Below are 57,671 nucleotides of genomic sequence, written 5' to 3' on the forward strand. Positions count from 1 at the left end.
TCTGCCGCATCCAGGATACGGTCGCGGGTGCGTTGGGACTCTTCTTTCGTCTTGCGGGCCATGCAGGGAATCTCCATGAAAAGGGTTGAGGGAAAACGCGGAAAGACAAACGGCGGTTCACCGGGACGAGAGCCGCCATGCCCACACTGTTAAGAAGTGTGTAGCCGTGAGCATACTTTCCAACAAGATAATCAATCAATCGTGACGGATTAAATGATAGACTCGCCTCCCACCGGGAAAACCCGCGCATTCCCGGCCTGGCACCGTCCCTGCCCTTCCCACGGGCACACCACAACAACAATCAAAAATGAAGCAACGAGTCCCCTACAAAAAGCTCGCTTTTTCTTCCGTATTGGTTCTTATTACCGCCTGCTCGAAGCCGGCGCCGGAAGAACAGGCCAAGGCGCCCGCCGCAATTGGCGTCATCGTCGCCCGGGCCACGCCCACCGCCGTCACCACCGACCTGCCGGGTCGCCTGGAGCCTTACCGCGAAGCTGAGGTGCGCGCACGCGTGGCCGGCATCGTCACCGAACGCCTGTACGAGGAAGGCCAGGACGTCGCCCGCGGGACTGCGTTGTTCCAGATCGACCCGGCGCCCTTGCAGGCCGCGTACGACTCCGAAGCCGCCAACCTGGCTCGCGCCCAGGCCAACCTGTCGGCCGCCGCCGACAAAGTGCGCCGGTATGCGGACCTGGTGGGCGACCGCGCCATCAGCGAACGCGACCATGCCGAAAGCGTGGCCGATGAACGCCAGGCGCGCGCGCAAGTCGCCCTGGCGCGCGCCAACCTGCAAAGCGCCAGGTTGCGCCTGGGGTATGCCCGCGTCACGTCACCCATCGACGGCCGCGCCCGGCGCGCGCTGGTCACGGAGGGTGCGCTGGTGGGCGAAGGCCAGGCCACGCCGCTGACGGTCGTGCAGCAGATCGACCCCATCTACGTGAACTTCGCCCAACCCGCCGCCGAGGTGATGCAACTGCAGAAGCAGATCCGCGCGGGCGCGCTGCAAGGCGTCGCGCCGGACCAGGTGCGGGTGTGGCTGGTGCTGCCCGACGGGTCGGAACACGCGCAGAGCGGGACGCTGTCGTTCGCGGATCTGGCGGTGGACCCTGGCACCGACAACGTGACGATGCGGGCGCTGTTCGACAACCCCGGCCGTGACTTGCTGCCCGGCATGTACGTGCGCGTGCGGCTGGAACAGGCGATCAACCGCGACGCCTATCTGGTGCCGCGCGACGCGCTGTTGCGCACCGCCGAAGGCGCGCACCTGCTGGCGGCGGACCAGGCGGGCGAGCTACGCCGCGTTCCGGTCGCCGCGCATCGGCTGCAAGGGCCGAACTGGATCATCACGCAGGGCCTGACAGGCGGCGAACGCATCGTCGTGGAAAACGCCGCCCAGCTGGCCGTGGGCCAGAAGATCAAGCCCATTGAAAAACCGGCCCCGGGCGCGCAAACCGCCGCCAAGGGCCAGAAGGGATAAGCCATGGCGCGTTTCTTTATCGATCGCCCCGTTTTCGCGTGGGTGATCTCGCTGCTGATCATGCTGACCGGCATCCTGTCGATACGCGCGCTGCCGGTGGCGCAATACCCGGACATCGCGCCGCCCGTCGTCAACATCGGCGCGAGCTATCCCGGCGCGTCCGCCCAGGTGGTCGAAGAGGCGGTCACCGCCATCATCGAACGCGAGATGAACGGCGCGCCGGGCCTGATGTATACCTCGTCCACCAGCGACTCCACTGGCTGGGCCAGCATCAACCTGACCTTCAAGCAAGGCACCAACCCGGACATCGCCGCCGTGGAAGTGCAGAACCGCTTGAAGGCAGTAGAGCCGCGCCTGCCCGAATCCGTGCGGCGCGACGGCGTTCGCGTGGAAAAAGCGGCCGACAACATCCAGCTGGTCGTGTCCTTGAAGTCTGACGGGCGCCTGGACGACATCCAGCTGGGCGAACTGGCGGCCTCCAATGTGTTGCAGGCGCTGCGCCGCGTGGAAGGCGTGGGCAAGGTGCAGTCGTTCGGCGCGGAAGCGGCGATGCGCATCTGGCCCGATCCCGCCAAGCTGACCGCCATGTCGCTGACGCCCGGCGATATCACGCGCGCCCTGCGCGACCACAACGCGCGCGTCACCATCGGCGAGCTGGGCAACCAGGCCGTGCCGAACGACGCGCCGCTGAACGCCAGCATCGTGGCGGGGGAATCCCTGCACACGCCTGAACAGTTCGCCAACATTCCGCTGCGCACGCAACCCGGCGGCGCCACGTTGCGACTGAAGGACGTGGCCCGCGTGGAGCTGGGCGGCACCGACTACATGTACCTGTCGCGTGTGAACGGCATGACCGCCACCGGACTGGGCATCAAGCTGGCGCCCGGGTCGAACGCCGTGGAAACCACGCGCCGCATCCGCGCCACCATGGACGAGCTGGCGCAGTACTTCCCGCCCGGCGTCACCTACGATCTGCCTTACGAAACGTCGTCCTTTGTCGAGATCTCGATCCAGAAAGTGCTGATGACGCTGCTGGAGGCCGTGGCCCTGGTGTTCTGCGTGATGTATCTGTTCATGCAGAACGCCCGCGCCACGCTCATCCCGACGCTGGTGGTGCCGGTGGCGCTTCTGGGCACGCTGGGCGTGATGCTGTGGCTGGGATTTTCCATCAACGTGCTGACCATGTTCGGCATGGTGCTGGCCATCGGCATCCTGGTGGACGATGCCATCGTGGTGGTCGAAAACGTGGAACGCATCATGACTGAGGACGGCCTGTCGGCCCACGACGCCACCGTGCGCGCCATGGGCCAGATCAGCGGCGCCATCATGGGCATCACGGTCGTGTTGGTGTCGGTGTTCGTGCCGATGGCGTTCTTCGACGGCGCGGTCGGCAACATCTACCGGCAGTTCGCGGTGACGCTGGCGGTGTCGATCGCGTTCTCGGCATTCCTGGCCCTGTCGCTGACGCCGGCGCTGTGCGCGACGCTGCTGAAGCCCGTGCCGGCGGGCCATCACGAAAAGCGCGGATTCTTCGGCTGGTTCAACCGCGCCTTCGCCCGCTTGACCGACCGCTACACGGCCCGCGTGGCAGGCGTGCTGGCCCGGCCGGTGCGCTTCGGGCTGGCCTATCTGGCCGTCATCGCCGCCGTGGCGTTCCTGTTCATCCGGCTGCCTGCTTCGTTCCTGCCCGACGAAGACCAGGGCAGCTTCATGGCCATGGTCATCTTGCCGCAGGGCACGCCGCAAAGCGACACGATGGCGCTGGTGAAGGAGGTGGAACGCTACATGCTGGACCACGAGCCGGTCGCGTTCGTGTATTCGGTCAATGGTTTCAGCCTGTACGGCAGCGGGCCGAATTCGGCGATGTTCTTCGTCACGCTGAAAGACTGGAAGGAACGGCGCGACGCCGGCATGCACGTGGACGCCGTGGTGAAACGCATCAACGAGGCCTTTGCCGAACGCAAGAACGCGACGGTGCTGGCGCTGAATTCCCCGCCCCTGCCAGACCTGGGTTCGACCTCGGGCTTCGATTTCCGGCTGCAAGACCGGACGGGCCTGGGCTATCAGGCCCTGACCCTGGCGCGCCAGCAGATGCTGACCGCTGCCGCCAGGCATCCGGCCCTGTCCGAAGTGGTGTTCGCGGGCCAGGAAGAGGCGCCGCAGCTGCGGCTGAACATTGACCGCGACAAGGCGCAAGCCATGGGCGTGACCGTGGACGAGATCAATACGGCGCTGGCGGTGATGTACGGGTCGGACTATATCGGCGACTTCATGCACAACGGCCAGGTACGGCGCGTGACGGTGCAGGCGGATGGCAAGAGCCGCGTCGACGTGGACGACGTGTCGCGCCTGCATGTGCGCAACGTCCAAGGCCAGATGGTGCCGCTTTCCGCGTTCACCACGTTGGCATGGACGATGGGCCCGCCGCAGCTCAGCCGCTACAACGGTTTTCCCGCGTTCACGATCAACGGGTCGGCGGCCAAGGGGCACAGCAGCGGCGAGGCCATGCGCGCCATGGAGGAGCTGGCCGCCGAACTGCCGCGCGGCATCGGCTTTGACTGGTCGGGCCAGTCTTATGAGGAACGGCTGTCGGGCAACCAGGCGGCCGCGCTGTTCGCCTTGTCGGTGCTGATCGTATTCCTGGCGCTGGCCGCGCTGTATGAAAGCTGGACCATCCCGCTGGCCGTGATCCTGGTGGTGCCGCTAGGCGTGATCGGCGCCGTGCTGGGCGTGACCTTGCGCGGCATGCCCAACGACATCTACTTCAAGGTGGGCCTGATCGCCACCATCGGCTTGTCGGCCAAGAACGCGATTCTGATCGTGGAGGTGGCCAAGGACCTGGTGCGCGACGGCCAGGGGCTGGTCTCGGCCACGCTGGAGGCCGCGCGGCTGCGGTTGCGGCCGATCGTGATGACGTCGCTGGCCTTCGGCGTGGGCGTGCTGCCGCTGGCGCTGGCCACCGGGGCAGCCTCGGGCGCGCAGGCGGCGATCGGCACCGGCGTGCTGGGCGGCATCATCACCGCGACGGTACTGGCGATTTTCCTGGTGCCGCTGTTTTTTCTGATCGTGGGCCGCCTGTTTGGCGGGCGCGCCCGCCCCGCTGCCCCAACCGGCCGCGACACCGTGGAGACCTCGCCATGAAAGCCATGGCCATGAGCCTATTGGCGGCGGCGCTGGCGGGCTGCTCGCTGGCGCCCGTGCATGAACGCCCCGCCGCGCCCATTCCCCAGGCCTACGACACACCCGCAGAAGACGGGCAGGCCGGCATGCCCCAGGACTGGCGCGCCTATTTCGCCGACCCCGCACTGCAGGCCTGGATCGACGCGTCGTTGCGGAACAACCGCAATCTGCGGGTGGCGGCCTTGCGTATCCAGGAGGCTCGCGCGCTGTACGGCGTGCAGCAGGCCGACCGGTTGCCGGCCGTGGACGGCCGTGGCGAGTTCAGCCGGGGCCGCAGCGTGGAACCGGGCCAGGACCCGATGCCGGTGGCGAACCGCTATCGCGCCGCCGTCGGTATCACCGCGTTTGAACTGGACTTTTTCGGCCGCGTGAAAAGCTTGAGCGACGCCGCCTTGGAACGCTATCTGGCGACCGAAGAGGCGCATCGCGCCGCCACCTTGTCGCTGGTGGCCGAGACCGCCACGGCGGTGTTCAACCAGCGTTCGCTGGCCGAGCAACTGCGCCTGACCGACAGCACGCTGGCGCTGCGCGAAGCAACGTTGAAAATCACCCAGCGCCGCTACGACGCGGGGTTGGAAACCGCGATCGGGCTGCGCACCGCGCAGATGCTGGTGGAATCTTCCCGCGCGACCCATGCGGCGCTCAGCCGCGAATACCGCCAGGCCGTTCACGCCCTGGGCCTGTTGGCGGGCGACTTCTCCTTGCCCGCCGGGACCGATGCCGTGTCACTCGAAAACCAGAGCCTGACACCGCTGGCGGCCGGCTTGCCGTCGACGCTGCTGACGCTACGGCCCGATCTGCGCCAGGCCGAGAACCTGTTGCGGGCCGCCAATGCCGATATCGGCGCGGCACGGGCGGCGTTCTTCCCTTCGGTTCAGTTGACGACCGACATCGGCACCACGGCCAGCAGCTTCTCGGATCTGTTCGGGTCAGGCACGGGCAACTGGGTCTTCATGCCCACCTTGACGCTGCCTGTCTTCAATGCCGGCCGCAACCGCGCCAACCTGTCGTTGGCCGAAACACGCAAGGACATCGCGGTAGCGCAGTATGAAGGCAGCATCCAGCTGGCCTTCCGCGAGGTGGCCGACGCGCTGTCCGCGCGCGACACCCTGCGCACGCAGATCGACGCCCAGCGCAAGGTGCGCGACGCCGACCGAGAGCGCCAGCGGCTGGCCGAACGGCGCTATGACCGCGGTGTGGCCGGTTATCTGGAAATGCTGGAAGCCCAGCGCAGCCTGTTCGAATCCGAGCAAGACTACATCCGGCTGCAGCAGCGCCGGCTGGTCAACGCGGTGGAACTGTACAAGGCGCTGGGCGGGTGGGACACCCCGGGCGCCGCGTATTAGCCCGTGGCGCTGACGCGGTATGCGCACCGCCTTGCGCCGGCAAGGATGTGCTCTTCACGATCGACCTTCACGCCCTCGCCCAGCACATTGCGGAACAGTTCCAGCTCGCTGCGGCAAAAGCCCATACAGGCTTTGGCCGCAGAGCAGATGGGGCAGTGGTTTTCAATGAAGAGATAGTCCGAGCCGTCCTTGCGCAGCTCGGCCATATAGCCTTCGGAAGCACGCACCTGCACCAGGCGTTCCAGCCGCCCGGCCAGGTCCTTGGCGCCGAGCATCGCCTGGTGGTAGCTGTTCAGCATGGCGGTTTCGCGCACCTGGATCAGCTTTTCCACGCCTTCGTCGCCGAACACCTGGCGCACCGCCCCGATCATCTGCACCGTCATTTCGGCGTGCGTATCCGGAAAACGGCCATGGCCGGCTTCCGTCAGGTACCAGATCTGCGTGGGCCGGCCGCGCCCGGCGCTATGGCTTTCGGAGTCGACCAGCCCGTCCGCATGCAGCCGCGTCATCTGCTGGCGCACCGCTTCCGCCGTGAGGTCCATGGCCTTTGCGATGACCGCGACCGATTGCGGGCCGCGCGTCTTCAAGGTCATGAGCACGCGGTCCGCCGGCTGATGCGGCATCCAGGTAACGGGTTGGGGCAGACTGTCAGACATGACGATAACGGAACTCCAGTTTTTCCCTATGGTGCCACGAACCGGGGCGAAGGTCAGCCGGCGGGCCCACCTGGCACCGCGGACCCATCCGGCACCGCCGATCCATCGGCGGCGGCTATCGTTCCATCGCGCCCCGCCTCCCAACCGCCGCCCAGCGCCTTGTACAGCGCGATCAGGCGAGTGTAGGACTCGGTTTCGGCCACGGCCACGGCATCCTGGGCGCGCAAAAGCGTACGCTGCGCATCCAGCACCGTCAAATACGGGGCGCTGCCTTCCCGGTAGCGCAACTGCGCCAGACCGGCCGCCCGGCTGCTGTGCTGGGCGGCCTGCGCCAGATTGCCCAGCCGCTGCTGCGTCTGGCCAAATTCGGTCAACGCGGCTTCCAGCTCTTCCACCGCCCGCAGCACGGTCTGTTCGTAACGCGCCACTTCCCCCTGCGACCGCGCCACGGCCCCGCGCTTTCTCGCCAGCGCTGTCGGCAAATGGAACGCCGGCCAGTTCACGCCCGACGCCACGCTGAACGCGCGGCTGGACGACGAACCGAAGTCCGCCCCGCGCAACGCGACAAAGCCCAGGAACCCGCCCAGATCGATACGCGGATAGAGTTCGGCGGTTGCCACGCCCACGTCGGCATTGGCGGCGGCCATATTGCGTTCGGCCGCGGCGATGTCGGGACGCCGCGACAGCAAGGCGCCCACGTCCCCGATCGGCAGGCGCGCGGTCAATGGCGCCAGGGGCGTACCGGCGTCCAGTTCACCCAGCTCCACGGGCCGCAGCCCGGCCAGCACCGCGATGCGGTACCGCGCCAGCCGTCTTGCCGTTTCCTGCACCGGCACGCTGGCCTGCACGGTTTCCAGTTCGGCCCGCGCGCTGGCCAGGTCGCCCTCGTCGCCGCGGCCGGCCGACACCATCGCCTGGGTCACGCGCAGGCTGTCGCGCTGGCTATCCAGATTGGCGCGCGCCACGGCAAGCCGCTGTTCAGCGCCGCGCAGCTCGAAATAATTGCGCGCTACCTCCGCCGCGACCACGATGCGGGCTTGGGCCAGGTCAGCCGCCTGAGCTTCGCTGCGTGCCGCCGCGCTCTCGGCCGTCCGGCGCAGGCGGCCGAACAGGTCCAGCTCCCAGGTGGCGTCGAAGCCGGCCCGGTAGCTTTGGGCCAGATTGCGTTGCCCGGCCGCGCCCGCGTTGGCCTGGGACAGGCTGCGCTCGTAGCGGCCATCCAGGGTGACCGCGGGCAACTGGTCCAGCTCTTTCTCGTCCAACACGGCGCGGGATTCGGCCAGCCGGGCCTGGGCGATCCGGATGTCGTGATTGCGGGACAGCGCCAGGCCGATCAGGCGGTCCAGCTGCGGATCCTGCAATTGCCGCCACCAGTCCTGCTGCACCCGGTCCGTGGAAAACAGCGCCTGCTCGGGGCTGGCCAGGGCCACGGGCGCGGCCTGCGGTTTTTGATAATCGGGCCCGACCGCGCACCCGGCAGTGGCCAGGGCGGCCAACAGCACGGCAATGCCGCGGCGCAGGCGCTGAGAATGAAGATGAGGATTCATGATCGGTTCCTTTAGTGCGCGCCGGCGCCGGCGTCAGCGACCTGCGCCGCCGCCAGTTCGCGCGCGCGCGGCGTATCGTGAGCCGCACGGTGGTCGCGGGCGAAGACGGTGTAGACGGTGGGCAGCACGAACAGCGTGAACAGCGTGCCGACCAGCAAGCCGACCACGATGACAAGGCCCAGGCTGTAACGGCTGTGCGCGCCGGCGCCTGCGGCGAACAGTAGCGGGATCAGCCCCATCACCATCGCCGCCGTCGTCATCAGGATCGGGCGCAGGCGGATGCGGGCGGCCTGTTCCATCGCGGCGCGCCGGTCCAGCCCATGGCTGACCTGCATCTCGTTGGCGAACTCCACCATCAAGATGCCGTGCTTGCTGATCAGGCCGATCAGCGTCACCAGGCCGATCTGGGTGTAGATGTTCACGGTGGCCATGCCCAGCGCCAACGGGATCAGCGCGCCGCAAATCGACATGGGCACGCTGACCAGGATGATGAACGGGTCGCGCAGGCTTTCGTACTGCGCGGCCAGCACCAGGTAGATGACGATGATCGCGAAGATGAACGTGATCATCAGCGCCGAGCCTTCCTGGCTGAACTGGCGCGCATCCGACTGCCAGTCGTAGCTGAAGCCCGCCGGCAACTGCTGTGCCTGCCGTGTCAGGAACTGCACCGCGTCGCCCATCGTGACGCCGGGCATCGGGATGGCCTGGAAGGTGGCGGCGTTCAACTGATTGAACTGCGTCAGCGAATTGGGCTCCACCCCCATGGACACCGTCACCAGGTTGGACAGCGGCACCTGCGCGCCGCTGGCGCTCTTGACGTGGAACTGCGCCAGCGACGCCGGCGAGATGCGCTGTTCGCGCAGGCTTTGCGGGATCACGTCATAGGACCTGCCGTCCATGCCGAAACGGTTCACGTAGTTCTCGCCCACCAACACCGCCAACGTGTCGCCAATTGCTTTCATGGTGACGCCCAGGCTGTTGGCCTTGGCACGGTCCACCTTCAGCTGCACCACCGGATTGTTGTAGTCCAGGTCGCTATCGACCACCATGAACAAGCCGCTTTCGCGTGCCGCCTTCTTCAGGCTTTGCATGGACTCGTAGACCACCGGGTAATCGGCGGCGCTCATCAGCACCATCTGCACGGGCAAGCCGCCCGTGGACCCCGGCAGCGACGGCAGCTGGAAGGCAAAGATGTTGCTGCCTTCGACCTGGTTGGCCATCGCCTGCATGTCGGCCTGGAGTTCGTCGGCCGAGCGCGTGCGCGCCTCCCACTCCACGAAATCGACACCGCCAATGCTGTTGGACACGCCGTCCGATCCGTTGATCAGCCAGCGCCCCCGCTGTTCCGGCAGCGTCTTCATGACGTCGTCCCACTTTTTGCCGAACTTCTCCACATAGTCGATGTTGGCCTGCTGCGGCGACTTGATTGCCGTCAGCACGGTGGACTGGTCTTCGACCGGCGCCAATTCGCGCTGCGCCGCGTTGTACAGGAACGGCAGGCTGACCAGCACGCCCACCGCGATCAGTCCGGTCACCCAGCGATGATGCAAAGACACGTCCAGCAGCCGGCCATAGGCGTCGCCCAGCCGTCCGAAGAAGCGCTCGGCGCGCCGCGCCATCCAGCCTTCCGACACCCGGCTGTTCAGCAGGAAAGAGCTCATCACCGGCGACAGCGTCAACGCGATGACGCCCGACACGACCACCGCCCCCGCCAGCGTGAAGGCGAATTCCTTGAAGAGCGAACCCGTCAGGCCACCCATCAGCCCGATCGGCGCATAGACGGCCGCCAGCGTAATCGTCATGGCGATCACCGGCCCCGCCACTTCGCGCGCGCCGATCAGCGCGGCCCGCACGGGCGACTTGCCTTCTTCGATATGGCGGTGCACGTTTTCCACCACCACGATGGCGTCGTCCACCACCAGGCCGATGGCCAGCACCATCGCCAACAAGGTCAGCAGGTTCACGCTGAAACCGAACAACGCCATGATCGCCGCCCCGCCCAGCATGGACAGCGGGATGGTAACGACGGGGATCAGCACGGCGCGCAGCGAGCCCAGGCACAGGAAGATCACCACGACCACGATGGCCACGGCTTCCAGCAGCGTGTGTATCACGCCGTCGATGGACGCGCTGATGAAGCGGGCCAGCTCGAACGGCACCTGCACGCTGGTGCCCGGGGGCAGGTTCTGCTTGATGTTGGGCAGCAGCTCGTTCAGCCGCTTGACGATGACCAGCGGGTTGCCCACCGGGGTGGCGTTCAGGCCGAAGTACACGGCCGGCTCGCCGTCCATCAGGCCGCTGGAATCGGTGGACGCCGCGCCCAGTTCCACCGTCGCCACATCGCCCAACCGCACGACGGCGTCGCCGTCGCGCTTGACGATCAGGTCTCGGAATTCCGCCACGTTCACCAGGTCGGTGTTCACCTGGATGTTGGACACGACATACAGCCCCTTGGCCTGGCCCGGCGCGGCCTGCACGTTGTTGTCGCGCAGCGCCTGGGACAGCTCGCCCGCGGAAATGCCGCGCGCGGCCATCCGGTTGGGATCCAGCCAAACTCGCATGGCCAGCTTCTGGCCGCCATAGAGCTCGACGCTGGCCACGCCATCGATCGAAGACAGCTGCGGCTGGACGACCCGCGACAGATAGTCCGTCAGCGCCGCCAGCGACAGCGTGCTGCTGGAGAAGCCCACATAGGCCACGGCCGTCGCTTCGCCCGCGGACTTGACCAGTACGGGGTCATACACGTCTTGAGGCAGCCGGTACTTGACCTCGTTGACCTTGGCCATGACCTCGGTCATGGCCTTGTTGGAGTCGGCGTTCAACTTCATCCGGACCGTGATGACGCTACGGCCCTGCGTGGACGAGGACGACAGGTAATCGATGCCTTCCACGGTGGCCACCGATTGCGCGATGGGTTGCGTGACGAAGCCCTGCATCAGAGCGGGGGAGGCGCCGGGATACTGGGTGGTGATGGTGATGGTGGTGCTTTCGGTCAGCGGGTATTGCCGCACGGGCAGGCCGCTTAGCGCCTTGATGCCCAGCAACAGGATCAGCGTGCTGACCACCAGCGCCAGCACGGGCCGGCGGACGAAGAGGTCGGTGAATCTCATGATTGCCCTCGCCTCATTATCGGGCTTGCGCCAGGGATTGCCGCGTGCCGTCCAGCGCCACGGTATCGGTGGCCATGACGTCGACCGCCGCGCCGTTATGCAGACGCAGTTGGCCGGACGTCACGACCTGGTCGCCGGCATCCAGGCCTTCGGTCACGACGACCCGGCCGCGCACGCGCTCGGCGGTCTTCACATAGGTTTGCCGCACGGTGGGCGCCGCGCCCTGCTGGTCCGCCGCAGGCGGCGTCAGGACGTAGACGGAATCGCCATAGGCGCTATAGCTGACCGCGGTCTCCGGCACGGTGATCACGCCGGGACGGTCGGGCAGGCCGACGCGGCCATGCGCGAACATACCGGCCGCCAGCGCGCCGTCGGCATTGGGTAGCGTGGCCTGCACCCGCACGGTGCGAGACCCCGGGTCCACCTGGGGTTCCACCGTGGTCACCTGTCCGGTGAACTCGCGTCCGGCGTGGGCGTCCACGGTCACGGTGACGGGCTGGCCAGCGCGCAAGGCGCCCAGCGCCTGCTCGGGCAGCGTGATATTGGCGTACAGCGTGGTCGCGTCGGTCAGCGACACCAGGGCGTCGCCGGCCTTGGCGAATTGGCCCAGATTGACGCGGCGCACGCCCAGCACGCCGTCGAACGGCGCCTTGACGCGCTTTTGCTCGATCAGCGCCTGCACCCGCTTGATGTCGGCGGCGGCCTGGTCATAGTCGGCCTGCGCCTGGTCCAGCTGTTCACGCGTGGCCGCCTGTTGCGGCAACAAGCGGCGCGTGCGTTCCAGCAAGGTCCGCGCATTGCGCGCCTGGGCTTGCAGGCGCGCCAACTCGCCTTGTTCGGGCGCGTCGTTCATCTGCACCAGCACTTGGCCGGCCTGCACGCGCTGCCCCGCCGTGAACAGAATCTGGGTAACGCGGCCGTCCACTTCCGCCGGAACCTGCACCTGGCGCGTTGCTTCGAGCGACCCGATGCCGGTCAACGCCACGGGAAAGTCCGCCCGTACCGCGGGCGCTACCGCCACCTTGGCCGGCGGCATCGTCCATCCCCCTTTCTGCGACGACCCGCTGAACTTCCAGACCAGTGCGCCCCCCGCCACGACCGCCAGCACGACGACACCCGCCGCCCATGCCCCTGATTTCGCCTTCATGATTCGCTCTCTATTTAACCAAGAATATGCTTGGATAATCCATGATTCCTGCGAATCCGTCAAAGCGGCTAAACCAATCCCCGGCATAGCGGCACCCTATGGACGAAAAAAAACCGCCGGGATCCGGCGGTTTTTGAAAGAGCAACGCGCAGTGCGCTAGGTCCGAACCATGTGCAGGTAGTGACGGTGGCGCTCGTATTGATCCAGGATGTCGCCGATGACGGCGTCCCGGCTCCAACCCATGATGTCGTAATCCTGCCCGCCTTCCCGCAGGTGGACTTCCGCGCGGAAGTACTTGCGCTCGTCCTCGTCGGCGGCCTCTTCCGGCGTAAGGCTGGGGCGCACGAAGGCCTCGGGCTGCACGGCATACGAGAAATCCAGGTGTTCGCCATGGGACACCTCCAGGACGGCGCTGCCGTCGCTGTCGTTCTCCCGGACCTCGACGGCATAGCCCTGCTTGCGCAGTTCGTCGGCCACGTCATCCAGCGCCGGCCGCACGACGTCGCTGATGAAGCGCTGCACGTGGGCGCGCCGCGGCATCATCACCATGTTGCGCAGGCGGCGTTCCCAGGACTGCCCGCCGCGTGCCGGACGCGACAAGGTCAACGACTGGTACCGGATGCCACGCTTGGTGGCGTCCAGCTTCAGCGCCTTGAACAACCCCCACACCGCCAACAGCAGAATGACGGAGAACGGCAACGCGCTGGCAATCGTGGCCGTCTGCAAAGCGGTCAGGCCGTCGGCCAGCAGCAGCGCAATGGCCACCGCGCCCATCAGCAGCGACCAGAAGATGCGCTGCCATACCGGCGTGCGGTCCGAGCCACCGGAGGCCAGCAGGTCCACCACCAGCGCGCCCGAGTCGGCCGACGTAACGAAGAACACCGCCACCATCACGATGGCGACGATGGACAGCACGCCGCTCCAGGGCAGATGTTCCAGGAAGGCGAACAGGGCCAGTGAGGAATCGGCCTCTACGACTTCCGCGAAGCCCTGCACCTTGTCGACCAGAATCATATGGATGGCCGTATCGCCAAACACCGTCATCCAGAACAGGGTGAAGCCGGCCGGCACCAGCAAGACGCCGGTCACGAATTCGCGGATGGTGCGGCCACGCGAGATACGGGCGATGAAAAGGCCCACGAACGGCGACCACGCAATCCACCAGCCCCAATAGAACAGCGTCCAGCCGCCAATCCAGTCGGTGGGTTCATAGGCGTAGAGGTTGAAGGTCTTGTTGACGATGTCGGAAAGGTACGCGCCCGTGTTCTGCACAAAAGTCTGGAGCAGGAACACGGTGGGACCGACGATCAGCACGAACAGCAGCAGCACCGCCGCCAGCACCAGATTGGTCTCGGACAGGATGCGGATGCCTTTGTCCAGGCCGCTGGCGACCGAGATGGTGGCCAAGCCGCAAGTGATGACGATCAGGATGATCTGCGTGGTCACGCCCACCGGAATGCCGAACAGGTGGTTCAGCCCGCTGTTGATCTGGGCCACGCCCAGCCCCAGCGACGTGGCCACGCCCAGCACGGTGCCGATGATGGCGAAGATGTCGACGGCGTGGCCGATAGGGCCGTGGATGCGGTTGCCGATCAGCGGATACAACGCCGAGCGCAGCGTCAGCGGCAGTCCGTGGCGATAGCTGAAGAACGCCAGGATCAGCGCCACCACCGCGTAGATGGCCCAGGCGTGCAAGCCCCAATGGAAGAACGTGATCTTCATGGCTTCGCGCGCGGCGATGGCGGTTGCGCCCTCGCCGACCGGCGGCGACATGAAGTGCATCACCGGTTCAGCCACCCCGAAGAACATCAGCCCGATGCCCATGCCCGCGGAAAACAGCATCGCGAACCAGGTGAAATTGCGGTAGTCCGGTTCACTGTGATCCGGGCCCAGCTTGATGTCGCCGTATCGGCTGACCGCCAGGAACACCACGGCAAGCAGGATGATGGCCACGACCAGGATGTAGAACCAGCTGGCGTTGCCCAGGATCCAGCTTTGCACGGATTCAAAAAGGCTTTGCGCGGACTTGGGCGCGAGGATCGCGAATCCCACCAGCAGCAGCGTGAAAATGGCCGCCGGGAAAAACACGGGCCGATTGATCGTGGATGGTCGGGTTTCTGAAGTCATGCTGCCGCTCCTTTCGCCCGAGGGATGGAAAAACCGGCGCAGGCCCCCCTCAGTCTGGCTGCACGCCGCAGGTATTACTATCACGGCCAGCGTAAGGCTGACAATCTGAAATAACGGAGAAGCGCGTGATCGATCATCTAGACCACCTGGTCCTGACCTGCACCGACCCCGATGCCACAGTGGATTTCTACACCCGTATCCTGGGCATGCGCCTGGAGACTTTCGGGGCGGGCCGCCAGGCGCTGCGCTTCGGCAACCAGAAAATCAACCTGCACGTGCGCGGCCAAGAGTTCGAGCCGAAAGCGCACTTGCCCGTGCCGGGCGCGCTGGACCTGTGCTTTATCGCCGATCGGCCCCTGGACGAGGTAATCGCCCGGTTGAACGAGGCCGGCGCCACGATCATCGAAGGCCCGGTGCCACGCACTGGCGCCACCGGCAAGATCCGTTCGGTGTATCTGCGCGATCCCGATCTGAATTTGATCGAAATATCAGAGCTACAAGGCTAATTGGGCTGCGTGTCGCCAAAGACCACGCGACGGAAGAATCCCGACAATACGGCTTCGGTCATTTCCTGCGTGACGCCTTGCGGATCGAAGGCGTAGCTGAACTGCATGCCGTCCGACAGGGCCAGCAACCCCACGGCCAACTGCTCGGCCGGCATCGGTAGCGGCGTGCCCACATGCTCGGAAAACTGGCGGACGTATTCCGTGGTGGCGGCGCGCAGTTCGCGCAGGCAATCCGTGAAGCCGACCCGGAACTCCGGGTCGCGCGCCGCCTGCAGCTTGCCTTCCATCCAGAGCAGGAAACAGTCGTTTTCACGGTGGTGCGTGCTGTAGTACTCAAGCACGCGGGCTTCCATTTGCGGGCGCGATTCGCCGTCTTCGAAGATGGCGCGCATGTCGGCCATCACTTTTTCGTGGTCGCGCCTGAGCAACTGCAGGAAAAGCTCGGACTTGCTGCCGAAATTGGAATAAAAGGCCCCGCGCGTGTACCCCGCCAATTCGGCGATATCCTCGACGCTGGCGGCCACAAAGCCCTTGCTGAGAAAGACCGATTGCGCGGCGTCGAACAGGCGCTGGCGCGTCTGGTCTCGGCTTTGCTCACGGGTAAGGCGGATTTTTGACATGGCGCGAGTTTAGCACTGGCCGCCCATTCAAATACAGTCTTGTATCTGAATTCATAGTTGCATTAGAATCCAGGCCGTATCGAGTTTGACTCGCCTTCTTTTGCCCCGTTTCCGCGCCGCGAGGTGTTTCGTGAATTGTCCTGACCCTTGCGCGATTCCTGCCGCGCACGACCTTGCCGCTGCCGCGGCATTGCCCTCTTCTGCCCCGCGCCGCTGGACCCGCCGGCTGGCCTTGCCGGCCGTCCTGGCGCTGGCCGCGGCGCTGTCGGGATGCGGCCGCCAGGAAGCGCCTCCCCCCACGCCGCGCCCCGTGGTCGCCATGCCGGTGCAGGCCGATGAGCGCCTGCCTGCCTGGACGCTTCCGGGCGAAGTGCAGGCTCGCTACAGCACGCCGTTGTCGTTCCGCGTGGCCGGCAAGATCATCGAACGCCATGTCAGGTTGGGCGACACCGTCACCCCCGGCCAAATCGTGGCCAAGCTGGACCCGGCCGACGCCGCCAAGAACGCGGCGGCCGCGAAGGCCCAGTTGTCGGCTGCCCAGCATCAACTGGACTATGCACGCCAGCAATTGGACCGGGACCGCGCCCAATCGCGTGAAAACCTGATTGCCGCCACCCAGCTGGAACAGACCCGCAACGCCTACGCCTCGGCGCTGGCGCAGCGGGACCAGGCCGCCCAGCAGGCGGCGCTGTCGGCCGACCAGCTGAAATACACGTCCCTGCAAGCCGACCACGCGGGCGTCATTACCGCGGAACAGGCAGACACCGGCCAGAACGTGGCCGCGGGTACGCCCGTCTACCAATTGGCCTGGTCCGGCGACATCGACGCCATCTGCGACGTGCCCGAGAGCGTGCTGGCCGCGTTGGCCGTTGGCCAGCGCGCCAGCGTCACGCTGGGCCCGCTGCCCGGCAAGACCTTCACCGCCACCTTGCGCGAGATCGCCCCCGCGGCCGATCCGCAAAGCCGCACCTACCAAGTCAAGCTCACGCTGGATTCCCCATCGCCCGACGTCCGGTTGGGCATGACCGCCAACATCAGCTTCGACAACCGCGGCGTGGACAATCAGGCGACCTATACCGTGCCGGCCACCGCGCTGTTCCATGATGGCAAGCAACCGGCGGTCTGGGTGGTCAAGCCGCAAGAAGACACGCTGGAGCTGCGCCGCGTGCAGGTGCTGCGCTACGACGCGCGTTCGGTCACGTTGTCCGGCGGCGTGCAGGCGGGCGAGCGCCTGGTCTGGCAAGGCGTGCATACCGTTTCGGCGGGCGAGCGCGTCCGCGCCGTGCCTCCGCTGCATCCCGAGGATTTCGCGTCATGAGCGCGCCGGACCGCGAGGCTGGGCACAGCCACGAAGAAGGCAAGTTCAACCTGTCGGCCTGGGCGCTGCGCCACCAGCCGCTCGTGATCTTCATCATTACGCTGGTGACGCTGTTCGGCGTGCTGTCGTATTCCAAGCTGGCGCAATCCGAAGACCCGCCCTTCACCTTCCGCGTCATGGTCATCAAGACCCTTTGGCCGGGCGCGACGGCGCAGCAGGTGCAGGAACAGGTCACCGACCGCATTGGCAAGAAGCTTCAAGAGACCGCCAATACGGATTTCCTGCGCAGCTACTCGCGTCCCGGCGAATCGCTGATCTTCTACACCATGAAGGATTCGGCGCCGGCCAGCATGGTGGCCGATCAGTGGTATCAGGTGCGCAAGAAAGTCGGCGACATCCAGGCCACCTTGCCCCAGGGCGTGCAGGGTCCGTTCTTCAACGACGAGTTCGGGGACGTCTACACCAATATCTATACCTTGCACGGCGACGGTTTCCCGCCCGCGCAACTGCATGACTATGCGGACACGCTGCGCACCGTGCTGCTGCGCGTGCCCGGGGTCGCCAAGGTCGACTACTTTGCCGACCAGGCCGAACACGTCTACATCGAAATCTCGAACACGCAGCTGACGCGGCTGGGCGTGTCGCCGCAACAGATCGCCCAGGCGATCAACACGCAGAACGCGGTGGCCAGCGCCGGCACGCTGACGACCGCCGACGACCGCATCTTCGTGCGCCCCACCGGCCAGTTCGAAAACAGCCGCGCGCTGGCGGATACGCTGATCCGCGTGAACGGCAAGTCGATCCGGCTGGGCGACATCGCCACGATCCATCGCGGCTACGACGACCCACCCATCGAACAGATGCGCGCGGGCGGCAGTCCCGTGCTGGGCATCGGCATCACCATGCAGCCCGGTCAGGATGTGGTGCGGCTGGGTAAATCGCTGGGCGCGACGTTCGAAAAGCTCAAGGCGCAACTGCCGGCCGGCCTGACGCTGACCGAGGTATCCAGCATGCCCCAGGCGGTGTCGCATTCCGTCGACGACTTCCTGCGGTCGGTGGCGGAAGCCGTCGCCATCGTTCTGATCGTCAGCCTGGTGTCGCTGGGCTTGCGCACGGGCATGGTCGTGGTGATTTCCATTCCGGTGGTGCTGGCGGTCACGGCGCTGTTCATGGACGTGTTCGGAATCGGATTGCACAAAGTGTCGCTGGGCACGCTGGTGCTGGCGCTGGGCCTGCTGGTGGACGACGCCATCATCGCCGTGGAAATGATGTCGGTGAAACTGGAACAAGGCTGGAGCCGCGCCCGCGCGGCGGCGTATGCCTACACCAGCACCGCGTTTCCCATGCTGACCGGCACGCTGGTCACGGTGGCGGGCTTTTTGCCGATCGCGCTGGCCAAGTCCAGCACGGGCGAATACACGCGGTCGATCTTCCAGGTGTCCGCCATTGCGCTGATCACCTCGTGGTTCGCCGCCGTGGTGCTGATCCCGCTGCTGGGGTATCGCCTGCTGCCCGAGCGCAAGCGTGAATCCCATCTGCCGCACGATCACGAACACGACATCTACGACACCCGCTTCTACCAGCGCCTGCGCGGCTGGGTGGCCTGGTGCGTGGACCGGCGCTATTGGGTGCTGGCGGCCACCGTGCTGGTTTTCGTCGTGTCGATGGCGGGCTTCAAACTGGTACCACAACAGTTCTTTCCCAGTTCGGACCGCACCGAACTGCTGGTGGACGTGCGCTTGCAGGAAGGTGCGTCGTTCGCCGCCACCCTGCGCCAGGTCGAACGGCTGGAAAAGGCGCTGGATGGCCGGCCCGAAATCGACCATTCGGTCAGTTTCGTCGGCACGGGCGCGCCGCGCTTTTACCTGCCGCTGGACCAGCAACTGGCCACGCCCAACTTCGCCCAGTTGGTCATCACCGCCCATTCCGTGGAAGACCGGGAAAAACTGGCGCAATGGCTGACGCCGATGCTGCGCCAGGAATTCCCCGCCATCCGCACCCGGCTGTCGCGCCTGGAAAATGGGCCGCCCGTGGGCTACCCGGTGCAGTTCCGCGTCAGCGGCGACAAGATCTCCGACGTGCGCGCCGTGGCCGAAAAGGTTGCCGCCGAAGTTCGCGCGGACAGCCGTTCCGTCAACGTGCAGTTCGATTGGGACGAGCCGTCGGAACGTTCCGTGCGCTTCGAGATCGACCAGCAGAAGGCGCGCGAGCTGGGCATCAGTTCAAGCGACATTTCCGACTTCCTGGCCATGACCCTGTCGGGCTACAACGTGACGCAATACCGCGAGCGCGACAAGCTGATCAACGTCAGCCTGCGGGCACCGCGCGACGAACGCGTCGACCCCGCTCGCCTGGCTACGCTGGCCATGCCCACGCCCAACGGCCCCGTGCCGCTGGGCAGCCTGGGACAGGTGCGCTATGACCTGGAATACGGTGTGATCTGGGAACGCGACCGCCAACCCACCATCACGGTGCAGGCGGACGTGGCCAGCGGATCGCAGGGCATCGACGTCACGCACGCCATCGACAAGAAGCTGGACGCGATCCGCGCCGAGCTGCCCGTCGGTTACCGCATCGAAGTCGGCGGCCCGGTCGAGGAAAGCGCCAAGGGCCAGTCGTCCATCAATGCGCAGATGCCGCTGATGGCAGTGGCCGTGCTGACCCTGCTGATGGTGCAGCTGCAAAGCTTCGCACGGGTGCTGATGGTGGTGCTGACCGCGCCGCTGGGACTGATCGGCGTGGTCGCGGCGCTGCTGCTTTTCGGCAAGCCCTTCGGCTTTGTCGCGATGCTGGGGGTGATCGCCATGTTTGGCATCATCATGCGCAACTCGGTGATTTTGGTCGACCAGATCGAGCAAGACATCCTGAACGGGCACAAGCGCGTGGATGCGATCGTCGGCGCCACGGTGCGGCGCTTTCGCCCCATCGTGCTGACGGCCGCCGCGGCGGTGCTGGCCCTGATCCCGCTGTTGCGCAGCAACTTCTTCGGCCCCATGGCGACGGCGTTGATGGGCGGCATCACCAGCGCCACCGTGCTGACGCTGTTCTTCCTGCCCGCGTTGTATGCGGCCTGGTTCCGCGTGCGCCATGACGAACGCGACGAACCGGAAGGCGTGCCGCCCGGCGCCAACGCCGCCGACACGCTGCAACGAGGAACCTGATGATGATGAACCTTCGCCTCCGTTCGGCCAGACTGCCGCTGGCGCTGCCCCTGATCCTGGTGCTGGGCGCCTGCGCCTTCGCCCCGGACAGCAAGCCGCCCGCGGTGACGCCGCCCGCGCAGTACGGCGTGGAAGCCACGCCCGCTGCGGGCGCCACCGCCCAGGGCGTGGCGCAACGTTTTGAACAAGGTGCGCGCCCGGTGCCAGAGTGGTGGAAACGCTATGGTTCCCCCGCGCTGGACGCGCTGGTGGAAGAAGGCCTGGCCAACAGCCCCAACCTGGCCGCCGCTGAACGCAACCTGGCGGGCGCGCGCGAGCAACTACGCGCGCAAGTCAATTCGTCCTTGCTGCCGTCGGTGGACGCCGGCGCGAACGCCACGCGCAACCGGGCGCTGACGATGCCGAACCTGCCCGAGCCCACGGCGCTGTACAACGTCTTCACCGGACAGATCCAGGCCACCTACGACCTGGACCTGTTCGGCGCCGCGCGCTTCGCCAACGCCTCGCTGGCGGCGCAAGTCGAACAGCAGGCGTTCCAGCTGGAATCCGCGCGCCGATCGCTGGCAGGCAATATCGTCACCGGCGCCATCACGTCCGCATCGCTGGCCGAGCGTGTGGCGCTGACGGAAAAGCAGGTGGTGCTGTTGCGCCAGGTGGCGCGCGATACGCAGCGCCGCTACGAACTGGGATCGGCATCGCAGAACGATGCGCTGGACGCCGACCAGGATGCCGCCACGCTGGAAGGCTCGCTGCCCGGCCTGCGCGCGCAATGGCACGCCACCCGGCATGCGCTGGCCGTGCTGCTGGGCCGCAGCCCCGACCAGGCCCCGGACGATCTGGCATTCGGCACGCTGGCGGTGCCGCCGCAGGTGCCGGTGGTGGTGCCGTCGGAACTGCTGGCGTCGCGGCCGGACATCCTGGTGGCCGATGCCGTGGTGCAAGCCGCGGCGGCCGACGTGGGCGTGGCCACCGCGCAGTTGTTCCCAAGCCTGTCGCTATCGGCGTCCATGGGCAAAGGCGGCTTCAGTTGGCCGTCGGCGCTGTCGGGCGCCGGGCCGATCTGGGCCATCGGGGCATCGCTGACACAGCCCATCTTCCATGGCGGCGCGCTGCTGGCCGAACGCCGCGCCTCCCAGGAACGCTATCAAGCCGCCGTGCTGCAATACAAGCAGACCGTGCTGACCGCGTTCCAGGATGTGGCCGATACGCTGTCGCGACTGGACGCCGACGGCCAGGCGCTGGCGTCGGCCGAGGCGTCGCGGCGCGCGGCCGAGCAGTCCTACCGCAATACGGCCAGCCGGGTACGGCTGGGCGCGCTGGCGCCCTATACGGAATACGCGGCCGAACAGCACTACGTGGCGGCGCGGCTGCGCGAACTGGAATACGCGAATGCGCGCCTGACCGAAACCGCGGCGCTGTTCCAGGCCATGGGTTCGCCCACGCGAGCACCGGAGACGGCCGCCAGGCAGCCCTGACGCGACCCGCTGCGTTTGACTTGAGACAGGCCCCTGCCGCCTACGGCGCGGGGGCCTGTTCTTTCATGCGCGCGGCCAGGGCCAACGACTCGATGCGGCGGGCGGCGGACTGCAGCAGCGCCGTCGTCTTGTCCTGCGCAATCGTGTTCAGCCGGGTCGCCAGGAAGGTAACGGTCAGCGCGTCACTGGGTAAACCCTGAGCAATATTGGCGCCAAAATAAGCTAACATTTTTGCAGATTTGAATCCCCTTCCGACCCCACGGCGCGCGTCGCCGCTTACCCGTCCATGACCCAGATCACCCAATTCCCCTTCGTATCGGTTTCCGGCACGCCCGAAGCCCGTGGCCGCGCTTATGGCCAGCAAGCCGCCAACCGTGTGCGCAAAAGCGCGGCCATGTACGGCCAGACCCTGGTCGACCTGGGCTACGACGCCATGGCGCGCACCGAACTCATCGCCCATTTCGCGCGTGAAATCGAGGACTTTGCTCCGCACTACCTCGAAGAAATGCGCGGTATCGCCGCAGGCGCCGACGTGTCGTTCGAAGACATCGTCATGGTGAACGCCCGCACCGAAGTCGTCGCCAAGGCGCGCGCCGAAAAGAAAAAAGCGGCCGAACTGGAACCCGGCGACGGCTGCACCGGCGCGTTGATCCTGCCCACCCGCTCGGCCAACGGTAACCTGATCCACGGCCAGAATTGGGACTGGCGCGCCGAATGCGCCGAAACGGCCGTCGTGCTGCGCGTGCGCAACGACAACGGCCCCGACATCCTGACGTTCGTGGAAGCCGGCGGCCTGGCACGCAGCGGCCTGAACAGCGCAGGCGTGTCCATCACCGCGAACTATCTGGAATCCGACCGCGACTTCCGCCAGCTGGGCGTGCCGCTGTCGCTGATCCGCCGCAAGGTGCTGGAACAGCAGCATTTCGCGCTGGCCATCAAGGCCGTCGCCACCACGCCCAAGTCGTGCTCCAACAACATCATGATCGGCATGGCCGCCGGCTTTGGCGTCGACTACGAATGCACCACGGATGAAGCCTTCCCGATCTACCCCGGCGTCGACGATCTGATCGTGCACGCCAACCACTGGGTCAGCGAAGTGGCGCTTGGCAAGCTGCGCGACACCGGCCGCGCCAGCACACCGGAAAGCGCTTACCGCGACTGGCGCGTGCGCCGCCTGCTGAACGAGAAGACGGCACTGACGCGCGAAGACTTGAAGCGCGCGCTGTTCGACGACTTCGGTTCGCCCTACTCCGTTTGCCGCCCGCCGCGCCCCGGCAGCCACGACAATTTGTCGGCCACGGTCGCCATGGTCGTGATGGAACCCGCTGCGGGCCTGATGGAAGTGGCGCCGCTGCCGGCGCTTAACCGCACGTTCACCCGCTACAGCCTGACCGCAGAACCTGAACTGCTGGCCGCCGCCTGACCGGCAACGCGTCCGCGCAACCCGAGGAAATATCAATGAAGCATCATTGTCTGCACGCCGCGGTTGCGCTGGCGCTTGCCAGCCTGGCCGGCGCGGCGGTCGCGCAATCGGCGCCGCCGTTGCGTATTTCGCTGACGGCCGACATCCGCTCCACCGAGCCCGGCGTCAACCGCGACAGCAACAGCGACGCGGTCGTGCTGCACATCGTTGAAGGCCTGGTGGCCTACGGCGAGGACGCCGAAGTGCGCCCACTGCTGGCCAAATCGGTCGACATCAGCGCCGACGGCAAGACGTATACCTTCAAGCTGCGCGATGGAATCAAGTTCCACAACGGCAAACCGATGACGTCGGCCGACGTGCTGTGGACCTGGCAGCATTACACCGCCGCCAATTCCGGCTGGCGCTGCGCCAGCGAATTCGACGGCCGCGGCACGGTGAAGGTCACCGGCGTGGAAGCGCCCGATGCGCAGACGGTGGTGTATCACCTGGAAAAGCCCACCAGCCTGTTCCTGGCGTCGCTGGCCCGCACCGATTGCGGCGGCACCGGCATCCTGTCCAGGGATTCGGTCGGCGCGGACGGCGCCTGGATCAAACCCGTGGGCACCGGCCCATTCGAATTGGCTGAATGGAAGCGCGGCGAATATATCCGCCTGACCAAGTTCGCCGGCTATTCGAACCTGGATGGCAAGCGCGACGGCTATACCGGTTCGAAGCGCCCGCTGGTGGATGAAGTCCGCTTCATGATCGTGCCCGACGATTCCACCGCCAAGGCTGCTTTGCAGCGCGGCAACATCGACATCATCGAAGACGTGTCCAACAACGACGTTCCCGTGCTGCAAGGCACGCCGAATGTGAAGGTGGCCTACGCACCGGTGATGAGCATGACGGCGCTGCTGCTGCAGACCAAGGACCCGGTGCTGTCCAGCCCGAAGATGCGCCAGGCCTTGGCCCACGCCATCGACTACAAGCAATTGGCCGCGGCCGTGACCGAAGGCCTGGCCCAGCCCAACAATTCGATTGTGCCGCTGGTCTCGCCCTACCATGACGCGGTCCAGAAGCAAGGCTGGAATTACGATCCGGCACAGGCGCAGAAGCTGCTGAAGGAAGCGGGCTACAAGGGCCAGGAACTATCGATCCTGACCACCAAACGCTATCCGCAGTCGTATAACTCGGCGGTGATCGTGCAGGCGATGCTGCAGTCGATCGGCATCAACGCGCAGTTGTCGGTGGTGGAGTGGGCGACGCAGCTGGACCGCTATAACGCGGGCACCTACCAGATGATGACGTTCCCGTATTCGGCGCGCCTGGACGCGGCGCTGAACTACGAGATGGTGACGGGCGACAAGGCCAAGCAACCGCGCAAGGTCTGGGATAACCCAGAGGCCGCGAAGCTGGTGGCAGCGGCGTCCGTCGATACGGACCACGCCAAGCGGCAGGCCACGTTCGATCAGCTGCACCAGTTGTTCCTGGCGGATGTTCCCAGCATTCCGCTTTATAACGGGCTGGATATCGGCGCTTACCGGAGCAGCATCAAGGGGTATCAACCTTGGGCGGTGAAGAAGCCGCGTGCATGGGAAGTGGAGCGGGTTTCTCAGTGAGCGCCATCTGTATTAAGTAGGCCGCCCATCGGCGCCGCCACCCGGATGGCGCGCGCCCACGATTGCGGTCCGGAGCCTTCGCTCCGGACTGCCCCCTCGTCATCTTCGTTGGCGCCTGCGGCGCCTGCCTTCAGATTCCCTCGGGCGCATCGAGGTTGCGCGCCATCCGGGTGGCGCCGCCGACGGGCTACCAGCGTCTTGGATTGAGGCGCTGCCAGACCCGTGGTTAGTCAAGAGTCTTGCGGCGCCCGCCGAATTGCGGCCGCGCGGGCGGCCACAATCGGCATACATGTTTGGTGGCGTCGTGGCGATGCTTGCTTCGCACGGGCGTTACGCGCGCCGTGGGTATACGCCCCCGGGCCGGCCTATTTTCCTTCGACCACTTTGGTTTCCCACACGCGGGGCTTGCCTTCCCAGACCGAGAAGCCCTCGACGCGCTTGCCGACGGCCCAGGCGTCCGCGCCGTTGTACAGCATCAGCATCGGCGTCTGTTCCAGCATCAGCGCGTGCAACTGGTCGAAGAGTGCCTGGCGCTTGGCCGGGTCGGATTCCAGGAAACTTTCGTCGATCAGCTTTTGCGCGGCGGGGTCGTCCCAGACCTTGCGCGGCTGCTTGGCCTTGTCGCCGGCGAACTGCTCGAAACTGAGCGACGGGTCCAGCCGGGACGAAAACGAGAACGAGCTGACCTGATACTTGCCGGTGTTGTAGCGGTCCAGTTGCGTGGCCCACTCCAGCACTTCGATCTTGGCGTTGATGCCGACCGACTGCATCATGGCCTGGGCGATCACGGCCACCTGATAGCTGGGTACGTGGGCGCGCTTATTGGCGTAAATAACAATGGGTTCGCCCTTGTAGCCCGCTTCCTTCAGCAATTGCTGCGCGCGCGCCGGGTCGTACTGGTAGCTGCGCTTTTCGGCTTCCTTGTAGTAGGCCGATCCGGCGTAGACCGCCGAGTTGTTCAATTGGCCCAGCCCCTCCGACGCGGCGGCGACGACTTGCGGGATATCCAGCGCGGCGGCGATCGCCTGGCGCACCTTCACGTTCTTCAACACCGGGTCCTGGGTCTGAAACAGCAGCACGTGCTTGACGGCATCGTGCGGGCTGAAAACCGTCAGGTTCTTGGCGCTTTTCAGTTCGCCCACATCGGTGTTGGTGATCTGGCTGGCGTCGATGGCGCCAGACATCAGGCCAGCCTTGGACGTGGACGGGTCCGGCACCACCAGGAACTTCACCTCGTCCACCAGCGGACGCTTGGAACCGACGTAGCCATCCGGCTTATCGCCTTCGGGCGACACGTAGTCCTTGAATGCGGACAGCAAGGTGTATTCGCCGCGCTTCCAGTCCTTGAACATGTAGGGGCCCGTGCCGACGGGCTTGATCCACGATCCGTCGGCGGCGACCGAATCTTTTGAAATGATGGCGGTCATGCCGCAATCGGTGCGGGCCAGCGAATCCAGGAACACCGCCGACTTGCGGTCCACTTTCATGACGACGGTCTTCGCGTCGGGCGCGGACACGTCGGTGACTTTCAGGCCATTGCGGCCGTCGAAGTCGCTGCGGCAGCGCCAATCCGTCTTCGGATCCATGTAGCGCTGCCAGCTCCAGATCACATCGGCGGACGTCAGCGTGGCGCCGTTGTGGAACTTGACGCCGTCGCGCAGCGTGAAGGTATACGTCAAGCCGTCCGGCGACAGGTCCACCGACTTGGCCAACAGCGGGCCGACCGTTCCGTTCTCGCGGTAGCCGACCAGGCCTTCGACGATGTTGAGCACGACGCCGTCGGTGGTGTTATCGCGGTTGACGCCAGGGTTGGTCGACCGGATGTCCGCCGGTTGCGCCACGGTCAGCACGGCGGCGTGGACGGGGACGGCGGCAAGCGCCAGGGAGAGCGCGAGCGCCCTGGGAACAAAGTGGTGGTGCATGGAAAAGACTCCCCGGCGTGTGGCGCAGAATTCACGCATATATTGGCGCCAAAATAATCTGCTAATTATGGAGAGTCCACGGAGGGCCGCCATCGGGGGTATCCCTGAAACCCCCGCCAAAAACACCGCGGCGGCCCCCTTTGCAGGTGGGCCGCCGCGTGGGCGAAGCGCAATCCGGCACGTTGTGCCGCGTCAGGAGATATCCTGGCCCACGTGCTGAGCGATGATTTTTTGCAGCCGCTTCACGTCGCGCGCCTCCAGCGCGTCGACCATGTCGAAGTGCTCGCGGGCCGAGATCTCGATGCGCGAACGGGTCACCCATTCCTTGGCGGGTGCGGCGGGCCCGCGCGCGCGGGTTTCCTGGATCAACGCCGCCAGCTCGCGATTGCCGCACAGGTCGTACATGCCTGCGTGGAACGCCAGATTGACCTCGTATTGCTCCAGCAAGGTGCCGTCATGCAGCAGCTTGGCGAACCGTTCGGCCAGGGTGCGCAGCGCGCGCACCTTTGCCGCCGTGACATTCGGCATCAGGTCGGCCGCCGCCCCGGTTTCCAGCAGGATACGGATATCGCGGATCTGCAGGTGCTGGTCCGGGTCCATCGCATGGACGTGATAGCCCCGGTTCGGGATGTGCGCAATCACCCGCTTGGCGGCCAATTGGTCTAATGCCCGCCGCACGTCCAGACGCTTGGCGTCATAGCGTTCTTGCAGGTCGATTTGTTTCAACCAGGCGCCGGGACCATACACGCCCGACTGAATATCATGGGCAATACGGTCAACCAGGCCAGGTTGTGTCGCCGGCGCTTTCGGCATGGCCCACTCCCGTCAATCAATTCCAAAACGCGTATTTTAGGCGTAACTCCTTGCGGCGATAGCAGAGGATTCCCCCTGCCCTCACGCAATGGCCCGCAAGGGTTCGTGCCCGTCCAACCGCCAGCGCAGACGCACGCCGCCGGTATCGGTGGATTCCAGCGCCGGGATCGCCGACAGCAGGCTGCGCGTGTAGTCTTCCCGCGGCTGGTCGAACACCGCGTCGCGCGAGCCCTGTTCGACAATGCCGCCGTCGCGCATCACCACCACCCGGTCCGCCACCTGCTCGACCACGCCCAGGTCGTGGCTGATGAACAAACACGAAAAGCCGTGCCGTTCCTGCAGATCGGCGAACAGGTCCAGCACCTGCGCCCGCACGGTCACGTCCAGGGCGGACACGGGTTCATCGGCGATCACGAACGCCGGCCGGCGCACGATGGCGCGGGCGATGGCCACGCGCTGGCGTTGGCCGCCCGACATTTCGTGCGGAAAGCGCTTGGCGTACTCGGACCCCAGGCCCACCTCCGCCAACACCTCGTCGACCCGACGGCGCTTGTCCGCCGAAGACATGTTGTCCAGCATGCGCAGGCCTTCGCCCACCAGTTGGCCGATGGTCATGCGCGGGTCCAGCGATGAATACGGGTCCTGGAACACCATCTGGCAATTCAAGCGGTAGTCGCGCCAGGCCGCCGAGCGCCGGCTCACCGGCTGGTTGCGGAACAGGATCTGGCCGGACGTAGGCGCCAGCAGACCGGCGATCGCCCGGCCCAGCGTCGTCTTGCCCGACCCCGATCCGCCCACGACCGCCACGACCTCTCGCGGCTGAACATGCAGGTCGATGCCATTCAAGGCGCGCTTGGCGCCCGTGCGGGAAAACAACCGCTGATGGCCGGCGTAGTCCACCACCAGGTTCTTGACCTCGACGATGGGCGCCTCCGGGGCCAGCTTGCGGGCCGGCAGGCGGCGGGGCATCGCGTCCAGCAGCTTGCGCGTGTAGGGATGCTGCGGCCGCGCGAGGATGCCGGCGGTCGTGCCCGTTTCCAGCACCTTGCCGTGCTGCATCACCACCATGCGCTCGGTATAGCGCGCCACCATCGGCAGGTCGTGGCTGATCATCAGCACCGCCGTGTGGTGTTCGCGCGTCAGGTCCACCATCAGTTCCAGCACGTCGCGCTGCACCACCGCGTCCAGGGCGGTGGTGGGCTCGTCGGCGATCAGCAGCGCCGGCTCCAGCAGCATCACCGAGGCCAGCATCATGCGTTGACGCATGCCGCCCGAGAACTCGTGCGGCCAGGCGTCCATCGCCCCCTTGGGGTCGCGGATGCCCACGCGGCGCAGCATTTCAAGGATGCGTTCGCGACGCTGCGCCGTGGACAAGGACTTGCGGTGCAGTTTCAGGCCTTCGTCCAATTGGCGGCCGATCGGCATGGACGGGTTCAGCGAAGTCATTGGCTCCTGGAAGACCATGCCGATGCGCGCCCCGCGCAGCTTGCGCAGCACGGCCGGATCGGCCTTCGTCACGTCCACGCCCTCGAACAGAATGGCCCCGCCCGCGACCACCAGCGGCGCCGGCGTCAGGCCCATGATGGCGCGCGCCGCCTGGGTCTTGCCGCTGCCGGATTCGCCGACGATGCCGACCATTTCGCCCGGCGCGACCTCGAAGGACACGCCGCTGACGATCTCGCGGCCGCCGGCGCCCACTGTCAAGGTCAGGTTTGATACCGCTACCAGTGCGCTCATTGCACGCCCCTCATGCGGGGATCGAGACGGTCTCGCACCGCGTCGCCCAGCAGGTTGATCCCCAGCAGCGCGAGCGCAATGGCCAGGCCGGGAAGAATGGATAAATACGACGCCTGCGCCATGAACGGACGCGCGGCGGCCAGCATGTTGCCCCAGGTCGGCGCGGGCGGCGGCACGCCCAGGCCCAGGAAGGACAGCGCGCTTTCCGCCAGGATCACCCAGCCAAACATGGACGTGGCCAGCACGGTCAACGGCGCGACGCAGTTGGGCAGCACATGCCGGAACATGGTGTAGAGCTCGGAATTGCCCAGCACCCGGGACGATTCGATGAACTCCTTTTCGCGCAGGGACAGCACCGTGCCCCGCACGATGCGCGTCACCGATGGCGTGTAGGCCAGGCCCAGCGCCAGGATGATGCCGTACTTGTTGGCGCCCACCACGGCCAGCAGCCCCAACGCCAGCAACAGGCCCGGGAAGGCCAGCAGCGCGTTGTTGAATGCCATGATGATGCGGTCGGTCCAACCGCGCACGAAACCCGTCAAGGTGCCGATGGCGGTACCGGCCACAATGGCGAACGTCACGGTTAGCAGACTGATCCAGACGCTGCTTGCGGCCCCCGCCAACAGGCGCGACAGTTCGTCGCGGCCGAATTCGTCGGTGCCCAGCAGGAAGTCACCGCCGGGCGGCTTGAGCCGCGCGACGAAGTTGATCTTGAGCGGGTCATGCGGTGTCCAGAAAGCGCCCATGACCGCCGCGACGATCATCGCCCCGACGATCACGCCGCCCAGGAGCGCGTTAGCTGCGATTCGCTTTTTCATTCGGCGGTCACTCTCGGGTCGAAGATGGGATAGCAAAGGTCGATCAGCAAGTTCACGATCACGTAGACGACGCCCACGAACAGCAGGCAGCCCTGAATCACCGGGTAGTCGCGCGCGAAGATCGAGTCCACCAGCAGGCGTCCCAGTCCGGGAATGGTGAACACCGTTTCCACCACCGCAATGCCGCCCAGCAAATTACCCAGCACCAGGCCGATCAGCGTCCAGGTGGGACCGAAGGCGTTGCGGAACGCGTGGCGCATCAGCACCGCCGACTCGGACAGGCCCTTGGCGCGTGCATGGGTGATGTAGTCCAGCCGCAGCACTTCCAGCGTGCTGGCGCGCGCCATGCGCATCAACACCCCGATCTCGTGCAGGAACAGCGTCAGGATGGGCATGGCCAGGTACAGCAGGCCCGCTTTCCAGTCCTCGCCGATGGACACATAGCCCACCACGGGCAGCCATTGCAGCTTCAGGCCGAAGAAGATCAGCAGCAGCAATCCCAGCCAGAAGGTCGGGATGGACACCAGCAGGGTCGCCGAACCGACCAGGAACAGGTCGGGCCATTTGTTCTGCTTCCAGGCCGCGATCATGCCGGCGGGCACGGCGACCAGCGCGGCAAACAGCACCGCCACCAGCACGACGCGCCCGCTGATCAGGAAGCGGTCCCACACCAGGGGCAGCACGGGCTGCCCGGTGTTGATGGACGACCCCAGATCGCCGTGCAGCATGTTGCCGAACCAGATGCCGAACTGGGTCAGCCAGGTCTGGTCCAGCCCCAGGCGCGCACGCAGGTCCGCCAGCGCGGCCGGCGTGGCCAGATCGCCCAACAGCAGTTGGGCGGGATCGCCCGGAATCAACCGGATCATCACGAACACCGCCACCGCCACGATCAGCAGGGTCGGCACCGCCATGACAATCCGGGATAGCGCAAAACGCAGCATGGCCCTCTCCTAGTCCTGAACGCCGCGCGGCTGCGCGACGCGTCCGCGTCCGGCGATATCAATGATCAACATGTCGCAACTTGCGCAGCGCGCGCGCCAGGAAGTCCTGCACCTGGCCCACGCACTTCAGCCCGTCGTGCGGCACGTTCTCCACCAGGTCCAGCTCTGCTTTCACGCCCTGGGCTTCAAAAGAACGGCGCAACGCCTCCAGGCGCTCGGGGCGCGTCCTGCCGGCGTCGTTGGCACCCGGCATGAAGAATTTTCCGCCTTCACGATGGGTGATTTCCCACGTTTCCAGGTCGGCCTTGCCCACGATCATGTGAACGGCGACCTGCTTGAGCGCCTCGATGTCGACGCCCTTGCCGAAACGGGATTCGACGTCGCGCACGCCTACCCACCAGTCCTGGCTGGGGTCCAGCAGCGTGACCGAGCCCGGCGCGCCGATCGACACCGCCCACAGGCTTTCCGGATGCAGGTAGGCGAAACGGTTGACGAATTGGCCGCCGCCCGAATAGCCGAACAGGCCGAACTTTTTGAAATCGCGGCCGAATTTCTCACCGACTTCCGCCACCATGTCCAACAGGATCTGGTCGTAGCGGATATCGCCCTCGCGCAGTTGCTTGAAGCCGTCGCGGTTGCCGTCGCCCAGCGGACCCACGGGGAACAGCGGGCACAGCACGATGCAGTCGTTCCAGCGCGCGAACTCGGCGAACGCGTCGCGGTATTCCACGAAAGCGCGGCCGGTGCCGTGCATGATCACCACCAGCTCCATCGGGTGCTTGGCGGTATCGATGTGCGGCGGCACATACATGCAATAGGAAAAGCGCGGATCGGTGCGGGCTGCGAAGACAGTGCTGTGACCCAGGTCGTATATGGCCCGCGCGCGGGCGGCGTCGGGTTGGATGGCGGGAGCTGCGTTGGACTGCATGATTTCCTCGTTTCCATGGCCGCGGGCGGGCGCATGGTGTATGCCGGTGGTCAAAATAATAATCACATAAATTGGCGCCAATTCTATGCGTAGGTGTTTCCACCCAACAAGGCAGGGGATTCCCTAGGGCCAACAAGCCCAGGCCGGATAGGCCCGGCCGTTGTTTCAATCTTGGGGGAAGTATTGGGGCGCCGCGGGGGATGCGGCGCCCTGCCGCGTCAGCCTTTCTTGAACAGCCGCTTGACCACGCTGACCACGCCCAGCACCACGGCCCCGGCCACGATGCCGAACAGGGCGTTGAGCAAAGTGGACGTCAACGCGTGCACCACGGCGCCCCCGCCCACCGCGGCGGCGGCATGCTCGACGGCGGCGTGCACCGGCGCAATGCCATGGGTCAGGATCGCGCCGCCCACCATGAACATGGCCGCGGTGCCCACCACCGACAGGGTCTTCATCAGGTAGGGCGCCGCGCCCACGATGCGCTTGCCCAGCCAGGCCGTCGCCTGCGACCGCTTCTGGCTCAGGTAGAGGCCCAGGTCGTCCAGTTTGACGATGCCGGCCACCAGGCCGTAGACGCCTACCGTCATGGCGACGGCGATGATCGACAGCACCATCACCTGGCGCGTGAAATCGGCGTTCGCCACCGCGTCCAGGCTGATGACGATGATCTCGGCGGACAGGATGAAGTCAGTACGCACCGCGCCTTTGATCTTGTCGCGTTCGAAGGCAACCATGTCGACGGACGCGTTCTGCAGCGCTTCGGCGCGCGCGGCGTGATTGCCTTCGACCGACTCGCCATGCGGCAGGAACTTGTGGGCCAGCTTCTCCACGCCTTCGAAGCACAGGAAGGCGCCGCCCAGCATCAGCAGCGGCGTCACGGCCCATGGCAGGAAGGCGCTGATCAAGAGCGCCGAAGGCACCAGGATCAGCTTGTTGATGAAGGAACCCCGGGCCACCGCCCACACGACGGGCAGTTCCCGGTTGACCGGCACGCCGGCCACCTGCTGCGCGTTCAGCGCCAAGTCGTCGCCCAGCACGCCGGCCGTTTTCTTGGCCGCGACTTTGGTCATGACGGAGACATCATCCAGAATCGTGGCGATGTCGTCGAACAATGCGAAAAAACTGCTGCCGGCCATCAAGCATCCCCTGAGCCTTAAGGTGACCCGAGTTTACAGGCGGCACGGCCCGTTCGGCTGCAATACGGTTGGCCGTTTTCATTCCTTTTGTGTCGGGATCGGGCTGGGCGGTACCCGCCCCCCGGCGTCGTCGAACAGGATGTTGTTTTCCAGATGGATATGCGCCATCAGGTCTTCCTTGAACGTGCGGATGCCCAGATACAGCGCGCGCCAGGTATTGCATGCGGCGCGCGGCAAGGTCAGGTCGTTCGTCAGCGCCAGCAGGCGTTCCAATGCCACGCCATGGTCGTCGTGTTCCATGCGCATCACCATGATGGGCATGGTCGCCATCGCTCCGTGGCCGCGGGCCAGCATCGGAAACAGCACCTGCTCTTCCTTCTGCATATGGCTTTCCAGTTCCTGGTGCATCGTGCGCAGGTGGTCGGCCAGGCCAGTGGGGCAATCCGGGCTGTCGGCGTGCACCTGCTCGACCTTCAATGCCAGCCGGATCAGTTCGGGCAGCTGCTGGCGGTGCACGTCGTGATATCGCGCCAGGATGTGGTCGATGAGTTCGGCGGGCGATGCCGCGCCCCAGTCCTTTTCGTGGGGCGGATTCCGCGACAGCGCGATCAAGCGCGCTTCGATCTGCGTCGGGTCCAGCGACCGCTGGGCCGCGGCTTCGCCCAGGCTTTTCTTGCCGCCACAGCAAAAATCCAGTTCGTATTCGTGGAACACCTGCGTGGCGCCCGGGATGCTACGGGCCAATTGGCCCAGGGATTGCTCAACCATGCTCATCGCGTCTCTCCAGTGATCTTGACGGGTACCGGAGTAAGAGCGAAAACCATGCCAGAAAAACCTTGCTTTAAATCAAACACTTGCAAAACTTCGGGTAGATAACACCATCGCAGCCTGGGGTTTTAATCACCCCGCGACGGTAAAATCAACCCCATGCAAAACCTCCTGCTTGCCGACCTGGTGGCTGACCTGCCGCCCGCCATCCGCCTGCAACGGCTGGTTTCCAGCCTGCGCGCGCATTTCCGCTGCGGCGCCGTCGCCTTGCTTCAGCAGGAAGAGGATCACCTGCGACCCGTCGCGGTCGACGGCCTGACCCGCGACGCACTGGGCCGACGTTTCGCCGTGCACCAGCACCCGCGCCTGGCCGCCATTCTGTCCCGCCGCGGCGTCACCTGCTTCCATCACGACAGTACGCTGCCCGACCCCTATGACGGCCTGATCAATGGCATGGCCGGCGAACCGCTGCCTGTGCACGACTGCATGGGCACCAGCCTGCATGTCGAAGGCCAGCCCTGGGGCGTGCTGACGCTGGACGCGTTGCAAGTCGGCACCTTCGACGCCGAAGCCCAGTCCGAACTGCGCGACGCCATCGTGCTGGTCGAGGCCGCGTTGCGCACCACCCGGCTGGAAACCGAGATCCGCGCCCTGCGCGATGCCCGCGGCCCAGCTCCCGCCGACAACGTGCCCCCGGACCGCTACGAAATCCTGGGCAACAGCGCCCCCATCGTCCGTCTGCTGCATGAAATCGACGTGGTGGCTGATTCCGATCTGCCGATCCTGCTGCTGGGTGAAACCGGCGTCGGCAAGGAGTTGTTCGCGCATCGCGTGCACCGTCTGTCGCGCCGCGGTGGCAAGCCGCTGGTGCACGTGAACTGCGCCGCCCTGCCGGAATCCTTGGCCGAAAGCGAATTATTCGGCCACGCCAAAGGCGCGTTCTCCGGCGCGGTCACCGACCGGCCCGGCCGCTTCGAGGCGGCCAACGGCGGCACCCTGTTTCTGGACGAAGTCGGCGAGCTGCCGCTGCTGGTGCAGGCCAAGCTGCTGCGCGCCTTGCAGAACGGCGAGATCCAGCGCCTGGGCGACGACCGTCCCCGCACCGTGGACGTGCGCATCGTCGCCGCCACCAACCGCAGTTTGCGAGACTTGGTGCAAGCCGGGGATTTCCGCGCCGACCTCTATCACCGCCTGTCCGTCTACCCGGTGCCGATCCCGCCGCTGCGCGAACGCGGCAACGACATCCTGCTGCTGGCCGGCCGCTACCTGGAACTGAACCGGGCGCGGCTGGGCCTGCGCAGCCTGCGGCTGTCCGAAGACGCCGAGGAAATGCTGCGCCGCTATTCCTGGCCCGGCAATGTGCGCGAACTGGAACACGTGATCAGCCGCGCCGCCATCAAGGCGGTCAGCCACGGCGCCGACCGCAACGACATCGTCACGCTGGAAACCGGCCTGCTGGACGTGTCGGACCACGATGCGCCCATGCCCACGCCGGACGCGGGGTCCGACGATACGCCCGCCGTCGGCATCCCGTCATTGCGCGACACGGTGGACGCGTGCCAACGCCAGGCGATCCGCCGGGCGCTGCACGCGCATCAGGGCAGTTGGGCCCACGCCGCGCGCGCGCTGGACGTCGACGCCAGCAACCTGCATAAACTGGCGCGGCGCCTGGGCCTGAAGCCCTGACGCCCGGTGCGCAAAACAGAAAGGCCGCGAGGCGGCCCCTGAAAGCAGCATCCCGCAGCGGGAACGGGGATCACGCCTTGATGTACACCCAGGCGTGCACGCCGGATTTCAGCAGCACCGATACGCGCTTGTAGTCGGCGACTTCATAGCTGTCGGCCGCGCGCAGTTCATCCTGGCTGATTTCGAACACCATGCCCGGGACTTCGTCTTTAGGATCGTAGCTGGCGTACACGATCGGGTGCTGCGCCTTGCCGCTGGTCTTCAGGACCTGGGGGTCGGTAATGGCCACCCAATGCAGGACATAGCCCGTCATCGCATCGGGCCGCCCAGTCAATTCGCGGCCGAAAGTGGCCAGTTGCACCGTTTTGTCCTGCAGCGTCCCATAAGAGAAAAGCAGGATCGACGTTTCGTAGGAGTCATGCACCATCGTGTCCTTTAGGAGAAACCCCAGGCAAACGACTTTACACCAGCGTGTCCGAGCTTCACTGAAAGGACATCCCGGCGCAACAAAAGTTTAATCTTCGACGATTACCATGGCCGCTCTTTCGCTGCCTCACGGCGGTCTGCGTTGGATTTTCTTCTGAGGCACTTGCGCAACATGGTCGCCACCCTGGCCGTCGGCGCCGCCGTTGCCGCGTCACTCCCCGTGAACGCCGCCCCGCAGGCGGCCACTCCGGAGTATGTCTTCGACTGGCCGCGCCAGCCGTTGCACGACGCCTTGCAGCAATATGGCGAACTGACGGGCGATTCCGTCCTTTACGACACGGGGCAGGCGGCCGGCAAGACCGCCCCCGCGCTGACCGGCCGCTACACCGCTCGCGAAGCGCTGACGCGGCTGCTGGCGGGAACGGACCTTCAGGCGCATTACACGGCTCCCCGGGCATTGATGCTGATGCCCCGATTGCGCACGCCGGCCGCGCCCCCGCCGCCCGCCTCGCGCGCGGATCGCCAGCAATACTATGGCCGCCTGCAGAGCCGGGTGCTGGCCGCGCTATGCGCCCGGCCCGCCCTGCGCACCGGCGACTACCGGGTGGCGCTGCGCGTAAGCCTGGACCCGGCCCACGCGCTGTCCGACGTGAAGGTGCACGCCACCGGCCACCCTGACATGGAACCGGCGATCCGGGACGCGCTAAGCGGCGTGCCCATCGGCGCCCCGCCGGCGGGCTTCGGGCTTCCCGCCACCCTGTTGATCACGCCCGAGGCCGCGCGCCGCTACGGCGGCTGCGCGCCATGAGCGGCAATGGCCTGGCCGCGCTGCGGCGTCTGATCGTCGACCGCTACGACGCCATCAAGCATCAGGTGGCCCGCCGGCTGGGCGGCGCGTCCGATCTGGCGGGCGACGCGCTGCATGACGCCTACCTGCGCTTATCCGTGCGGGACGACCTGGATGCCGTGCGCCATCCGCAGTCCTATTTGGTCAATACCGCCGTGCACGTGGCCATCGACCGCATCCGGCAAGACGTGCGGCTGCTGAGCGAAAGCGAAGTCAGCGAATTCTTCGACGTGGCGGATGCCAGCCCCGGGCCGGGCGACGTGGTGCAGTCGCGTTCGGACCTGACCCGGATGTTCCAGGTGCTGGATGCGCTGACGCCGCGCCAACGGGACATCCTGCTTGCCGCGCGCGTCGAAGGGCTGTCGCGGTCGGACCTGGCCAAACGCTGGGGCATCTCGGTGCGGCTGGTGGGGCGCGAACTACAGACCGCGCACGAGCACTGCGTCCGTGCGATGACGCCGACGGAGGAATAATTGAAAGAAAGTGTTTATTTTCGGCCGTCGGGGTTCCGTTCCTGCTGTTTGAAAACGTCTAAGTATCAGCACGGCAGATAAGGCCGCGCAAGCACACTCCCCCATGAATTCCGACAGCCCCTCCGGCCCCCGTTCCGATTCCGCCCTTGAGCGCGAGGCCCATGCCTGGGCCCGCGTCTTGGCGACGGGATCCCCCACCACGCAAGACGGCCGGGCCTTCAATGCCTGGCGCGCGCAGAGCGCGGCTCATGAACGCGCCTGGGTGCAGGCGGCGCGCGCGTGGCGGGAGTTGGGGCAGATCACGCAAGCCTACGCCGCGAGCCGGCCCACGCCGACGCCCAAGCGGCCGGCGCCGGCGGTCTCCGGCAGACGGTGGTTCCTGGCAGGCGGCGCCGGTGCCTTCGCCAGCCTGGCCACCGTCGGGCTATTGCGCCCCCCCTTCGGTCTCTGGCCGTCGTGGGCCGAAGCCCACGCGGACTATCGCACCTTGACCGGCGAGCAACGCCGCATCGCCCTTGATGGCCAGCACGTGACGCTGGCGCTGAACACGCAAACCAGCGTCAACATTTCAAGCAAGGGCATGCAAACCCGTATCGAGCTGGTCTCGGGCGAAGCGGCCATCCAGGCCACCGGAAGCCGGCCATGCGAAGTGCGGGCCGGCGCCGCCCGTCTGCGGCTGGCGTCTGGCGACATCGAAGTGCGGCGGCTGCACGGCGACCGCGTCCACGTGCGCTGCAACAGCGGCCAGGTGGAACTGGCGCATGCCAATGCCACGCTGCTGCTGCCAGCGGGTCAACAACTGGGTTATGACGACGCCACCCTGGGCGCGCCTGCCGACATTGCGCAAACCGGCTCGGACTGGCGCGCGGGCATCGTCAGCTTCCACGACCTGCCCCTCGACCTGGCCGTGGACGAGATCAACCGCTACCGGCCGGGACGCGTGGTGCTGATGAACGATGCGCTGGCGCGCCACCGCTTGAGCGCGCGCTATGAAGTGAAGAACCTGGACCAGGCCATCGCGCAGATCCGGCAGCTGTACGGCGCGTCCGTGCGGCGGGTGGGCGATGTCGTATTCCTGAGTTGAAAAACGCGCTTGTCATAAAAAATTCACGCGGATTCCTGTACCGAGTCCCAAGGCGTCGTTCGACTAGATGAGTAAGCGGGCACGGTGGCCTAGTCACTGCCGCCCTTCATCGACATCCTTGAATCACGCCATGTCCTCGTCTACGTCCGCTACGCCCCCCGTTCCCTCCCCCGCCCTGGCGCCCCTTGGCCGGCGCGGCTCGCCCCGCGACCGCCGCGCCGGCCTGCGACCCGCATGGCGGCTTAGCCCGCTGTCGCAGGCCATGACGGCGCTGGCGATCGCGGGTAGCGCCAGCGCTGCGGCGCAAGCGCAGACACGCGCGTTCAGCCCCGGCTGGTTCGCGGACAAGAACACCGTCCAGTCGACGGCTCAACGCACGGGCCGCATGCCCGACGGCAGCATGGCGGGCATCGGCAACGGGGCCAAACAGCAGGCGCAATCTCGCCAGCAATTGCAGAAGTCCCTGGACAACCTGAATCGCGCCGCGGCAGCGGTTGCCGCCCAGCAGGCCGCGCAAGCGGCCGCGCGCGCGGCTGCGGCGGCCAATGGCGCCGACCTGCCCGACGGCCGGACCGAAGGCGGATTATGGGAAGCCCAGGGCGGGCTGGCCCGGTGGGAAGGCGCCAAGGCCGCCACGTCATCGTCAAGCAACGGCAAGCATACGGTCACGATCGAGCAGACGCAGTCCCGCGCGATCCTGAACTGGGACACCTTCAACGTCGGCCGCAATACCACGGTGCAATTCAAGCAGGCCGCCAGCGATGCGGTCCTGAACCGCGTGGTCGGCGCCAGCGCCAGACCGAGCCAGATTCAAGGCGCGATCAAAGCCGACGGTACGGTGCTGGTCGTGAACCAGAACGGCGTGATCTTCAGCGGCACCAGCCAGGTCAACGCCCGCAACCTGGTGGCCGCGGCCGCCACCATCAGCGACGAACAGTTCCGCGAACGAGGCTTGTTCGTTGATAAGGACGGCACGCTGCCCACGTTCAAGGACGCGCTGGGCGACGTGCAAGTGCAGGCTGGCGCGCGCATCGACACGGCCGTGCCCACGACCGCGACCAAGGGCGGCGGCTACGTGCTGCTGCTGGGCAGCAACGTCCACAACGCTGGCACGGTCACCACGCCGCGCGGCCAGGCCATGCTGGCCGCGGGCGACGATTTCATCATCCGCCGCGGTTACGGCACCGACGGCAATCCCAAGTCCACGACGCAGGGCCTGGAAGTCGGCGCCACACTCAACACCGGCAGCCAGGCAGGACAGGTACGCAACACCGGGTTGATCAGCGCCCCTGTCGGCGACATCACGATGACGGGCCACGCCGTGCGCCAGGATGGCGTACTGATCGCCACGACCGACATCGGTGCGCGCGGCGCCATTCATCTGCTGAACCGGGCCAGCGACACGGCAGGCAGCGTGACGCTGGGCGCGGACAGCGTCACGGCCGTGCTGCTGGAAGCCTCGGCCGTGACCGGCCTGGACGGCCAGCGCCAAGCCGCCATCAAGACGCTGGACGGCTCCGCCACCAACAAGGCCACCGGCGCCTTCGATCATCTGAGCACGGTCGCCGACCGCATGGACCTGTCGCGCATCGAGGTGGTCACAGGTGATCTGGCGTCCTTCCAGGGAGGCTCGGTCACCTTGGCCACCGGCGGGCAGATCGCCGTTTCGGCCAAGCGGCAGACCGTGTTGGAAAACGGCGCCGAACTGGATGTGGCGGGCGCCATCGGTGTCAGCGTGTCGATGGAATCGAACAACCTGCAAATCAACGTGCAGGGCAACGAGCAGCGCGACGCGCCGGTCAACCGCGACAGCAAGCTGCTGAACAACAGCGACGTGTGGGTGGACCGCCGCACGCTGGTGAAGGTTGCCAGCGGCACCCATGGCTACATCGGCGACCGCTGGTACACCAGCGGCGGCCTGCTGGAAGTGGGCGGCTACCTGGCCACCACGGAACACGGCGCCGGCCAATGGCTGGCGCAAGGCGGCACGGCCACTTTCACCGGCGGCGAACTGGTCACGCAGGCCGGCTCCGACATCAACTTGTCGGGCGGCACGCTGGACGTGCAGGCCGGCGATATCCGCCAAAGCTGGCTGCGCGGCACCGACGGCCGCCTGTACGAGGTCTCGCGAGCGCCCGGCGACCTGCTTTACGCCGGCCTGTACAAGGGGTATGAAGACACCCACGCCCGTTGGGGCGACAAGGCCACGCGCACGTTCTACAACCCGCTGATCGCCCCAAAAACGCGCTTTGAAAGCGGCTACACCGTGGGCCGCGATGCCGGCCAGTTGATCGTATCCACCCATGCCGCCCAACTGGCGGGCACATTGACGGGCGAGGTATACCAGGGCGCGCGCCAGATCGACGCGCCGCAATGGGACATGGACGGCTACTACCAATCGCAGACGGCCGTCGCGCGCCGCGCGCAGTTGACCGTGGGAAGCTATACGCCGATTTTCGATGCCGGCACCAACATGCTGGCCTGGACGCTGGGCGGTGTCGCCAACCAGGTGACGGCAGGCACAGGCACAGCCGGCCACGGCGAGATCCGGTTGGATGCCGCCTGGCTTAACGCCGCCCATCTGGGCGCCATCAGACTGGCCGGGTCCGAAGGGATCGCGGTGGATCAGGCCGTGCACGCCGCGCCGGGCGCAAGCGTGGTGCTGTATGCGCCCCAGGTCGATATCAACGCCGGCGTCAGTACGGCGGGCGGGCGAATCGTGGCCGGCAATATCGTCAAGCAATGGAACGCCAACGGCCGCAACGAAGACACCCCGGTCCTTGCCCCCGCCGGGGGAGCGACGGGCGTGACGGTCGCAGCGGGCGCGGTGTTGGACACCGGCGGCCTGTGGAGCAATCTGCTTGCCAAGCCCGCCACGTCCGGTGAACTGGCCTATCGGCAGGGCGGCAGCGTATCGCTGCGCAGCACCCAGGGCGTAACGCTGGCTGCGGGCAGCGCCGTGGACGTGTCTGGCGGCGGCGCGGTGCTGGCCAATGGCAAGACCCTGGGCGGCAAAGGCGGCGACGTCACGCTGATGGCGGGGCTTGATGCCGCCCTCAGCCAGGAAGGAACGATTGCCGCGCAGGGCGTGGACGGCGGCGGAAAGCTGTCATTGCAAGCAGACAAGGTGCGCATCGTCGCGGCAAGTCAGGTCAACGCGGCATTCGCGGAAGCGGCGGGGACCAGGATCTCCGTCCTGTCCGACGACGCCTTCAACATGGGCTTTTCGCAATACGAGGTGATTGGCCTGCACGGACTGGAGGTTGCCGACGGCGCGCAAGTGCGGGTGACGATGCCGGTCCAGCGCCATGCCTCCGGCATCCGCGCCATCCTGGACAAGTCGCAAGCCTTGCAGACCTTGACGCCCGAGCTCTACCAGGAAAATCCCGTCAAAAGCGTGCTGACGCAACGCAAAGGGGCCAGCCTGGTCCTGCAGGCCGGATCCCCGCTGTCGACCGCTGACGATTTGGAAACCACGATATTGCGCGTGGGCAGCGGCGCCGTCGTCGAGGTCGACCCGGGGCAGAAGATCGATCTGAGCGGCGTCGGGCAGATCACCCTGGAGGGCACACTCAACGCGTGGGGCGGCGCCATCGCGGCCCGGGGCATACGCCCCGGGTCGACGGACGACGCCATCGCGGCCGGGCACGGCCGTTCCATCTGGCTGGGCGAAACGGCCGTGCTGGACGTCGCGGGCCGCGCCGCCACCGCCTTCAACCATCAAGGCCAGGCATATGGCCGCGTGCAGGACGGCGGCAGCATCGTGCTGGGCAGCCAGGTGGACGTATCGCTGGGCGTCTCGCCGTCTCCCGACCTGTTCATCGTGTCGCGCCCCGGCAGCCGCCTGGACGCCTCGGGCAGCACCGCCACGGTACTGGTCAATGGCGTGCCGACGATGTTGGCGGGCGCTGGCGGCAACATCGCCGTCAGTTCCGGCAACGGTCTGTACCTGGATGGCCGCATGACCGCCCTTGCAGGCGGCAGCGGCGCGCCCGGCGGCACCCTGTCCATCGGCCTGGATGCGCCGGTCTACCGTACGGCGGCGATGACCGCCCGAGTGAACAAAGGACGCGATCTGCGCCTGTCGCAACAGGCCCTGCCCGACGACTTGGCCGACTTTGCCGACGCGCAGGCCGCGGCGGACGCGCTTGTCTATGGGCACGGCGGCCTCAGCGTCGCGCAGGTGGAAGACGGGGGGTTCGGCAGCCTGAACCTGCTGAGCAACGGTGCCATCAGTTTCGCGGGGGACGTCGACCTGCGCATGGGCCAAAGCCTGCGCCTGTTCAGCACGTCGCTCAACATGACGGAAGCCGCGCCCACCGCCGCCCGGGTGCGGCTGGCCGCCCCCTATGTGATGCTGGCAGGCGCCACAGACAATGGCGCGCCCGACTTGTACACCCGCCCGTCATCCTCGCTTGCTCCGTCCATGCGCATCAGCGAATCCACCTTCACCGCGGATGCCGGCTTCATCGATATCCGCGACCTGGTACAGCTGGGCGCGCTGACCACGCAGCGGGCGCCGAATGGCGATGCCAGCTACGTCGGCACCGGCTTCACCCAGACCGACTTGCGCAGCCGGAGCGACATACGGGTACTGGGCGGCCGGGGCACGCAGGTTGCGCTGGCCAACCAGCCCTACACCACGCAGCTTGCTGCCCCGGGCAATCTAAGCCTGACCGCCGCACAGATCTATCCGGACACGGGAGCGGTGACGCGAATCGTGGTCGGTCCGAACGGCTCTCGCGACGGCGTCATCGGCTACGAATCCGGCCGCACGCTTACCATTCGCCGCAATAACGACGCCCTTCCCCCCCTTCCGGACAGCGCGTTCGGCAAGCTGCGGCTGGCCGCCGACATCATCGACCAGGGCGGCGTGGTGCGCGCGCCGCTCGGACTGGTGGAAATGGGGGTGGCGGATACCACCGGCACGACCTCCCGCGTCAATCTGCTGCCGGGCAGCGTCACATCCGTCAGCGGCCAGGGGCTGGTCATGCCCTATGGCGGCACCGTCGACGGCGTGACCTATCAATACGCCGGGCAGAACATCGTGTTGACCGGCGCAGGCGCCGCCACGATCGGCGGCGACTTGAGCAGCGGAATCCAGCTGGCCGGCGAAGAGGTTCGGGTGGACGGCAACGCCATGCTGGACCTGTCCGGCGGCGGCCGCTTGTTGGGCGCCGGCTTCGTGACGGGCCGCGGCGGCTCCACCGACGCGCGATTCAACCCGCTGGTGCAGATTAATGCCAAGGGTGCGGGCTTCACCCTGCCGGGCCTGGCCACCAATCCCGTCTACGCGCTGGTGCCCGGCGTGCAGGCGCCCGTGGCGCCCACCACGCCCGACGGAAACCAGAAGCCGCAGATCGGGCAGCAAGTCACGATCGGAAACGGCGTGCCCGGCCTGCCCGCCGGCACCTATACGCTGATGCCCTCGACCTATGCCCTGATGCCAGGCGCATTCCGCGTGGAAGTCAACGGGCTGGCTTCGAGCGCCGCCGCTTCGGGCGCGATACCGCTGCGCAACGGCTCCTGGTCCATCGCGGGCAACGTCGGTACCGCCGGCACGAACCTCGCCACGGCCACACCCAAGCAGCTGTTGATCACATCCGGCGACGTCCTGCGCCAGTACTCGCAATACAACGAGATGGACTACGCCGCCTTCGTGCAAGCCGACGGCGCGCGCCGCGGCGTTCCGCGCGCCATGCTGCCCGCGGACGCGCGCACATTGCGGGCGTATCTGGCGAGCGGCGCCGAAGGACAGGCCTTTTCATTCGCGGGCCAGGTCGACTTTTCCGCCGCGGCAGCCGGCTACGGCGGCACGTTCGCCGTCTCGTCCAGCGATGACAAAGCGGGGCATCTCGAGGTCACCGCTCCGGGCGCGGGGCGCAGTGCGGGCTTCGAGGGCTTATCGCTGGATTCTGCCCAGCTCAGCGCGCTGGGCGCGCCCCGCCTCGTGCTGGGCGCCGTCCCCAATGTGGACTATGCCAACAACAGCAATACCGTCGACTTCGGTTACGCCCGCACCCACTTCAACTCCGTGGTCCTGCGCGAGGGCGCGTCGCTCTCGGCGGCCGAAGTCTTCCTGGTGACCAGCGGCCTGGCCACCGGCATCACCCTCGAACGCGGGGCCTCGATCAACACCATCGGCCGCGGCAAAGCGCCTTTTGATTCCACTGCCGGCTACACCTATGGGGCATCCTCCAGCAGCCTCCTGGCCTTGTCCAACGGTTGGATCAACATGCTTCCTCCCACCGCCGACCAGGAACCCAAAGGCGCCGGTCCCATCCGCATCGGCGTCTGCGGCGCTACCTGCGTCGGGGAATCCCTGTTGTATACCGAAGGCACGCTGGCGGCCGTCACCAACAAGACCTTCGAGCTGGGTAGTGCTGCCGGCTACGGCGCACGCTACCTCACGCTGGCCGTGGGCGCCGTCAACGCCGGCAGCGAACAGGCCCTGGCGGCCGCAGCCACGCGCGGCACAATTGGCGCAGGGCTTAGCCTGGACCAGACGCTGCTGAATCGTCTGATGGCGGGCGACCAGCGCTTCGCCGCGCCGGCGCTCGAGATGCTGACCCTGGCCGTAAGCGACTCATTCAACTTCTTCGAAACCGTCACGCTGGACACGACCGATCCCGCCACCGGCAAGTCGCGCCTGCAAACCCTGGCGCTGACGGCGCCGGCCATCTACGGGTATGGCCAGGCGGGCGACGTGGCCACGCTGCGCGCGGGCAACCTAATCTGGAACGGATCGATCGCGCCGCCCGTCGGCGTGATCGATAACGGGGCGGGCTCCGGCAGCGGCACACTCAATATCCAGGCCGAGCGCATCGAGTTCGGGTATGGGCCCTATACCCAGCCGTTGGGCGAACTGGACAATGCCCGTCTGGCCCTGGGTTTTGCCAACGTCAACCTGACCGCCAGCGACCGCATCACCGCCAATCATCAAGGCAGCCTGGCCGTGTACCAGTCGCGCGGGGCTTTCGATGCCGCGTCCGGCTGGCGCTACAGCGGCGGCACCCTGAATCTGTCGACGCCCCTGCTGACGGGCGAGTCCGGCTCCATCAATCGGATCAAGGCGGGCGCCGCGATCAACCTCGGTAGCCCGCCGGCAAGCGCCTCGGCCCCCGACGCGCGCGGACTGGGTGCGGAACTGGCGCTGGACGCCGGCACGCTGAATATCAACGGCCGCATCGCGCTGCCCACCGGCAAGCTAAGCGCAAGCGCGGACAACGCCTTGATCCTGGGCCCTGGCGCGCATCTGGACGTAGCTGGCCGGCCTGTACCATTCGACGACATCACAAAATACAGCTGGGGCGGCGACGTCAGCCTCCACAGCCGCCAAGGCGACATCACGCAAGCGGCGGGCAGCACCATCGACGTCTCGGCCCAACACAACCGCGCCGGCCGCCTGACCGCCGTGGCGCTGGCTGAGGACGCTGGCCGCGTGGACCTGCAAGGCCGCATTCTGGGCATGGCTTCGGGCAGCTATGACGCGGGCGGCACCCTGGTCCCCTACGCCTTCGGCGAAGTGGATATCCGAGCGCAGCAAGTGGACTTCGCGGCGCTGAACCAACGCCTGAACGAGGGCCAGGTCTTCGGCGGGCGCAGCCTGCAGCTCAAGCGCGGCAACCTTGCCATCGGCGACGAGGTACGTGCCCGCAATGTGAATATTTCGGTCGATGCCGGCAGCCTGACCGTGACCGGCCGCATTGACGCCAGTGGCGATGGCGTGGGCAGCATCCGCCTGGCCGCGCGCGATGGACTGCGCCTGGCGTCCACCGCAGTGCTGGATGCGCACGGCACGGCGCTGCGCGTGGACAGCTACGGCAAGATCATTGACGCGCCCAACCGCGCCATCGTGGAACTGAATTCGGGCAATGGCCAGTTGCGGATGGACGCAGGCGCGGTCATCGATGTGCGCGCCGGCACGGGTGCGCCCCGCCATGACGGCCTCCCGCGAGGCACGCTGGCGCTGAATGCGCCGCGTCTGGGTGGGGCGACTGGCGGCGACATCGACATCGACGCGCGCGGGCCGCTGGACATCCGCGGCGCGCGCAGCATCGCGGTCAATGGCGTCTGGGTCTACACGGACGCAGCGCCAGGGACCGAAACGACGGCGGACGGCAAGCCCTACCAGATCATCGACCAGGCCTACCTGACCCGCCTGCATGGCGACAGCGTCGCCTTCATCAACCGGGCCCGGTCCAACGGCAATCTGATCAACGGCAGGCTGGCCGGCTTGCTCGCCTATGGCGACGCCCTGCATCTGCGCCCCGGCGTTGAGATCCGCAGCGCCACCGCAGACGGCAATCTGGTGGTGCAAGGCGACCTTGACCTGTCCGGTTTCCGCTACGCCAGTCTCAACCCGCATACGCCGCTGCGGCCGGGCGTCTACGGCTCGGGGGAAGTGGGCAATCTGGTCATCCGTGCCGGTGGGGACCTGCAGATCCACGGCGGCATCAACGACGGCTTCGCGCCGCCTCCAGAGGTCAAGCAGGACGTGAACGGCTGGCGCCTGCTGCCAGGCCGGGACTTCACCGGCGGTGACATGATCACGCCCCACGCCGGCGTGGTGCTGGCCGCCGGTACGGCGTTCCCGGTCGGCGCCATACTGAATTACGACTTGATGCTGCAAGGCGGCATGCTTGCCGAACATTCCGTATTGCCCGTGGCTGCCCCGTTGGCCCAGGAGTTGGTGCTTTCCGCCGGCACCGTACTATCGGCGCCCATCTTCAACCCGGACGGCACGGTGGCGCACGCGGCCGGCACCATACTGCACCAGGCGTTGACGCTGCCCCCCGGCATGGCCCTGGGGGCAGGCACGCGCTTATCGAGTACGGCCTTCCTTGGCGCCGTCACCTGGCCTGCCGGCATTCCCCTGCCCGCCAACGCGAACCTGGCCGCCGCGGTCACCCTGCCGCGCGGCGCGCTGATCCCGTCGGGCACTAACGTGGTTCTGGAGCCCGGGGTGGAGTACGTGGATCTGCGCCCTCGGGTCGACGGCGCCCAGGGCCAGGTGTGGGCCGTGGCGCCCATGCTGCCTGAAGGTTCGCAATCGTGGTCTATGCGGCTTGCCGGCGGCGCTGATCTGGGCGCAGCCGATACACGCATCACGCAGTACGCCACGAAGGTCGGGCTTCAGCGTGGGGACCTGGTGCTGGCCGACAGCCACTACGGCATGTATGGCTTTGATGGCCCCGGCAACTTCGTCTGGACGCAGTTGGTCGCCGACGACCTCGGCATGCCGGAGTTGGTGGGGCAGGTCATCGACGACGATTTCATCCGCGACACATTCGGCTATCCGAGTGCCGGCGCCCTGTGCGCCGACCTCCCCGAGTACTGCGCCGCAAGCGGCGCGAACAACTACATCCCCGCGCCTGCCACCCCGCGCTTCAGCGTGCTGCGTACCGGCACTGGCGACCTGGATCTGCTGGCGGGCGGCAGCTTGCGCATGCAGTCGCTGTACGGCGTCTACACCGCGGGCACGTCATCCACGGGCACCTACGCGGGCGACCCCTATAACCAGCCGCGCCTGATCAATCCCGACGGCACCGTGCTGCGCGACCCGAGCAAGGGCTTCGAAGCCTTTGTGGACGGCGGGCCGCAAAGCGTCTACCGGGCCTGGTATCCGGATGGCGGTGGCAACGTGACGCTGCGTGCCGGCGCCAGCCTGACCGGCGATCTGATGACGGCATCCCTGGCTTCGTACGGGCGGCCATTGACCCGCTCGACCGGCTACTCCTCCGACCTGGTCGGAAACTGGCTGTGGCGCCAGGGCAGCGGCGACGCAGCGATAGGCCAGGCACAGCCCACCGCATGGTGGCTGAACTTCGGCACCTATACCTCCAGCGCGCCAGACCAAGCCGATGAATTGCGCGGCTTCACCGGCTTCGGCACGCTGGGCGGCGGCAACCTGGACATCGACGTGCGCGGCGACGCCGGCATCATCACCTCGCACCCCATCAGTTACCAGGAACGCCAGATCAACCCGCGCAGCCAGGCCTTGACGCTGGCCGTGGCCAGCACGGGCCGCGTGATGGCCGACGGCACATTGGCGCTGACCGGTGGCGGCGACATCATCCTGCGGGTCGGCGGCAGCTTGAACCCTGCGCTGCCCAGCTTCTATGAAGCCTCGGGCGCGGTCACCAACCTGCGCGGCCAGACGCTGCTGCAAGCCGCCTCGATGGGCCGGATGGACCCGATCTACAACCTTCGGGCGGCACGCGACACGCGCGCGCTGGACCGCTTCCAGGCAAGCACCTACGAGCCTGCGGGGGCGTTGACGCTGACGCCGGGAGACAGCGCATTCCAGCTGCAAAGCCTGGGCGCCCTCGTCGTCCAGACCGCCAGGGACCCCGGCCGCTTCCTCCTGCCCGTGTCCATGCCATACACGCAGGCCGACGGCACGCTGGGCGTCTACGGATCCAACAGTTGGTTTTCACTATGGACGCCCAATACCGCCATCGATCTGTTCAGCGCGGGCGGCGACGTGGCGCCGGTATTCAGGGCCGGCAACGACAATGACGGCATCGTCATCTACCCGTCGCAGTTCTCGTCGGTGGCTGCTCAAGGAGATATCCAGTACAACAATACGATCGCCCTGGCGCCCGGTGCCCTGTCCCGCCTGGACTTGCTGGCCGGCCACTCGCTCTATGGCGGCAACACCTCCTTTGGCCGCACCAGCGCCGATCCCGGCGCGTTGGCATCGATCTACCGCCCGGCGTTTGCCGGAAAGGTGAAGGCGGCCGAAAGCAGCGACATTATCTGGGGCCCCACCAACCTGTCCAGGGACGGTGCCTATCGCGATAACGTGTTGTTCGCCTTCGGGTCGTTGTCGGCCGCCACGTCAGGCGTCGTGGCGCCGTCGCGCTTCTACGCGAAGGACGGTGATCTCGTCGGCGTCAGCAGCGGCCGGCTGATCCAGCTGACGGACAACGGCAATGTCGTGACCGGCACCGACTGGTACGCCGCGGGCGGTCCGGTACGCATGATCGCCGGCCGGGACATCGTCGGCAGCGGCAGCCCGTTGGGGCCCGCCGATGCGTTGTCCACGCCCATCCCATATCAGTACATCGACAACCTTTTCGTGCATGGCGATGCGAACGACGTGTCGGTCGTGCAGGCCGGCCGCGACATCCTTTACGGCAGCTTCACCGTGGCCGGTCCCGGCACGCTGGAGCTTAGCGCGGGCCGCAATATCCTGATGGAAGACAAAGCCGCCGTCGTCAGCCTGGGGCCAGTCGTCCGCGGCGACACGCGCCCCGGCGCCAGCATCGTGCTGCAAAGCGGGCTGGGCGCTCAAGGTGCCGACTATGCCGGCTTCCTGCGCCACTATCTGGGCGCCGACGTCGCCGATCCTGGTCTGCCGCTAACGGACCAGGGCAAGCCGTTCAGGACCTACGAGGCCGAACTGCTGCTGTGGCTGACCCAGGCCTACGGCTTCGCCGGCAGCACCGACGACGCCCGCGCCTTCTTCAATGGGCTGCCGTCCGAGCAGCAACGGGTCTTCGCACGCCAGGTCTACTTTGCCGAATTGCGCGCCGGTGGCCGCGAGTATGGCGACAAGGCTGGTCCGCGCGAAGGCAGCTATCTGCGCGGCCGGCAAGCCATCGCCGCGCTGTTCCCGGGACAGCCCGCTGCGGGCGCGGCGCAAGCCGGTGGCGGCAGCGTCACGATGTACGGCGGCGCGGGCCTGCAGACCCGCAGCGGCGGCGATATCCAGGTGTTGACGCCGGGCGGCGCGCAAATCTATGGCGTGGAAGGCACCGCGCCCCCCGCCACCGCCGGCGTCCTGACGCAAGGCCGTGGCGACATCCAGCTGTACGCGGCAGACAGCATCCTGCTGGGCCAGAGCCGCGTCATGACGACATTCGGCGGCAACATCCTGGCGTGGTCGGCACAGGGAGACATCAACGCCGGCCGCGGATCCAAAACCACGGTGGTCTACACCCCGCCGCGCCGGGTCTACGACGCGGTCGGCAACATCACCCTATCACCCGCTGCGCCCGCCAGCGGCGCCGGCATCGCGACACTGGCGCCGCTGGCGGAAGTGCTTGCCGGCGACGTCGATCTTTACGCGCCGCTGGGAACCATCGACGCGGGCGAAGCCGGCATCCGCGTGTCGGGCAACGTCTACATTGGCGCGCAATCCGTGCTGAATGCCGCCAACATCAAGACGCAAGGCGAAAGCGCCGGCATCCCGGCCGCCCCTAGCGTCAATACCGGTGCGTTGACCTCGGCCAGCAGCGCCGCCACCTCTGCCGCCAACGCCGCCCAGGACTCGGCGCAGCGCGCGCAGAACCAGGCGCGCCAGAACCTGCCGTCGATCATCAACGTGCAGATCCTGGGATTCGGCGAGGAATCGGCTTCAGGCACGTCGACGGTGGCGCCCAAAGACGGCCAGGCCGCGGATATCCCGGCCTACCGGCCCAACAACATGGTGCGGGTCGTGGGTGACGGCGCGCTGACGGCAGCCCAGTCGGCACAACTGACGGGGGAAGAGAAGCAGGCGTTCGGGCTGTAGGGCAGGATGCGCCTTGGGGCAATGGCCGGCTCGCCGATGAAGCACCCGGCGGGCCGCCTCACACCCAGGATACGGGCCAGTGGGCCAGGCGCGTCACCTGGCCATCCACGTCTTCGTACACGGCAAGCACACCGCGCTTGTTGCGCAAGACAACGACACGCTTGCCATCAAATTCGTTGATGTGGCTGTAGTGCGCGGGTTCCGCGGCCCCGCCGTCCTGCTTGTAGGCCGTCTTGGCGCGGTCGACGAAGTCATCGTCGTCGCGCACCCCGCGCGTGATGCCCGGCCGCATACTGACCGGCGGCGCGTCCCCAAGGGGGCGGCCAACGCCGTCCGCCATGAAACGTGCGATCTGCGCCTTTACCTGCGGAGAATTGATTTCGGCTTGCCCGGCCGCATGGCTCATGAGGCGTTGCCTCGTGCCGTGAGGCAGCGCGCTCCAGTGGTTCAGGACGGAGGCGCCAAGTAAGGCCAAGATACGCTGCTCGGCGGCGTCCAGTTGCTCAAGCGCGAATGACGTGGCCAGTGCGGCGAACCGCCCGTGGCCTTGATCGTCCGATTCCGCCCTGCCTGCCCTGCCGGTTGAATTCGCCATGCGAATCTCCTGGGCGTACTGCACGGCATCAAGCTGGCCTGGCGTGCGCATCCACCACGAGCCGGCCGTGATTGATCGCGGCGTCCACCGCCATTCCGGGGCTGGATACAAACCCGCCCGATGCGAACAACGGCACGGTGTGGTGTTCGTTGAGTTTGTCCTGATCTGCCGCAAGTTCCACCGCAACGGTTGCGGTGAAGGCGGGCCGGCCGCTGCCCCCGACGGAAACGCGGGAAACGTTGGCGGTAAGGCGATAGCCCTTGTAGACCATATTATTGTGAAACATGAAACCCCCTATTTGATCAAAAGGCCCAAAGGGCCTTCATTCACAAAGCGCGGATTTGCGTAGCGTGAGGGCCTTTGGCGCCCTGCGCGGTGACATAGCTGACTCGCTGGTTTTCCAGCAGCACTTTATGCCCTTCGCTCACGATTTCGGAGAAATGCGCAAACAAATCCTTGCCGCCGTTCTCGGGCATGATGAAGCCGAAGCCCTTGGCATCGTTGAACCATTTGACGATTCCGGTTTCCATAATCTCTTTCCTTTAAATGCGGGCACCGCCCGCGAAATGAGCCTGTCAAGGAAAGGACCGCGAACAATGAAGCGCCCTCGGAGGGTGCAAGACCGGACGAAAATCACGATGCTCGAAAAGCTTCAAGTCCACTATGGGCGCAGGGGTAGTTAAAGTCAATCGGCGTTTCCGATTACCACCAAATAGTTATTCTGGTGCCTTTTGATCGTTAATTCACCGTAAATGCGCCCATCGCGGCCCGCATGCGCACCGGGGATTTACTTATTGCGTAACGGCTGCCGCATTTGCATACGCGCGCGTGATAAAGCGCGTATCCTGAAGCGATGGTGCTTGAACGCGCGTTGCCTCGCCGTATCGCCATACAGGAGTATGGTCATGCCCACCCCCCTCAATACCCCCCCGTGCACGCGCCGAACCTTGCGTTTCACGACAATGGCGCGCGCGCTGACTGCGGAACACGCGTGAGCGCTTTCAGAAGGTCGATCGCCAAATTCGCGAATGCGTGCGTGAAGTTGCTTCCCCCCGCATCGCCGTCACCGCGTGGCGGTGGCGGTGAACCCAAGCGCACGGTACAGCGCGACCACGCGGCCATCTCGTCGCCGTGGCGCATCTACCGCATCTATGCCCGCCCCGGGCATCTGCTGATGCGCAATGAACAGGGCCGGATCCTGGACCTGGGCGTCATGAAAGGCGCTGAACCCGACCTGGCATACCGCCTGTTCGCCAGTGACCTTCAAGGCAAGGGCTTCGCCACGCGCACCTTGCTGCTGGACGACATTGCCCGCCGCATCGAAGCCGGCGAAATCAACAAGGAACTGCTGAACCTGCCCGATTGGGATCAGCCCCTTGGCGCCGACCTGGACCGCGGCACGCATACGGATGTGTCGATGAAGCTGGGGCGGTAAACCGCCCGCCTCACCCGCATGGGATACTGTCCCCCTGAAAATTTTCAGGGCCCGCCCATGCAAGACCCCACCGCAATCCTGGACGCGTTTGCACGCCTGGGGTGGAAGAACAACGACCCGATGGCGCAGACGCTGCGGTTGCGCCTTGAAGACCCGAAGGCGCTGGGCGAACTGGTCGCGCAAGCGCTGGACCGCTCGCTCGACAACGCCACGTTCATCGATGCCGCGCTCGACCTCATGGACGACGACGCCTACGCGGCGACGGTCACCCAGGCATGGCAGCGCGCGATGCAAGGCGTCCGTTCGGACATCCTGTCCGCGGTGCTGGATTCCGCTGCCCTGCAATACCCCGATGCCTTTGCCGGCCACTGGGAACGCCTGCTTGCCGCCGTGCACACCGGCGACGGCGGACCGGAATACCTGGATGGCCAAGCCTGGCGCGCGCTGGACGACGCGACGATCGACGCATGGCGCGCCGGGCTGGAACCGGACATCAGTGAAGGAACGCTGGGCCGCGCGCGCGCCATCGCCCTGCTTCGCTCTCGACGGCCGAACGCCGTGCTGCATGCCTGGGCGCGCTTGTTTCCCGACGCATCGGATCCCGCTGCCCGCTCCTGGCTGATGCTTGCCGGCTATGCCAGACAGGCGGACGGCTTGCGTTCACTGCACACGGAATCCCCCTTGCACATCGGATTCAGCGCCGCACAGCGCAAGCCCATGCTGGCGAGCCAACCCGCCTGGCGACGCGACATCCAGAAGGCCCATCCCACCTGGAACCCCGGCACGCCGCCCGTCACGCAAGCGCGCATGGGCGGCGTGCTGGCCAGCACCTGCGGACTCTGCCATGCTCCGTTGCATCGATTGCTGTCCGTGCAGAAGCCCGCCCTCGCAGGCATCGGCGGCAGCGGCCCGATCGAATTCGCCACCTGCCTGTCTTGCCAAGGTTGGGAAAGCGACGGCCCGATGTTCTATCGGCACGACGCCGACGGCGTCGCCAGCGCGCACCCGGTCCAGCAGCGCGACGACCCCTTGCGTCCCGAGGTCGTCGCCAACGCGTTGCAAGACGCCGAAGTCCAGCTCTTTGCCGCCCCCGGCCGCTGGGCCTGCCAGGATTGGGGCGAATCAAACGGCCGCCAGAACCTCAGCCGCGTCGGCGGCGCACCCAGCTGGGTGCAATCCCCCGACTACCCGGCCTGCCCCGACTGCCAACAGGACATGGCCTTCGTCATGCAACTGGATTCCGGATTGCCGCAGGCCGACGGCGGCGAATGGTTGTGGGGCAGCGGCGGCTGCAACTACACCTTCTGGTGCGCCGGCTGCCGCGTCAGCGGGCAACTGTGGCAATGCACGTAGACGACTGATTTTTCGCGTGCTGGGTTCTGGGAAAGCGCCGGTTCGATGGCGGCGGCTGTCCTCGATCGCGCCGTCGCTGGGTCCGATAATTCGCCGCATCTGCCCCTCCCTTTTTTTAGACGCGCTGCCACCAACGCCGGACAGCCCGCGCTTGGCCTACCAAGGAAACTAATGAAATATCCCATCGCCATAGAACCCGGCAGCGAAACGCAGGCCTGGGGCGTTGTTGTCCCGGATCTGTCCGGTTGCTTTTCCGGTGCCGACTCAGGCATTGATGATGCCATCGAGAACGCCAAGGAAGCGATCGGACTCTGGATCGAGTCTGCATTGGATAGCGGCGAACCCGTACCGCCGCCGGGCCGCATTCACGTTCATCAAGCCAATCCGGAGTTTGCTGGCTGGATCTGGGCAATCGTTGAAATCGACCCTGCGGTGATGGACGACACCATCGAACGCGTCAACATTACCTTGCCTCGCCGCATCCTCGCCAGGATCGACGCAAAGGCGCGCGCCGCGGGAGAAAGCCGGTCTGGATACATCGCCCATCTGGCGCTAACGCGCTAAGCCAGCAATGATCGGCTAAGGTATTGGCCTGCATTTCACTCCCACCTTCAACACCAGCCTGACCTTGACGCAATGACCACTTCCCCCTACCCCATCGCCATCAGCCCCGACCAGGTTGGCGAATACCCTGCCCTGACCAAATCCGGCGGCGGCTATTTCTACGATGACGTGTTGGAATACCGCGTGTGGGTGCACCCGCATGCGGGTGGCGAGGACTTGCACGATGGCGACGACTATTACTATGCGTTCGCCACGTTCGAGGACGCGGCGGAATGCTCGAACGAGACGCCGGGCGCGGAGCAGCCGCTGGTGCTGGTCCGGCAGTTCGAGTCCATCAACGAACCGTCGCCGGGCGTCTTCGAGCATTACACCACCGAGCGCATCACCGAATGGCGTGTGGAGTGGCTGGCGGACTGCAAGCGCACCGCCGCCTCCATCCCGGACTTCCTGAAAAGCCGCGCGCGCTAGGCGCCTGCCCGTCAGCTCATGTACACGCCACCGTTGATGGCGTAGTTGGCGCCCGTCACGAAGGCCGCCTCGTCGGACGCCAGCCAGGCGCACAACCCGGCCAGGTCGCGGGCGGTGCCCAACCGCCCCACGGGCACGCTTTCGATGATGCGGTCCAACAGCGCGGGCGGGAAAGCCTTCACGGTATCGTCCGCGATGAAGCCGGGCGACACCAGGTTCACCGTCACGCCGCGCGCCGCCACTTCCTGCGCCAATGACCGCGTGAAGCCGATCACCGCGCCCTTGGCGGTGGCGTAGTTGATCTGGCCGATCTGGCCTTTTTCGGCCGCGACCGATCCGATGTTGATGATGCGGCCCCAGCCGCGGTCGGCCATGCTGTCAACGACCTGCTTGGTGCTGTTGAACAAGGTGTCCAGATTGCTGCGCAACACGGCCGACCAGTCTGCATACGCCATCTGGCGAAAGCGCATGTCCAGCATCGATCCGGCATTATTGACCAGCACATCGATCTCGCCGACTTCGCGGCGGACCTTCGCGAACGCCGCCTCGGTCGACGCCCAGTCGGTTGCATCCCCTTCCGACGCGATGAAGTCGTAGCCCAGGGATTGCTGTTCCTTCAGCCACGCGTCGCGGCGCGACGAACGCGGGCCGCAGCCGGCCACCACGCGGTGCCCGGCCTGGTGTAGCGCCTGGCAGATCGCGGTGCCCGTATGGCCCATTCCACTGGTGACATAAGCAATGCGCAAAGCCATGAACGTTCCTTTATGAAAGTGCGGCAGGCGCCGCGGATCAACCCACCGCCCCGACCAGCGGGAACAGGCCGAACGCCAGCGCGGCCGCCAGCATCACCATGCAGACCATCGTGGCCCACTTCAGCGCGTAGCGCTGGTGGTCGCCGAATTCCACGCCTGCCAAGCCAACCAGCAGGTACGTCGACGGCACCAGGGGGCTCAGCAAATGCACCGGCTGGCCGATGAGCGACGCGCGCGCCATCTCGACGGGCGAAATGCCGTAGCCCTGCGCGGCTTCGCTCAGGATGGGCAACACTCCGAAGTAGAACGCGTCGTTGGACATGAAGAACGTGAACGGCAGGCTGACCAGGGCGGTGATGCCGGCCAGATACGGTCCCATCGCGTCCGGAATCACGGCAAGCAGGCTGCGCGACATGGCCTCGACCATGCCCGTGCCCGACAGGATGCCCGTGAAGATGCCCGCGGCGAAAATCAACGACACCACCGACAGCACGTTGCCCGCGTGTTGCGCGACGCGGCGGCGCTGCTCGGCCAGGTTTGGATAGTTGATGATCAGCGCAACCGCGAAAGCGATCATGAACAGCACCGGCAACGGCAGAATGCCCATCACCAGGCTGACCATCAGCGCCAGCGTCAGCCCGGCGTTCACCCACAGCAGCTTGGGGCGGCGCAGGTCGTGGTCGACTTCGATCTCGGGCAGATTCTTGGGACCGTCTTCGTCGTAGCCGGCATGCAACGACGCGCCCTGCGGCAACGACAGCACGCCCAGGCGGCGGCGCTCGCGCAAGCCCAGGAAGAACGCCAGGACCAGGATCGAAACGATGGCCACGCCCATCACCGGCACCAGCGGCACGAAGATATCGCCCGCATCCACGTGCAAGGCGCTGGCGGCGCGCGCCGTCGGCCCGCCCCACGGTGTCAGGTTCATGACGCCGCTGGCCAGCATCGCCAGGCAGGTCATGGACAGCGCGTTCATTTTCAAGCGGCGGTACAGCGGCAGCATCGAGGCCACCACGATCATATAGGTCGTCGAGCCGTCACCGTCCAGCGAGATCACCAGCGCCAGCACGGTGGTACCGACCACGATTTTCAGCGGATCGCCCTTCACCGCGCGCAGGATGCGGCCCACGATGGGGTCGAACAGGCCTGCGTCGATCATCACCCCGAAATACAGGATCGCGAACATCAGCATCACACCGGTGGGCGCGATCTTGCGGATGCCGTCCAGCATCATCTTGTCGATACCGGCGCCGAAGCCGCCCAGCAACGCAAAAATAATGGGGACAAGGATAAGGGCGACCAAGGGCGACAGGCGCTTGGTCATGATCAGCGTCATGAACGTGATCACCATGCCGAAGCCAAGCAGGGTCAGAAGCATGAGGGGTATCTCCGACTAGTCATTGTTATGTGTGGCGCTGCTTCCGGCGGGGGAAGCAGGTGCGCAAGACTAGGAAGAAAAGCTGTCTGGAACCTGTCGTTTTCGTGCAGGCGCGCCCGCGAAGCCCCGGGCACGCACGGGGCTTTACAATCGGCCGATGCGCATCCTGGTAATCGAAGACGACGAGGATCTGGCCGACGCCATCGTCCGCCGGCTGCGCCGTCTCGGCCATGCCGTGGATTTGCAGAAAGACGGGCTCAGCGCCGACGGCGTGCTGCAATACGAGACCTTCGACCTTGTCATCCTGGACATCGGGCTGCCCCGCATGTCCGGGTT

General features: G+C 66.3%; 41 protein-coding genes (2 of these 41 running past the window's edge). 19 read left to right on the forward strand and 22 right to left on the reverse strand.

What is annotated here, in order from left to right; translation table 11 throughout:
• On the reverse strand, nucleotides 1–62 hold the 5' end (the start) of the coding sequence (gene axyZ, locus CQ050_RS02090; protein WP_105555171.1) for a multidrug efflux transcriptional repressor AxyZ. Its footprint begins 577 nt before the window's first position; only the first 62 of its 639 coding nucleotides appear in the window; it begins with the start codon at nucleotides 60–62; the stop codon falls past the left edge of the window.
• A gap of 245 nt (nucleotides 63–307) precedes the next feature.
• Here axyZ and CQ050_RS02095 point away from each other — a divergent pair, with 245 nt between their 5' ends.
• From CQ050_RS02095 to oprZ, 3 genes are read left to right on the forward strand one after another with little or no spacing between them, the layout of a single operon-like run.
• Nucleotides 308–1,477 (forward strand): MexX/AxyX family multidrug efflux RND transporter periplasmic adaptor subunit, encoded by a 1,170-nt coding sequence (locus CQ050_RS02095; protein WP_105555172.1) that lies wholly within the window; start codon nucleotides 308–310, stop codon nucleotides 1,475–1,477.
• Between the two features lie 3 nt (nucleotides 1,478–1,480).
• Entirely contained in the window at nucleotides 1,481–4,618 is a 3,138-nt protein-coding gene (locus tag CQ050_RS02100; RefSeq protein ID WP_105555173.1) for a multidrug efflux RND transporter permease subunit, read from the forward strand.
• A complete protein-coding gene (oprZ, locus tag CQ050_RS02105; protein ID WP_105555174.1) occupies nucleotides 4,615–6,003 on the forward strand; it encodes a multidrug efflux RND transporter outer membrane subunit OprZ in 1,389 nt (462 codons plus the stop codon). Before CQ050_RS02100 ends, oprZ begins: the two co-directional genes overlap by 4 nt.
• On the opposite strand, the gene CQ050_RS02110 is transcribed toward oprZ, so the two are convergent.
• From CQ050_RS02110 to CQ050_RS02130, 5 genes are all read right to left on the reverse strand, one after another.
• Nucleotides 6,000–6,659: a metalloregulator ArsR/SmtB family transcription factor gene (locus CQ050_RS02110; RefSeq protein ID WP_105555175.1), complete on the reverse strand. Its 660-nt coding sequence runs from the start codon at nucleotides 6,657–6,659 to the stop codon at nucleotides 6,000–6,002. The two genes, oprZ and CQ050_RS02110, sit on opposite strands and share 4 nt — an antisense overlap.
• A 53-nt stretch (nucleotides 6,660–6,712) precedes the next feature.
• On the reverse strand, nucleotides 6,713–8,206 hold the full coding sequence (locus CQ050_RS02115; protein WP_233213772.1) for an efflux transporter outer membrane subunit: 1,494 nt from the start codon (nucleotides 8,204–8,206) through the stop codon (nucleotides 6,713–6,715).
• An 11-nt stretch (nucleotides 8,207–8,217) separates the two neighbouring features.
• Nucleotides 8,218–11,316 (reverse strand): MexW/MexI family multidrug efflux RND transporter permease subunit, encoded by a 3,099-nt coding sequence (locus CQ050_RS02120; RefSeq protein WP_105555176.1) that lies wholly within the window; start codon nucleotides 11,314–11,316, stop codon nucleotides 8,218–8,220.
• Between the two features lie 16 nt (nucleotides 11,317–11,332).
• Nucleotides 11,333–12,463 (reverse strand): efflux RND transporter periplasmic adaptor subunit, encoded by a 1,131-nt coding sequence (locus tag CQ050_RS02125; RefSeq protein ID WP_105555177.1) that lies wholly within the window; start codon nucleotides 12,461–12,463, stop codon nucleotides 11,333–11,335.
• 156 nt (nucleotides 12,464–12,619) lie between these two features.
• Nucleotides 12,620–14,590, reverse strand: coding sequence for a choline BCCT transporter BetT (locus CQ050_RS02130; RefSeq protein WP_105555178.1), 1,971 nt, complete (start codon nucleotides 14,588–14,590; stop codon nucleotides 12,620–12,622).
• Nucleotides 14,591–14,715: 125 nt separating this feature from the next.
• Between CQ050_RS02130 and CQ050_RS02135 the strand changes: the two genes are divergently transcribed.
• Entirely contained in the window at nucleotides 14,716–15,096 is a 381-nt protein-coding gene (locus tag CQ050_RS02135; RefSeq protein ID WP_105555179.1) for a VOC family protein, read from the forward strand.
• Here CQ050_RS02135 and CQ050_RS02140 read toward each other — a convergent pair.
• Nucleotides 15,093–15,716 (reverse strand): TetR/AcrR family transcriptional regulator, encoded by a 624-nt coding sequence (locus tag CQ050_RS02140; RefSeq protein ID WP_105555180.1) that lies wholly within the window; start codon nucleotides 15,714–15,716, stop codon nucleotides 15,093–15,095. The two genes, CQ050_RS02135 and CQ050_RS02140, sit on opposite strands and share 4 nt — an antisense overlap.
• Nucleotides 15,717–15,906: 190 nt before the next feature.
• On the opposite strand from CQ050_RS02140, the gene CQ050_RS02145 reads away from it, so the two are divergent.
• Genes CQ050_RS02145 through CQ050_RS02155 form a run of 3 tightly spaced genes read left to right on the forward strand, consistent with a single transcriptional unit; the run spans nucleotide 15,907 to nucleotide 21,670 of the window.
• A complete protein-coding gene (locus CQ050_RS02145; protein ID WP_105555181.1) occupies nucleotides 15,907–17,034 on the forward strand; it encodes an efflux RND transporter periplasmic adaptor subunit in 1,128 nt (375 codons plus the stop codon).
• The gene (locus CQ050_RS02150; RefSeq protein WP_105555182.1) at nucleotides 17,031–20,195 is read left to right on the forward strand and encodes an efflux RND transporter permease subunit; all 3,165 of its coding nucleotides are present in this window, start codon (nucleotides 17,031–17,033) and stop codon (nucleotides 20,193–20,195) included. Before CQ050_RS02145 ends, CQ050_RS02150 begins: the two co-directional genes overlap by 4 nt.
• Before the next feature lie 2 nt (nucleotides 20,196–20,197).
• Nucleotides 20,198–21,670, forward strand: a complete 1,473-nt coding sequence (locus CQ050_RS02155) for an efflux transporter outer membrane subunit (protein WP_369868241.1) — start codon at nucleotides 20,198–20,200, stop codon at nucleotides 21,668–21,670.
• A gap of 40 nt (nucleotides 21,671–21,710) precedes the next feature.
• On the opposite strand, the gene CQ050_RS02160 is transcribed toward CQ050_RS02155, so the two are convergent.
• Complete coding sequence (locus CQ050_RS02160; protein ID WP_233213774.1) at nucleotides 21,711–21,899, reverse strand: hypothetical protein; 189 nt, start codon at nucleotides 21,897–21,899, stop codon at nucleotides 21,711–21,713.
• A 57-nt stretch (nucleotides 21,900–21,956) separates the two neighbouring features.
• On the opposite strand from CQ050_RS02160, the gene CQ050_RS02165 reads away from it, so the two are divergent.
• Nucleotides 21,957–23,093, forward strand: coding sequence for a C45 family peptidase (locus tag CQ050_RS02165; protein ID WP_105555183.1), 1,137 nt, complete (start codon nucleotides 21,957–21,959; stop codon nucleotides 23,091–23,093).
• A 35-nt stretch (nucleotides 23,094–23,128) separates the two neighbouring features.
• Nucleotides 23,129–24,691, forward strand: coding sequence for an ABC transporter substrate-binding protein (locus tag CQ050_RS02170; protein WP_105555184.1), 1,563 nt, complete (start codon nucleotides 23,129–23,131; stop codon nucleotides 24,689–24,691).
• 365 nt (nucleotides 24,692–25,056) lie between these two features.
• On the opposite strand, the gene CQ050_RS02175 is transcribed toward CQ050_RS02170, so the two are convergent.
• The 8 genes from CQ050_RS02175 to ytfE all read right to left on the reverse strand — a co-directional run bounded on the left by CQ050_RS02175 (nucleotide 25,057) and on the right by ytfE (nucleotide 33,760).
• Complete coding sequence (locus CQ050_RS02175) at nucleotides 25,057–26,613, reverse strand: ABC transporter substrate-binding protein (protein ID WP_105555185.1); 1,557 nt, start codon at nucleotides 26,611–26,613, stop codon at nucleotides 25,057–25,059.
• Nucleotides 26,614–26,805: 192 nt separating this feature from the next.
• Nucleotides 26,806–27,426: a GntR family transcriptional regulator gene (locus CQ050_RS02180; RefSeq protein WP_105555186.1), complete on the reverse strand. Its 621-nt coding sequence runs from the start codon at nucleotides 27,424–27,426 to the stop codon at nucleotides 26,806–26,808.
• A gap of 81 nt (nucleotides 27,427–27,507) precedes the next feature.
• Nucleotides 27,508–29,163, reverse strand: a complete 1,656-nt coding sequence (locus tag CQ050_RS02185; protein ID WP_105555187.1) for an ABC transporter ATP-binding protein — start codon at nucleotides 29,161–29,163, stop codon at nucleotides 27,508–27,510.
• Nucleotides 29,160–29,981, reverse strand: coding sequence for an ABC transporter permease (locus CQ050_RS02190; RefSeq protein WP_105555188.1), 822 nt, complete (start codon nucleotides 29,979–29,981; stop codon nucleotides 29,160–29,162). Before CQ050_RS02190 ends, CQ050_RS02185 begins: the two co-directional genes overlap by 4 nt.
• Nucleotides 29,978–30,922: an ABC transporter permease gene (locus tag CQ050_RS02195; protein ID WP_006223711.1), complete on the reverse strand. Its 945-nt coding sequence runs from the start codon at nucleotides 30,920–30,922 to the stop codon at nucleotides 29,978–29,980. Before CQ050_RS02195 ends, CQ050_RS02190 begins: the two co-directional genes overlap by 4 nt.
• Nucleotides 30,923–30,980: 58 nt before the next feature.
• Nucleotides 30,981–31,850, reverse strand: a complete 870-nt coding sequence (locus CQ050_RS02200) for a hydrolase (protein WP_105555563.1) — start codon at nucleotides 31,848–31,850, stop codon at nucleotides 30,981–30,983.
• A 218-nt stretch (nucleotides 31,851–32,068) separates the two neighbouring features.
• Nucleotides 32,069–32,986 carry a DUF808 domain-containing protein gene (locus CQ050_RS02205; protein WP_105555189.1) on the reverse strand — a complete coding sequence of 306 codons (918 nt, stop codon included), beginning with the start codon at nucleotides 32,984–32,986 and terminating at the stop codon, nucleotides 32,069–32,071.
• 78 nt (nucleotides 32,987–33,064) lie between these two features.
• Nucleotides 33,065–33,760 carry an iron-sulfur cluster repair protein YtfE gene (gene ytfE / locus CQ050_RS02210; RefSeq protein WP_105555190.1) on the reverse strand — a complete coding sequence of 232 codons (696 nt, stop codon included), beginning with the start codon at nucleotides 33,758–33,760 and terminating at the stop codon, nucleotides 33,065–33,067.
• 153 nt (nucleotides 33,761–33,913) lie between these two features.
• On the opposite strand from ytfE, the gene norR reads away from it, so the two are divergent.
• Entirely contained in the window at nucleotides 33,914–35,440 is a 1,527-nt protein-coding gene (gene norR / locus CQ050_RS02215; RefSeq protein ID WP_105555191.1) for a nitric oxide reductase transcriptional regulator NorR, read from the forward strand.
• A gap of 70 nt (nucleotides 35,441–35,510) precedes the next feature.
• Here the strand turns inward: norR and CQ050_RS02220 are convergent, their stop codons facing one another.
• Complete coding sequence (locus CQ050_RS02220) at nucleotides 35,511–35,867, reverse strand: gamma-glutamylcyclotransferase family protein (protein WP_105555192.1); 357 nt, start codon at nucleotides 35,865–35,867, stop codon at nucleotides 35,511–35,513.
• A gap of 171 nt (nucleotides 35,868–36,038) precedes the next feature.
• Between CQ050_RS02220 and CQ050_RS02225 the strand changes: the two genes are divergently transcribed.
• The 4 genes from CQ050_RS02225 to CQ050_RS02240 all read left to right on the forward strand — a co-directional run bounded on the left by CQ050_RS02225 (nucleotide 36,039) and on the right by CQ050_RS02240 (nucleotide 50,790).
• Nucleotides 36,039–36,674, forward strand: coding sequence for an STN domain-containing protein (locus CQ050_RS02225; protein WP_146120995.1), 636 nt, complete (start codon nucleotides 36,039–36,041; stop codon nucleotides 36,672–36,674).
• Nucleotides 36,671–37,186, forward strand: a complete 516-nt coding sequence (locus CQ050_RS02230) for an RNA polymerase sigma factor (protein WP_105555194.1) — start codon at nucleotides 36,671–36,673, stop codon at nucleotides 37,184–37,186. The genes CQ050_RS02225 and CQ050_RS02230 overlap by 4 nt, the downstream gene beginning before the upstream one ends.
• Nucleotides 37,187–37,289: 103 nt before the next feature.
• Nucleotides 37,290–38,270 (forward strand): FecR domain-containing protein, encoded by a 981-nt coding sequence (locus tag CQ050_RS02235; protein ID WP_105555195.1) that lies wholly within the window; start codon nucleotides 37,290–37,292, stop codon nucleotides 38,268–38,270.
• A gap of 130 nt (nucleotides 38,271–38,400) precedes the next feature.
• On the forward strand, nucleotides 38,401–50,790 hold the full coding sequence (locus tag CQ050_RS02240; protein ID WP_105555196.1) for a filamentous haemagglutinin family protein: 12,390 nt from the start codon (nucleotides 38,401–38,403) through the stop codon (nucleotides 50,788–50,790).
• Nucleotides 50,791–50,848: 58 nt separating this feature from the next.
• Here the strand turns inward: CQ050_RS02240 and CQ050_RS02245 are convergent, their stop codons facing one another.
• From CQ050_RS02245 to CQ050_RS02255, 3 genes are read right to left on the reverse strand one after another with little or no spacing between them, the layout of a single operon-like run.
• Nucleotides 50,849–51,385 (reverse strand): hypothetical protein, encoded by a 537-nt coding sequence (locus CQ050_RS02245; RefSeq protein ID WP_105555197.1) that lies wholly within the window; start codon nucleotides 51,383–51,385, stop codon nucleotides 50,849–50,851.
• 28 nt (nucleotides 51,386–51,413) lie between these two features.
• On the reverse strand, nucleotides 51,414–51,671 hold the full coding sequence (locus CQ050_RS02250; protein WP_105555198.1) for a hypothetical protein: 258 nt from the start codon (nucleotides 51,669–51,671) through the stop codon (nucleotides 51,414–51,416).
• Nucleotides 51,672–51,711: 40 nt separating this feature from the next.
• Nucleotides 51,712–51,915, reverse strand: coding sequence for a cold-shock protein (locus CQ050_RS02255; RefSeq protein WP_105555199.1), 204 nt, complete (start codon nucleotides 51,913–51,915; stop codon nucleotides 51,712–51,714).
• A 461-nt stretch (nucleotides 51,916–52,376) separates the two neighbouring features.
• Between CQ050_RS02255 and CQ050_RS02260 the strand changes: the two genes are divergently transcribed.
• The 4 genes from CQ050_RS02260 (at nucleotide 52,377) to CQ050_RS02275 (ending at nucleotide 55,205) form a co-directional block, all read left to right on the forward strand.
• The gene (locus CQ050_RS02260) at nucleotides 52,377–52,820 is read left to right on the forward strand and encodes a hypothetical protein (protein ID WP_105555200.1); all 444 of its coding nucleotides are present in this window, start codon (nucleotides 52,377–52,379) and stop codon (nucleotides 52,818–52,820) included.
• Nucleotides 52,821–52,877: 57 nt separating this feature from the next.
• Nucleotides 52,878–54,173, forward strand: a complete 1,296-nt coding sequence (locus CQ050_RS02265) for a hypothetical protein (protein WP_105555201.1) — start codon at nucleotides 52,878–52,880, stop codon at nucleotides 54,171–54,173.
• A gap of 171 nt (nucleotides 54,174–54,344) precedes the next feature.
• A complete protein-coding gene (locus CQ050_RS02270; protein ID WP_105555202.1) occupies nucleotides 54,345–54,737 on the forward strand; it encodes a type II toxin-antitoxin system HicB family antitoxin in 393 nt (130 codons plus the stop codon).
• 72 nt (nucleotides 54,738–54,809) lie between these two features.
• A complete protein-coding gene (locus CQ050_RS02275) occupies nucleotides 54,810–55,205 on the forward strand; it encodes a GCN5 family acetyltransferase (protein ID WP_105555203.1) in 396 nt (131 codons plus the stop codon).
• 11 nt (nucleotides 55,206–55,216) lie between these two features.
• Here CQ050_RS02275 and CQ050_RS02280 read toward each other — a convergent pair whose 3' ends face one another.
• Both CQ050_RS02280 and CQ050_RS02285 read right to left on the reverse strand, forming a co-directional pair.
• Nucleotides 55,217–55,957 (reverse strand): SDR family oxidoreductase, encoded by a 741-nt coding sequence (locus CQ050_RS02280; RefSeq protein WP_105555204.1) that lies wholly within the window; start codon nucleotides 55,955–55,957, stop codon nucleotides 55,217–55,219.
• Nucleotides 55,958–55,994: 37 nt separating this feature from the next.
• Nucleotides 55,995–57,335, reverse strand: coding sequence for a CitMHS family transporter (locus CQ050_RS02285; RefSeq protein WP_105555205.1), 1,341 nt, complete (start codon nucleotides 57,333–57,335; stop codon nucleotides 55,995–55,997).
• 157 nt (nucleotides 57,336–57,492) lie between these two features.
• On the opposite strand from CQ050_RS02285, the gene CQ050_RS02290 reads away from it, so the two are divergent.
• Nucleotides 57,493–57,671, forward strand: partial view of a response regulator transcription factor gene (locus CQ050_RS02290; RefSeq protein ID WP_105555206.1) — the 5' portion only. The gene runs 526 nt beyond the window's last position; the window shows 179 of its 705 coding nt (coding positions 1–179); its start codon is at nucleotides 57,493–57,495; its stop codon lies off the right edge, out of view.

Origin of the sequence: Achromobacter sp. MYb9, from assembly GCF_002975275.1 — a bacterium.
Taxonomy (GTDB): Bacteria; Pseudomonadota; Gammaproteobacteria; order Burkholderiales; family Burkholderiaceae_B; genus Achromobacter.

What these genes read in the sequence shown, in the direction of transcription:
- CQ050_RS02095 (WP_105555172.1), top strand. Translation starts at nt 308, where the DNA reads ATGAAGCAACGAGTCCCCTACAAAAAGCTCGCTTTTTCTTCCGTATTG.
- CQ050_RS02100 (WP_105555173.1), top strand. Translation starts at nt 1,481, where the DNA reads ATGGCGCGTTTCTTTATCGATCGCCCCGTTTTCGCGTGGGTGATCTCG.
- oprZ (WP_105555174.1), top strand. Translation starts at nt 4,615, where the DNA reads ATGAAAGCCATGGCCATGAGCCTATTGGCGGCGGCGCTGGCGGGCTGC.
- CQ050_RS02110 (WP_105555175.1), bottom strand. Translation starts at nt 6,659, where the DNA reads ATGTCTGACAGTCTGCCCCAACCCGTTACCTGGATGCCGCATCAGCCG.
- CQ050_RS02115 (WP_233213772.1), bottom strand. Translation starts at nt 8,206, where the DNA reads ATGAATCCTCATCTTCATTCTCAGCGCCTGCGCCGCGGCATTGCCGTG.
- CQ050_RS02120 (WP_105555176.1), bottom strand. Translation starts at nt 11,316, where the DNA reads ATGAGATTCACCGACCTCTTCGTCCGCCGGCCCGTGCTGGCGCTGGTG.
- CQ050_RS02125 (WP_105555177.1), bottom strand. Translation starts at nt 12,463, where the DNA reads ATGAAGGCGAAATCAGGGGCATGGGCGGCGGGTGTCGTCGTGCTGGCG.
- CQ050_RS02130 (WP_105555178.1), bottom strand. Translation starts at nt 14,590, where the DNA reads ATGACTTCAGAAACCCGACCATCCACGATCAATCGGCCCGTGTTTTTC.
- CQ050_RS02140 (WP_105555180.1), bottom strand. Translation starts at nt 15,716, where the DNA reads ATGTCAAAAATCCGCCTTACCCGTGAGCAAAGCCGAGACCAGACGCGC.
- CQ050_RS02150 (WP_105555182.1), top strand. Translation starts at nt 17,031, where the DNA reads ATGAGCGCGCCGGACCGCGAGGCTGGGCACAGCCACGAAGAAGGCAAG.
- CQ050_RS02155 (WP_369868241.1), top strand. Translation starts at nt 20,198, where the DNA reads ATGATGAACCTTCGCCTCCGTTCGGCCAGACTGCCGCTGGCGCTGCCC.
- CQ050_RS02160 (WP_233213774.1), bottom strand. Translation starts at nt 21,899, where the DNA reads ATGTTAGCTTATTTTGGCGCCAATATTGCTCAGGGTTTACCCAGTGAC.
- CQ050_RS02165 (WP_105555183.1), top strand. Translation starts at nt 21,957, where the DNA reads ATGACCCAGATCACCCAATTCCCCTTCGTATCGGTTTCCGGCACGCCC.
- CQ050_RS02170 (WP_105555184.1), top strand. Translation starts at nt 23,129, where the DNA reads ATGAAGCATCATTGTCTGCACGCCGCGGTTGCGCTGGCGCTTGCCAGC.
- CQ050_RS02175 (WP_105555185.1), bottom strand. Translation starts at nt 26,613, where the DNA reads ATGCACCACCACTTTGTTCCCAGGGCGCTCGCGCTCTCCCTGGCGCTT.
- CQ050_RS02180 (WP_105555186.1), bottom strand. Translation starts at nt 27,426, where the DNA reads ATGCCGAAAGCGCCGGCGACACAACCTGGCCTGGTTGACCGTATTGCC.
- CQ050_RS02185 (WP_105555187.1), bottom strand. Translation starts at nt 29,163, where the DNA reads ATGAGCGCACTGGTAGCGGTATCAAACCTGACCTTGACAGTGGGCGCC.
- CQ050_RS02190 (WP_105555188.1), bottom strand. Translation starts at nt 29,981, where the DNA reads ATGAAAAAGCGAATCGCAGCTAACGCGCTCCTGGGCGGCGTGATCGTC.
- CQ050_RS02195 (WP_006223711.1), bottom strand. Translation starts at nt 30,922, where the DNA reads ATGCTGCGTTTTGCGCTATCCCGGATTGTCATGGCGGTGCCGACCCTG.
- CQ050_RS02200 (WP_105555563.1), bottom strand. Translation starts at nt 31,850, where the DNA reads ATGCAGTCCAACGCAGCTCCCGCCATCCAACCCGACGCCGCCCGCGCG.
- CQ050_RS02205 (WP_105555189.1), bottom strand. Translation starts at nt 32,986, where the DNA reads ATGGCCGGCAGCAGTTTTTTCGCATTGTTCGACGACATCGCCACGATT.
- ytfE (WP_105555190.1), bottom strand. Translation starts at nt 33,760, where the DNA reads ATGAGCATGGTTGAGCAATCCCTGGGCCAATTGGCCCGTAGCATCCCG.
- norR (WP_105555191.1), top strand. Translation starts at nt 33,914, where the DNA reads ATGCAAAACCTCCTGCTTGCCGACCTGGTGGCTGACCTGCCGCCCGCC.
- CQ050_RS02220 (WP_105555192.1), bottom strand. Translation starts at nt 35,867, where the DNA reads ATGGTGCATGACTCCTACGAAACGTCGATCCTGCTTTTCTCTTATGGG.
- CQ050_RS02225 (WP_146120995.1), top strand. Translation starts at nt 36,039, where the DNA reads ATGGTCGCCACCCTGGCCGTCGGCGCCGCCGTTGCCGCGTCACTCCCC.
- CQ050_RS02230 (WP_105555194.1), top strand. Translation starts at nt 36,671, where the DNA reads ATGAGCGGCAATGGCCTGGCCGCGCTGCGGCGTCTGATCGTCGACCGC.
- CQ050_RS02235 (WP_105555195.1), top strand. Translation starts at nt 37,290, where the DNA reads ATGAATTCCGACAGCCCCTCCGGCCCCCGTTCCGATTCCGCCCTTGAG.
- CQ050_RS02240 (WP_105555196.1), top strand. Translation starts at nt 38,401, where the DNA reads ATGTCCTCGTCTACGTCCGCTACGCCCCCCGTTCCCTCCCCCGCCCTG.
- CQ050_RS02245 (WP_105555197.1), bottom strand. Translation starts at nt 51,385, where the DNA reads ATGGCGAATTCAACCGGCAGGGCAGGCAGGGCGGAATCGGACGATCAA.
- CQ050_RS02250 (WP_105555198.1), bottom strand. Translation starts at nt 51,671, where the DNA reads ATGTTTCACAATAATATGGTCTACAAGGGCTATCGCCTTACCGCCAAC.
- CQ050_RS02255 (WP_105555199.1), bottom strand. Translation starts at nt 51,915, where the DNA reads ATGGAAACCGGAATCGTCAAATGGTTCAACGATGCCAAGGGCTTCGGC.
- CQ050_RS02265 (WP_105555201.1), top strand. Translation starts at nt 52,878, where the DNA reads ATGCAAGACCCCACCGCAATCCTGGACGCGTTTGCACGCCTGGGGTGG.
- CQ050_RS02270 (WP_105555202.1), top strand. Translation starts at nt 54,345, where the DNA reads ATGAAATATCCCATCGCCATAGAACCCGGCAGCGAAACGCAGGCCTGG.
- CQ050_RS02275 (WP_105555203.1), top strand. Translation starts at nt 54,810, where the DNA reads ATGACCACTTCCCCCTACCCCATCGCCATCAGCCCCGACCAGGTTGGC.
- CQ050_RS02280 (WP_105555204.1), bottom strand. Translation starts at nt 55,957, where the DNA reads ATGGCTTTGCGCATTGCTTATGTCACCAGTGGAATGGGCCATACGGGC.
- CQ050_RS02285 (WP_105555205.1), bottom strand. Translation starts at nt 57,335, where the DNA reads ATGCTTCTGACCCTGCTTGGCTTCGGCATGGTGATCACGTTCATGACG.